The 49,516-nt window shown below is 64.9% G+C and carries 44 protein-coding genes; 20 read left to right on the top strand and 24 right to left on the bottom strand.

Translation table 11 applies throughout. The features are described from left to right. Positions 1-234 precede the first annotated feature (234 nt). The 7 genes from AC0L3X_RS23710 to soxX are packed head-to-tail and all read right to left on the bottom strand — an operon-like array spanning position 235 to position 4,861. Positions 235-690 (bottom strand): DsrE family protein, encoded by a 456-nt coding sequence (locus AC0L3X_RS23710; RefSeq protein WP_063979966.1) that lies wholly within the window; start codon positions 688-690, stop codon positions 235-237. Beyond that, positions 687-2,438 carry a thiosulfohydrolase SoxB gene (gene soxB, locus AC0L3X_RS23705; RefSeq protein ID WP_063979965.1) on the bottom strand — a complete coding sequence of 584 codons (1,752 nt, stop codon included), beginning with the start codon at positions 2,436-2,438 and terminating at the stop codon, positions 687-689. The genes AC0L3X_RS23710 and soxB overlap by 4 nt, the downstream gene beginning before the upstream one ends. 56 nt (positions 2,439-2,494) lie before the next feature. Beyond that, on the bottom strand, positions 2,495-2,800 hold the full coding sequence (locus AC0L3X_RS23700; protein WP_063979964.1) for a hypothetical protein: 306 nt from the start codon (positions 2,798-2,800) through the stop codon (positions 2,495-2,497). Further along, the gene (gene soxA / locus AC0L3X_RS23695; protein ID WP_063979963.1) at positions 2,797-3,660 is read right to left on the bottom strand and encodes a sulfur oxidation c-type cytochrome SoxA; all 864 of its coding nucleotides are present in this window, start codon (positions 3,658-3,660) and stop codon (positions 2,797-2,799) included. Before soxA ends, AC0L3X_RS23700 begins: the two co-directional genes overlap by 4 nt. Then, the gene (soxZ, locus tag AC0L3X_RS23690; RefSeq protein ID WP_063979962.1) at positions 3,660-3,971 is read right to left on the bottom strand and encodes a thiosulfate oxidation carrier complex protein SoxZ; all 312 of its coding nucleotides are present in this window, start codon (positions 3,969-3,971) and stop codon (positions 3,660-3,662) included. Before soxZ ends, soxA begins: the two co-directional genes overlap by 1 nt. 10 nt (positions 3,972-3,981) lie before the next feature. Beyond that, a complete protein-coding gene (soxY, locus tag AC0L3X_RS23685; protein WP_063985941.1) occupies positions 3,982-4,467 on the bottom strand; it encodes a thiosulfate oxidation carrier protein SoxY in 486 nt (161 codons plus the stop codon). A 37-nt stretch (positions 4,468-4,504) separates the two neighbouring features. Further along, positions 4,505-4,861 carry a sulfur oxidation c-type cytochrome SoxX gene (soxX, locus tag AC0L3X_RS23680; RefSeq protein ID WP_028151969.1) on the bottom strand — a complete coding sequence of 119 codons (357 nt, stop codon included), beginning with the start codon at positions 4,859-4,861 and terminating at the stop codon, positions 4,505-4,507. A 246-nt stretch (positions 4,862-5,107) separates the two neighbouring features. On the opposite strand from soxX, the gene AC0L3X_RS23675 reads away from it, so the two are divergent. Beyond that, positions 5,108-5,779 (top strand): DUF938 domain-containing protein, encoded by a 672-nt coding sequence (locus tag AC0L3X_RS23675; protein ID WP_063979961.1) that lies wholly within the window; start codon positions 5,108-5,110, stop codon positions 5,777-5,779. 104 nt (positions 5,780-5,883) lie between these two features. Here AC0L3X_RS23675 and AC0L3X_RS23670 read toward each other — a convergent pair whose 3' ends face one another. Next, the gene (locus tag AC0L3X_RS23670) at positions 5,884-7,953 is read right to left on the bottom strand and encodes a prolyl oligopeptidase family serine peptidase (RefSeq protein WP_063985940.1); all 2,070 of its coding nucleotides are present in this window, start codon (positions 7,951-7,953) and stop codon (positions 5,884-5,886) included. 187 nt (positions 7,954-8,140) lie between these two features. Here AC0L3X_RS23670 and AC0L3X_RS23665 point away from each other — a divergent pair, with 187 nt between their 5' ends. Together AC0L3X_RS23665 and AC0L3X_RS23660 are read left to right on the top strand one after the other, a co-directional pair. Then, the gene (locus tag AC0L3X_RS23665) at positions 8,141-9,388 is read left to right on the top strand and encodes an MFS transporter (protein WP_063985939.1); all 1,248 of its coding nucleotides are present in this window, start codon (positions 8,141-8,143) and stop codon (positions 9,386-9,388) included. A gap of 177 nt (positions 9,389-9,565) precedes the next feature. Continuing rightward, positions 9,566-10,801 carry an MFS transporter gene (locus tag AC0L3X_RS23660; RefSeq protein WP_354131711.1) on the top strand — a complete coding sequence of 412 codons (1,236 nt, stop codon included), beginning with the start codon at positions 9,566-9,568 and terminating at the stop codon, positions 10,799-10,801. Positions 10,802-10,928: 127 nt separating this feature from the next. On the opposite strand, the gene AC0L3X_RS23655 is transcribed toward AC0L3X_RS23660, so the two are convergent. Both AC0L3X_RS23655 and AC0L3X_RS23650 read right to left on the bottom strand, forming a co-directional pair. Beyond that, positions 10,929-11,423, bottom strand: a complete 495-nt coding sequence (locus tag AC0L3X_RS23655) for a VOC family protein (RefSeq protein WP_063979959.1) — start codon at positions 11,421-11,423, stop codon at positions 10,929-10,931. Between the two features lie 90 nt (positions 11,424-11,513). Next, positions 11,514-12,059, bottom strand: coding sequence for a carboxymuconolactone decarboxylase family protein (locus tag AC0L3X_RS23650; RefSeq protein ID WP_063985937.1), 546 nt, complete (start codon positions 12,057-12,059; stop codon positions 11,514-11,516). Between the two features lie 136 nt (positions 12,060-12,195). Between AC0L3X_RS23650 and AC0L3X_RS23645 the strand changes: the two genes are divergently transcribed. Next, on the top strand, positions 12,196-13,395 hold the full coding sequence (locus AC0L3X_RS23645) for an acyl-CoA dehydrogenase family protein (RefSeq protein WP_063979958.1): 1,200 nt from the start codon (positions 12,196-12,198) through the stop codon (positions 13,393-13,395). A 182-nt stretch (positions 13,396-13,577) separates the two neighbouring features. Next, positions 13,578-14,717 carry an acyl-CoA dehydrogenase family protein gene (locus tag AC0L3X_RS23640; protein ID WP_063979956.1) on the top strand — a complete coding sequence of 380 codons (1,140 nt, stop codon included), beginning with the start codon at positions 13,578-13,580 and terminating at the stop codon, positions 14,715-14,717. Between the two features lie 290 nt (positions 14,718-15,007). Here the strand turns inward: AC0L3X_RS23640 and AC0L3X_RS23635 are convergent, their stop codons facing one another. The 10 genes from AC0L3X_RS23635 to AC0L3X_RS23590 form a co-directional block, all read right to left on the bottom strand. Further along, entirely contained in the window at positions 15,008-16,045 is a 1,038-nt protein-coding gene (locus AC0L3X_RS23635) for an amino acid ABC transporter substrate-binding protein (RefSeq protein WP_063985936.1), read from the bottom strand. A gap of 55 nt (positions 16,046-16,100) precedes the next feature. Next, the gene (locus tag AC0L3X_RS23630) at positions 16,101-16,694 is read right to left on the bottom strand and encodes a L,D-transpeptidase (RefSeq protein ID WP_028151979.1); all 594 of its coding nucleotides are present in this window, start codon (positions 16,692-16,694) and stop codon (positions 16,101-16,103) included. A 449-nt stretch (positions 16,695-17,143) separates the two neighbouring features. Beyond that, complete coding sequence (locus tag AC0L3X_RS23625) at positions 17,144-18,118, bottom strand: hypothetical protein (RefSeq protein WP_063979955.1); 975 nt, start codon at positions 18,116-18,118, stop codon at positions 17,144-17,146. Between the two features lie 84 nt (positions 18,119-18,202). Further along, positions 18,203-18,766: a thioredoxin family protein gene (locus AC0L3X_RS23620; protein WP_283017826.1), complete on the bottom strand. Its 564-nt coding sequence runs from the start codon at positions 18,764-18,766 to the stop codon at positions 18,203-18,205. 31 nt (positions 18,767-18,797) lie between these two features. Beyond that, complete coding sequence (locus tag AC0L3X_RS23615; protein ID WP_063979953.1) at positions 18,798-19,496, bottom strand: cytochrome c biogenesis CcdA family protein; 699 nt, start codon at positions 19,494-19,496, stop codon at positions 18,798-18,800. 529 nt (positions 19,497-20,025) lie between these two features. Further along, the gene (locus AC0L3X_RS23610) at positions 20,026-20,637 is read right to left on the bottom strand and encodes a sigma-70 family RNA polymerase sigma factor (protein ID WP_028151983.1); all 612 of its coding nucleotides are present in this window, start codon (positions 20,635-20,637) and stop codon (positions 20,026-20,028) included. Between the two features lie 322 nt (positions 20,638-20,959). Next, on the bottom strand, positions 20,960-21,691 hold the full coding sequence (locus AC0L3X_RS23605; protein ID WP_028151984.1) for a response regulator: 732 nt from the start codon (positions 21,689-21,691) through the stop codon (positions 20,960-20,962). 24 nt (positions 21,692-21,715) lie between these two features. After that, on the bottom strand, positions 21,716-23,461 hold the full coding sequence (locus AC0L3X_RS23600) for an ATP-binding response regulator (RefSeq protein ID WP_063979952.1): 1,746 nt from the start codon (positions 23,459-23,461) through the stop codon (positions 21,716-21,718). After that, positions 23,431-25,431, bottom strand: coding sequence for a sensor histidine kinase (locus tag AC0L3X_RS23595; protein WP_473316858.1), 2,001 nt, complete (start codon positions 25,429-25,431; stop codon positions 23,431-23,433). The genes AC0L3X_RS23600 and AC0L3X_RS23595 overlap by 31 nt, the downstream gene beginning before the upstream one ends. A gap of 83 nt (positions 25,432-25,514) precedes the next feature. Next, entirely contained in the window at positions 25,515-26,510 is a 996-nt protein-coding gene (locus AC0L3X_RS23590) for a TRAP transporter substrate-binding protein (protein WP_063985935.1), read from the bottom strand. Between the two features lie 143 nt (positions 26,511-26,653). On the opposite strand from AC0L3X_RS23590, the gene ugpB reads away from it, so the two are divergent. The 10 genes from ugpB to AC0L3X_RS23540 all read left to right on the top strand — a co-directional run bounded on the left by ugpB (position 26,654) and on the right by AC0L3X_RS23540 (position 38,001). Continuing rightward, complete coding sequence (ugpB, locus tag AC0L3X_RS23585; RefSeq protein WP_063979951.1) at positions 26,654-28,036, top strand: sn-glycerol-3-phosphate ABC transporter substrate-binding protein UgpB; 1,383 nt, start codon at positions 26,654-26,656, stop codon at positions 28,034-28,036. Between the two features lie 193 nt (positions 28,037-28,229). Continuing rightward, complete coding sequence (locus AC0L3X_RS23580) at positions 28,230-29,177, top strand: aminoglycoside phosphotransferase family protein (protein ID WP_231143704.1); 948 nt, start codon at positions 28,230-28,232, stop codon at positions 29,175-29,177. Between the two features lie 245 nt (positions 29,178-29,422). Further along, a complete protein-coding gene (locus AC0L3X_RS23575) occupies positions 29,423-31,045 on the top strand; it encodes an ABC transporter substrate-binding protein (RefSeq protein WP_283017824.1) in 1,623 nt (540 codons plus the stop codon). Positions 31,046-31,299: 254 nt separating this feature from the next. Continuing rightward, a complete protein-coding gene (locus AC0L3X_RS23570; RefSeq protein WP_473316845.1) occupies positions 31,300-32,313 on the top strand; it encodes an ABC transporter permease in 1,014 nt (337 codons plus the stop codon). A gap of 3 nt (positions 32,314-32,316) precedes the next feature. Further along, the gene (locus tag AC0L3X_RS23565) at positions 32,317-33,216 is read left to right on the top strand and encodes an ABC transporter permease (RefSeq protein ID WP_063979948.1); all 900 of its coding nucleotides are present in this window, start codon (positions 32,317-32,319) and stop codon (positions 33,214-33,216) included. Positions 33,217-33,517: 301 nt separating this feature from the next. Then, positions 33,518-35,257, top strand: coding sequence for a dipeptide ABC transporter ATP-binding protein (locus tag AC0L3X_RS23560; protein WP_063979947.1), 1,740 nt, complete (start codon positions 33,518-33,520; stop codon positions 35,255-35,257). A 30-nt stretch (positions 35,258-35,287) separates the two neighbouring features. Then, on the top strand, positions 35,288-35,467 hold the full coding sequence (locus AC0L3X_RS23555) for a DUF4089 domain-containing protein (protein ID WP_063979946.1): 180 nt from the start codon (positions 35,288-35,290) through the stop codon (positions 35,465-35,467). A gap of 7 nt (positions 35,468-35,474) precedes the next feature. Continuing rightward, entirely contained in the window at positions 35,475-36,869 is a 1,395-nt protein-coding gene (locus AC0L3X_RS23550; protein ID WP_063979945.1) for an AtzE family amidohydrolase, read from the top strand. Between the two features lie 12 nt (positions 36,870-36,881). After that, positions 36,882-37,274 (top strand): oxalurate catabolism protein HpxZ, encoded by a 393-nt coding sequence (hpxZ, locus tag AC0L3X_RS23545; protein ID WP_063979944.1) that lies wholly within the window; start codon positions 36,882-36,884, stop codon positions 37,272-37,274. 4 nt (positions 37,275-37,278) lie between these two features. Further along, on the top strand, positions 37,279-38,001 hold the full coding sequence (locus AC0L3X_RS23540) for a GntR family transcriptional regulator (protein WP_014491242.1): 723 nt from the start codon (positions 37,279-37,281) through the stop codon (positions 37,999-38,001). A gap of 111 nt (positions 38,002-38,112) precedes the next feature. Here the strand turns inward: AC0L3X_RS23540 and atzF are convergent, their stop codons facing one another. Together atzF and AC0L3X_RS23530 are read right to left on the bottom strand one after the other, a co-directional pair. Beyond that, complete coding sequence (gene atzF, locus AC0L3X_RS23535) at positions 38,113-39,918, bottom strand: allophanate hydrolase (RefSeq protein ID WP_063979943.1); 1,806 nt, start codon at positions 39,916-39,918, stop codon at positions 38,113-38,115. Between the two features lie 192 nt (positions 39,919-40,110). Next, positions 40,111-40,617: a MarR family winged helix-turn-helix transcriptional regulator gene (locus AC0L3X_RS23530; protein ID WP_063979942.1), complete on the bottom strand. Its 507-nt coding sequence runs from the start codon at positions 40,615-40,617 to the stop codon at positions 40,111-40,113. A 148-nt stretch (positions 40,618-40,765) separates the two neighbouring features. On the opposite strand from AC0L3X_RS23530, the gene AC0L3X_RS23525 reads away from it, so the two are divergent. Next, positions 40,766-42,616: a feruloyl-CoA synthase gene (locus tag AC0L3X_RS23525; protein WP_063979941.1), complete on the top strand. Its 1,851-nt coding sequence runs from the start codon at positions 40,766-40,768 to the stop codon at positions 42,614-42,616. 352 nt (positions 42,617-42,968) lie between these two features. Here the strand turns inward: AC0L3X_RS23525 and AC0L3X_RS23520 are convergent, their stop codons facing one another. Beyond that, a complete protein-coding gene (locus tag AC0L3X_RS23520; RefSeq protein ID WP_063979940.1) occupies positions 42,969-43,475 on the bottom strand; it encodes a MarR family winged helix-turn-helix transcriptional regulator in 507 nt (168 codons plus the stop codon). An 83-nt stretch (positions 43,476-43,558) separates the two neighbouring features. On the opposite strand from AC0L3X_RS23520, the gene AC0L3X_RS23515 reads away from it, so the two are divergent. Genes AC0L3X_RS23515 through AC0L3X_RS23505 form a run of 3 tightly spaced genes read left to right on the top strand, consistent with a single transcriptional unit; the run spans position 43,559 to position 46,366 of the window. After that, positions 43,559-44,767: a cytochrome P450 gene (locus AC0L3X_RS23515; protein WP_063979939.1), complete on the top strand. Its 1,209-nt coding sequence runs from the start codon at positions 43,559-43,561 to the stop codon at positions 44,765-44,767. Between the two features lie 12 nt (positions 44,768-44,779). Further along, positions 44,780-45,103, top strand: a complete 324-nt coding sequence (locus AC0L3X_RS23510; protein ID WP_063979938.1) for a 2Fe-2S iron-sulfur cluster-binding protein — start codon at positions 44,780-44,782, stop codon at positions 45,101-45,103. A gap of 51 nt (positions 45,104-45,154) precedes the next feature. Further along, positions 45,155-46,366, top strand: a complete 1,212-nt coding sequence (locus AC0L3X_RS23505; RefSeq protein ID WP_063979937.1) for an ABC transporter substrate-binding protein — start codon at positions 45,155-45,157, stop codon at positions 46,364-46,366. A 220-nt stretch (positions 46,367-46,586) separates the two neighbouring features. Here the strand turns inward: AC0L3X_RS23505 and AC0L3X_RS23500 are convergent, their stop codons facing one another. Beyond that, entirely contained in the window at positions 46,587-47,849 is a 1,263-nt protein-coding gene (locus AC0L3X_RS23500; protein WP_063979914.1) for an NAD(P)/FAD-dependent oxidoreductase, read from the bottom strand. Positions 47,850-48,148: 299 nt separating this feature from the next. Between AC0L3X_RS23500 and AC0L3X_RS23495 the strand changes: the two genes are divergently transcribed. Further along, positions 48,149-49,321 carry an ABC transporter substrate-binding protein gene (locus tag AC0L3X_RS23495; protein WP_028148067.1) on the top strand — a complete coding sequence of 391 codons (1,173 nt, stop codon included), beginning with the start codon at positions 48,149-48,151 and terminating at the stop codon, positions 49,319-49,321. The last annotated feature ends 195 nt before the right edge of the window (positions 49,322-49,516 follow it).

The following is a 49,516-nucleotide window of genomic DNA, read 5'->3' as shown; positions in this document are numbered from 1 at the left end:
AACAAATATTTTTATTTTTTTTTAAATTTTAAAATTTTTTTTTTGGGTGGTGGGGGGGGGGGGGGTTTTGGCGGGGGCCCCCCCCCCCCCCGCGGGCCCCCCCCCCCCCGCGGGGGGCCGATCCAGTATTCCAGAAGCCGTGGTGGGATACGGAGGGCCCGCGGCGTACTGGATTCCCCGCTTTCGCGGGGAATGACACCGAGGGTGGCGCGGCGCCGTGCCCCGACAAAAAGGTCAGGGCCGCACCACCGTGTACCCATTCTCCGCCAGGAACAGGATCTGCCCGACGCCCACCTGCACCGGCGTCGCAGTCGGAATGAACTCCGGCCGTCTTCCGGTCTCCCGCTCGATCGTGTCGACCGTGTTGAGGCAGATATCGAAGCGCACGCCCTGCACGATCAGGCTTTCGACCTGCTTGCGGCGCTCGCTGCCGGTGAACAGGAGATCAATGCCGGGACCGAACGCCACCACCTCGATCGCGACCTTGTCCGGATCGTAGGCCTTCAGGAGATTGTTGGCGACGCTCAGCACCAGCGCGTGCTTCTTCGCATCGCCGTCGGAGAGCTGAAGCACGATCTTGTGCTCGGCGAACGGCTTGTCCTGGAGCGGCACTTGCTGTGCCGAGGCCCATGGCGTGGCGAAGGCGAGCGCCGCCAGCAGCATCGCGCAGCAGATTTGCGATCGCATCATCCCTGTCCTGCAATGCCTGGATTGCCCTCGACGCCCTTCAGCGTCACGCCGGAGCCGAGCCGCTCCTGAAACATCCGGCCCGAGCGCAGATATTTGGCGACGACATCCCACACCGGTGCGCCCTGCTGGCCGTTGACCGAGGCCCAGCCCGCGACCTTGTAGCGGTTGCTCGCGCTGAGCGCCTTGCCGCCATTGAGCTTCAGTTCGGAGATGCGGCTGCCGATCGCAGCTGTCGGCGTGCAGGTGTAGCTGAGCCCGCCGGCGCGCACCATGTCGCCGCCCTGCTGGTAATAGGGATCGGGGTTGAAGAGGTTGTCGCAGATGTCTTCCAGCACTTCCTTGATCTGGGCGCCGGTCATCTCCTGCACATAGGTCTCGGGATAGGTGATCGCGGTTTCCGCGAGCACATCCTCCATGGTCAGCGGCTGGCCGGACAGTGCGGTGACGCCCCAGCGGAAGCCCGGCGACAGCGCGATCTCGGCATCGAGTTCGCTGCGCAGCGCGGTGCAGATCAGCTCGTCGACGGGGCCGGCGAAATTGTCGCGGCGATAGAGCAGGCGGTCGGGCGTTGCGATCTTCTCCGACCAGTCGGTCACATGCGGCGCACGCACCCGGCCGATCAGCTCGGCCATGCCGGGGTCGGGCTTCAGCAGCTCGGAATAGACCGGCAGCAGATGGTACCTGACATCGCCGACCTTGCCCTTGTCGAGCGCGAGATCGAGGACGCCCAGAAATTTTCCGTTGGAGCCGGCATTGGTGACGAGCGTCGTGCCGCTCGCGTTCTTCACCGCGATGGGCTGCGGGATCGCATCATGGGTATGGCCGCCGAGGATGACGTCGATGCCGGTGATGCGGCTCGCGAGCTTGAGATCGACGTCCATGCCGTTGTGCGACAGCAGGACGACCGCATCGACCTTCTCGGTGCCGCGCAAGGCATCGACATGCTTCTGCAACTCCTCCTCGCGGATGCCAAAAGTCCAGTCCGGCGTGAACCGCTTGGGATGCGCGATCGGCACATAGGGGAAGGCCTGGCCGATGATCGCAACACGATGGCCGCCGAGCTCCTTGATCATCGAAGGCTTGAACACGCGCCCGCTCGCCTTGTCGAAGGCGGGGGCGTCGTTGAACGCGGCCTCCTCGGTCAGGAAGACGTTCTGCGCCAGAAACTCGCCCTTGAAGCGCTCGAGATTGTCGCGCAGCGCCTGCTCGCCATAGGTGAATTCCCAGTGCCCGGTCATCGCCTCGATGCCGAGCAGATTGGCGACCTCGACCATGTCGCGGCCCTGCATGATGTTGGCAAGACCCGTGCCCTGCCAGAGGTCGCCGCCGTCGACGAGCACGGAGTGCTTTTCGCCGGCATCGCCGCGCAAGCGATCGATCAGTGTCTTCAGATGCGCGAAGCCGCCGAGCTTGCCGAAGCGGCCTGCGGACTTCTCGAACTCGAAGCAGCTGAAAGCATAGGCATCGGCGCTGTCGGAGCGGATCCCGAACCGTTCGAGGAAAGCGCGGCCAACCAGATGCGGCGGCCGTCCTGCCATCTCCCCGATGCCGATATTGACGCTGGGCTCGCGGACATAGACCGGGTTGAGCTGCGCATGCGTGTCGGTGGTGTGTAGGATGCGCGCATTGCCGAACCGCTCAAGGTCGTAAATGCTCGCGGTCTCGGCGCCGCGCGCGAGCCGCGGCAGGCTGAGCGATGTGGCGACAGCAGCGGTGCTCTTCAGGAAATCGCGGCGGCGGATGGCCATCCAGAAATTCTCCGCGCCTCTCAACGGCAATTCGACGGTTCCACGAGATTTTTAGTCTAGCGGATTTCCATCGCCTTCCACGCCTCTTTTTCTGACGTCGCCTGGAAGATCGAGGCCTTCGCCAGCGCCTCGGCCTCCTTCGAAGCGGCAACCGCGCGGTCGAAATCGCCGCCGTCGGCCGCCTTCTTGGCTGCCGCCAGCGCTGATACGGTCACGGTCCACTGGTTGCGCATGCCGGCTGCCTCCTTGGAGGCGGCCTCCGCAGCGGCATAGGCCGCCTTGTAGTCTGCCTCGTCTGCCGCGCGCGCTGCTGGCGCGAGGCTCAATGCGAGCAACATGGCGAGAGGAAGTGACAGCTTCATGGCCGCGCTCCCGGCCCTGAAATCGGCAGGCCGTTGGCGACGTAGGACAGGAAATATTCGACGTCGCGATATTCATCGGCCTGCGGCTCCAGCGGAACCGCGCGGGTCTGGCTGTTGCAGGTGACGAAGCGGCGGCTGGTGGTACCCATGCCGCTCCATTCGGAGCGGTAGATCGGCATCGCGTTCAGAATGCCGAGTGCCGGCGCCAGGATCTCGGCGCGGATGCGCTCGCCCGGGCTCTGCACATGGCAGCTCGCGCAGGAGAAATTCATCTGGCCGCGGCGCGTGTAGAAGTAGCGCTTGCCGTTCTCGTACGCGGCGAGCGCGCGCGGGTCGTCGGGAATCTTGATGTCCATCGGCTTGCCGCGCGAGGTGAACGCCATGTAGGCGGTGAGCGAAGCCATCTCGTCCTTGACGTAGGAGTAGGGCGCCTCGCCATTGGCCTCGCGGCAGCGGTTGAGCGCGAGCTCCAGCGTGACGACCTTGCCTTCCCCAGTGTCGAAGTAAGGATAGTTCTGGCGGATGCCGATGCCGCCGTTCGGGAAGCAGTCGGCATAGGTCTTGCCGTTCTTGAACGGGGTCGCGAACATCTCCTTGCCGGCGTCGAGCGCGAACTCGTAGGGCGCAAATTCCTCCTTCTCCTGCCACTGCCGCTTCATGTCCTCGTTCATCGAATAAGGACCGTTGACGAAATCGTCGTGCTTCACGGTCGGAAACTTCTGGAAGAAGAAGTTCTGGAACGCTTTCGCATCGGCAACGGGATCGACCTTGTCGGCCGCGATCACGCGCGGAGAGGTGAGGGCGAACGCGACCAGCGCGGCGCTCAACGAACCAAGCAGGAGATAGAAGCGGACATTCATCACGAAATCTTCGCGGTGGTCGTGTCCGACCCGCCCTTGTTGTCGGTCCAGGAGACCTTGAGGTCGTCGCCCTTCTTGGCGCCCTTGAAGCTGAACTTGACGTAGGGGTCCTTCGAGACCGCGGTGCCCCAATCGGCGACGAAGACATCCTTGCCGTTACATTCGAACTTCAGTCGCTGGATGAAGTGCGCCGGAATCACCTCGCCCTTGGAGTCCTTGACCAGGCCGGTGTCCATGGGGTGCTGGATCAGTACCTGCACCTCGGTGATGTCGCCGTTGGCGGTGGCGCGGACGCGAATGCTGGATGCCATCTAAATTCTCCTAACCGCCGCAGCCGCCGACTGTGACTTTGACTTCCTTCGTCGCGCTGTAGAGCTTGCCGTCGGCTTCCACGATCGCTGTCACGTTGGTGGTCTTGGCCATCTTCAGGCGGTTGGCGACAGCAGGGATCGTGCCATCGGGAATCTTGTAGCTCGCCGCGAGCGCGCTCGGATTCTCGGCCACGAAGAACGAGATCGAGGTGACCTTGTCGAGCGTCGTCGTCACCGAGATCGGCACCACGCCGCCGTTCTCGGCGATCTCGGGCGCGTCGAGCTTGACCTTGTCGGACGGCTCGGCGGTCTTGCCGTAGAGCGCCTTGATCGCGTCCGCCTCGCTCTTCTGCTTGAACGCTTCTTCCGGGTATTTGTCGTTGGCCGCCGCACGCGCGGGCGCGAACGGCAGGTTGCCGAGGCCGAGCAGCGCGACGCCGGCTGCGCCCTGAAGGATCAGGCGCCGCGTCGGATGAGGGCCGGTGGTGATGGTCATCTCGAATCTCCTGGACATTCTCTTGGCGTGCCGGCGGTCACAGGGTCTGGAGGAAATCAACGATCGCGCTGATCTCCTGCTCGGTCAAAATCCGGTTCCGGCCGAACGGCGGCATCATGGTCTGCGGATTGCGCTTGGTCTCGTCGAAGATGATCGCGACCAGCTCGTTGCGATCAGGGTATTTTGACTTGATGTCCTTGAGCTCCGGTCCGATCGTGCCCGGCAGGTCGCCGCCCTTGATGACGTGGCAGGTCAGGCAATTGCCCTTGCCGCGGTCGAAGGCGAGCTTCTGGCCATCGGCCACGGCGGATTGCGCCCGCGCGGGGCCTGCGGCAAGCCCGGCGGCGATCGCCAGCAGGACGTAAAGGACGGGCGTCCGTGGAAAGGCGGTCAAGGCGTCATTCCGAGGCGTTATGTCGATGATCTCGTTCGCGGAAATATAGTGTTCCAAAGCACAAAGGGCATCGGCTGACAATCAAGACTATGCGCGCGGCAAAATGGAGTTAATATCTTCCGCATTGCAACTAAAGAGCTTATTTGTCCGGCGGATTCGGGCCAGGGGTGCTGGCCGGCTGTTTTCGGGGCGTTTGGGCGCCCATCGTGTTTTTTTCCCGTTCTCGTTTTTTCAAGGGGACCTCAATTGGCTGAATATGTCGTCGAATTTGGCAGGGACGGCGGACGGGTGGAGTCGGATGGGCGGCTCGATGCACCGGCATTTCATCGCAATCACGAGCCGCTCTGGGCGGCGCTGGAAAAGCATCTCGCAGGCCTGACCGGCAATGTCGTCGAGCTCGGCAGCGGAACCGGCCAGCACGTGGTCCATTTCGCGCAGCACACGCCCGGCCTGATCTGGTGGCCGAGCGACCTCAACCAGCGCCACCTCAAGAGCATCGAGGCCTGGCGCGTTCATTCGGGCCTGCAAAACATCCGCTCGCCGCTGCGGATCGATCTCACCGACCCCGACTGGTGTCCGGAGATGCGAAGCGGGCAGGGCCCGACGAGCCTGGCCGCATTGTTCTGCGCCAACGTGATCCACATCGCACCATGGAGCGTGGCCGAGGGCCTGTTCGCCGGTGCCGGCCGTTACTTGCGGGCCGACGGCAAGCTGTTCCTCTACGGTCCGTTCAAGCGCGACGGCAAGCACACCGCGCTCAGCAACGCCGTGTTCGACACCTCCTTGCGCGAAGGCAATCCCGAATGGGGCGTGCGTGATATCAGCGACGTCGAGACGCTCGCCCGCGGAGCGGGGCTGAGCCTCGTCGATACGATCGAGATGCCGGCGAACAATCTGACGCTGGTGTTTTCGCGCTAAGCCACGAAGGCGGTGCGCTCCCTCCCCCGCAAGGGGGGAGGGAATGAGAGAGCAGTGGCCGCCTCACGTCGTGATGCGATCAAAGTCCACGAGGGGCTGCGCGCCTACGCCTCCCCGTCCTTCCACCCGATCCTGTCCTTCAAGAACCGGAAGCCGATCACCTCGAAGCCGGCGCGCTCCTTGTTGTCCTTGCCGTAGCCGTGGCCGCCGGCTTCCGGCTCGTAGAACCAGGCCTCGTAGCCCATCGCCTGCAGCTTTGCGGCCATCTTGCGCGCGTGGCCGGGATGAACGCGGTCGTCGCGCCGTGTCGTGGCGATCAGGATCGGCGGATAGGACTGGCCGGCCTTCACGTTGTGATAGGCCGAGTAGGTCTTCAGCCACTCCCACTCTTCGGGCTTATCAGGGTCGCCATATTCCGCGATCCAGCTCGCGCCCGCGAGCAGCTTGGTGTAGCGGCGCATGTCGATCAGCGGAATGGTGCAGAACAACGCGCCGAAGCGCTCGGGGTAGCGCACCAGCATGTTGGTGATGAGGATGCCACCGTTCGACCCGCCTTGCGCCGCGATCCGCTTTGCTTTGGTCACGCCGCGTCGCACGAGATCGGCGGCAACGGCCGCGAAATCGTCGTGCGAGAGTTTCTTGCCGGCGAGCCGGCCGGCGTCGTGCCAGCGGGTGCCGAACTCGCCACCGCCGCGCAGATTCGCCTGCACGATGGTGCCGCCGCGCTCGAGCCACAGCTTGCCGAGCGAGGGGTTGTAGTACGGCTTCACCGCATGGGCGAAGCCGCCATAGGCGCTCATATAGACGGGCGCATCGCCGGTCTCGCTGGCCGGACCCGTTTGCACATAGGGAATGCGCTCGCCGTCGATCGAGATCGCCTCGTGCTGTGTGACCACGAGGCCGTCGGCGGTGAACGTCTTCGGCGCCTGCTTCAGCACGGTCGGGCTTGCGACGCCGCGCTCCAGCAACAGCAGCGACGGCGGCGTGAGCGGGTCCTGCACATTGGCGAGCAGGTCTCCATTGCTCTCGGACGGATGGCGATCGAGCGGCCAGATGTCGACGACGCCGATTTGCGGGAGTCCGGGAAGCGTCTCGCGGCTCCAGCCGCCGGCGGATGGTGTGAAGATCTCGAAGCGCGGCTGCAGCTCGTCGAGGATCGACAGCACCAACTTTCCCGCCGCCCAGAACAGACCTTGCAGGGCCTGCCGCGGCCCGGGTTCGAACAGGACGATGAAATCGCGGTGGCCTGAAAGGAACGCGGAGAGCGAGATGCCGAGCACCGTGTCGGTGGCGTAGGTCCGCCCCTCGACCGTCCAGTCCTTGCGCAGCTTCATCGCGAACCAGTCGCCATGCGCCTGCAGCCAGATGCCGGTCGGCAGATCGAGCTTCGTCGTCGCACCAGCCGCATCGCGCAGCCAGATCGCATGATTGAAGAAATCGATCTGGTCGACGATCCAGACCCGCGGCGCCGGTCCCGTGTCGTCGGCCATGCCTGACATCGCCATGTGATCGGCCGTGGTCTCGAGGATTACCTGGGCCTGATCGACGGGCTCGCCGCGCCGCCACACGCGAACGGTCCGCGAATATCCGGAAGTCGTCGCCATGCCCTCGCCGTGGGCGCTCGACAGCACCAGCGTATCGGCATCTATCCAGTCCACGCCGCCCTTGGCCTCCGGCAGCGTAAATCCGTCCGCAACGAAGCTCTTCGTGTCGAGGTCGAATTCCCGCAAGGTGACGGCGTCGCTGCCGCCGCGCGACAGGCTCAGAATCGCCCGCGAGTGTCCCGGCATCGTGGCGATCCCGCTCAGCAGCCAGTCCTCGCCTTCGCTCGCCGCGAGCTGGTCGATGTCCAGCATGATCTCCCACGCCGGATGCGGTTTGCGAAATTCCGCCAGCGTGGTTTGCCGCCACAGGCCGCGCGGGTTGGCGGCATCCTTCCAGAGATTGTGTAGATCGCTGCCGCGCCGGCTGACATAGGGGATGTTGTCGGGACGATCGTAGATCGCCGCGAGGACATCGCGGTCGCGCTCGAAGGCCGCGCCCCCGAACGCGGCGAGCGTCAGCTGATTCTGCCGCGCGACGAAATCGAGCGCCTGCTTGCCTTCGATCTCCTCCAGCCAGAGCCAGGGATCGTCGTCGGGAGCGCTGAGCGTGGGTCGGTCGTCGACAGACATGAACGAAACTCCCAAGGATCGCGGCGGATAGGATTTGATCGAGCGCAAGCCGTCAAGCGCGCAGGCCCGGTATCATCCGCCCGATTGCGTCAGAGGCATGGCCTGCGCCCGTTTGCGCCGGTTGCCCGCCCTCCCGCGCCCCTCCATAGTGCCGGGAATCAACAAGTCCTCTCGGGCGGAAATGCCGATGTTAGACGTGACTACAGCCCACGAAATCGCTGCCGACGCCCGCGTGCGTGCCAATGTGGTGCGCCTTGCCGCGGCGCAAGCGCTGACCGGCGCCAACTCGGCGGTGATCTTCGCCACCGGCTCGATCGTCGGCGCGACGCTCGCGCCCGACATGTCGCTCGCGACGGTGCCGCTGTCGATGTACGTCGTCGGGCTTGCCGCCGGCACGCTGCCGACCGGCGCGATCTCGCGCCGTTTCGGCCGCCGCTGGGCTTTCGTCATCGGCACCGGCTGCGGCGTCCTCACCGGCGTGCTCGGCTCGTTCGCGATCCTGCATGCCTCGTTCGCGTTGTTCTGCGTCGCGACCTTCCTCGGCGGCCTCTACGGCGCGGTGGCGCAATCCTATCGCTTCGCCGCCGCCGACGGCGCGAGCGCGGCCTACCGGCCGAAAGCTGTGTCCTGGGTGATGGCCGGCGGCGTGTTCGCCGGCGTGCTCGGTCCACAGCTCGTGCAATGGACCATGGACGTCTGGTCGCCCTATCTGTTCGCCTTCAGCTTCCTGGTGCAGGCTGCGGTCGCGCTGGTCGCGATGGGCATCGTCGCCGGCGTCGACATGCCGAAGCCGGCACCGGCAGATCTGCACGGCGGCCGGCCGCTGCTCGACATCGTGACCCAGCCGCGCTTCATCGCGGCCGCTTTGTGCGGCGTCATCTCCTATCCCATGATGAACCTGGTGATGACCTCGGCGCCGCTCGCCATGAAGATGTGCGGCCTCAGTGTCAGCGATTCCAATTTCGGCATTCAATGGCACATCGTCGCCATGTACGGCCCGAGCTTCTTCACGGGCGCGCTGATCGCCCGATTCGGCGCGCCCAAGATCGTCGCCGCCGGCCTGCTGCTGGAGGCCGTGGCCGCCGGCATCGGTCTCTCCGGCCTCACCGCGATGCATTTCTGGGCCACGCTGATCGTGCTCGGCGTCGGCTGGAATTTCTCCTTCATCGGCGCCTCCGCGCTGGTGCTCGAGACGCACCGTCCGCAGGAGCGCAACAAGGTGCAGGCCTTCAACGATTTCCTGGTGTTCGGCATGATGGCGATCGGCTCGTTCTCCTCCGGCCAGCTGCTGGCGAATTACGGCTGGTCGGCGGTGAACATGGTGGTTTTCCCGCCGGTGGTGCTCGGCCTCGCCGTGCTCTCGCTGGCGTCCTGGGCCCGCCGCCGCAAGGCGCGGCTGGACGCAGCGATGGGCGAATTCCCGGATGCGATCTGAGTTGGCAGGAGGCTGTCAGCAGCGTTGATAGTTCGATCCAGGTCGAAGTGATTTTCTGAGGTGAGATAATAGATGCTGCGTCATGGCCGGGCTTGTCCCGGCCATCCACGTCTCGGGACGTCGAAGAAAGAACGTGGATGCCCGGGACAAGCCCGGGCATGACGGAGTAGGCGGCAAATGCTCGACAATCCTCAACAGCCCCGAATCGACGAATCCGCGCTCCGCTACGAAGGCTGGCGCATCGTCGCGGTCTGCTTCCTGCTCGCGACCTTCGGCTGGGGGCTCGGTTTCTACGGCCAGAGCGTCTATGTCGCCGAGCTCCAGCGCGCGCGGGGCTGGCCGGCCTCGCTGATCTCCTCGGGCACGACGTTCTTCTATCTGTTCGGTGCGCTGCTCGTCGTCTTCGTTGGCGAGGCCGTCAGAAAATATGGCCCGCGGCTCTGCCTTATCGCCGGCACGCTGGCGATGGCGGCGGCCGCGGTCGCGATCGGCGCGGTGCGCGAGCCCTGGCAGCTCTATCTCGCCGATGCCGTGCTCGCCTTCGGCTGGGCCGGCACGAGTCTCGCCACGATCACCAACACGATCAGTCTGTGGTTCGACCAGAAGCGCGGCATGGCGATCAGCCTTGCGCTCAACGGCGCCAGCTTCGGCGGCATCGTCGGCGTGCCGCTGCTGGTGACCCTGATCGGCCACATCGGCTTCGCCAGCGCGATGTACGCGGCCGCCGGCGCCATGCTGGTGTTGCTGCTGCCGGTGATCCTGCTTCTCGTCGGCCGGCCGCCCGATCTTCACGGCTGGCACGCGACGGCGAAGGCCAGGCCGCAATCGTCGACGGAGATCCGCGCATGGGCGTTGCGCGACGTCGGCTTCCTCACGGTGACCATTGCGTTCGCGCTGGTGCTGTTCGCGCAGGTCGGCTTTATCGTGCACCTGATCTCGTTCCTCGATCCCGTGATCGGCCGCGAGCGCGCGGCGGTGGCGGTCGCGGTGCTGACCGCGATGGCGGTGATCGGCCGCGTGCTGTTCTCGATGGTGATCGACCGCCTCAACCAGCGGCTGGCTGCAGCACTGTCGTTCCTGAGCCAGGCGGCGGCGCTTTGCGTCGTCATCAATTTGCACAACGACTATGTGCTGATCGCGGCCTGCGCGGTGTTCGGCTTCTCGGTCGGCAATCTCATCACGCTGCCGTCGCTGATCGTGCAGCAGGAATTCGACTCCGCCTCGTTCGGCGTGCTGATCAGCCTCAACACCGCGATCAACCAGGTGACCTATGCGTTCGGCCCGGGCGTCGTCGGCTTCCTGCGAGATTTCTCGGGCGGTTACGCGCTGCCGTTCTATCTGTGTATCGCGCTGGAGGTGGCGGCCGCGGCGCTGATCATGGTGCGGGGGAAGCCAAAAGCGAAAACGGCATAGAGGCGCGACGGCGCCTTAACACACTCCGTCATTGCGAGCGCAGCGAAGCAATCCAGGCTGCCACTGCGGAAAGATTCTGGATTGCTTCGTCGCTTCGCTCCTCGCAATGACGAGGAGAGAGCGGTATTTAAGCCTCGCGCTGCTTCAGCAACCCCTCGACATCCAGCCGCTTCGTGAACATCGCAAGCTTGCCGTCCGGCCCGAGCGGCCATTGGTCTTTCGGCTTGTCCCAATACAGCTCCACGCCGTTCTCGTCGGGATCGCGCAGATACAGCGCCTCGCTGACGCCGTGGTCGCTCGCGCCATCGAGCGCAATGCCGGCCGACAGCACGCGATGCAGCGCATCCGCCAGTGCGGGCCGCGTCGGATAGAGGATCGCGGTGTGGAAGAGACCGGTCGTGCCCGGCGGCGGCGGCGAGCCGCCCTTGCTCTCCCAGGTGTTGAGCCCGATGTGGTGATGATAGCCGCCGGCCGAGATGAACGCCGCGCCCGAGCCCATGCGCTGCATCAGCTCGAAGCCGAGCACGCCGCAATAGAAGCCGAGCGCGCGATCGAGATCGGCGACCTTGAGGTGAACGTGGCCGATCCTTGTGCCGGCATTGACGGCTGGGCTTTGCGACATGGTGCTGCTCCGTTGACCAACTCCAGATAAGGCCGGCTCCGGGACAGTGCTACCTGCCTATCCCGAAACCCATCGTTTCCAGATACGAAACTATGAGAGCTCCGGCACCTCGCCCTCCGGCAGCTCGAACTCGAACGTGTTCAGCGTCATCGACACCATTGTGTAATAGCCGCACAGCCCGATCACCTCGACCACGCCGCGCTCGCTGAGGACCTTCACCGCTGCATCGTAGAGGCCCTTCTCGACGCCATGGCCTTCATGCAGCGACTTCGCGACGTCGTAGATCATCTTTCCCTTGGGATCGTCGAAGACAGGCGTGCGGCGATCGCGGATCGCGTCGATGATCTCAGGATCCATGCCGCCCTGGAGCGCCAGGCGCTTATGCGCATACCATTCGTAATGCGCAGTCCAGTGCCGCGCCGTCACCAGGATCGCGATCTCCGAAAGCTTGGCGGGGAATATCGTGTCGTAGCGCAGCACTTCGCCGAGCCGCGTGGCGTGACGGGCCATGTCGGGGCTGTTGAGCCAGGCCATCATCGGCGCCGGCGGCTTGCCGCGCTTGCCGGCAATCGACTCGTCATAGGTCTGCCGCTGGCTCTCGTTCATTTCGCCAGGCGAAAGTAGTTTCAGGCGCATTGTTATTTCCTCTTTGTTTTCAAGCTCGCCGTGGCGGCGACTATAGCCGAATGCAGCGCCACGGAAGTGGTTGAATTCCACGGTGCGATGGCTCAGAGTCGCGCCCAACAAGTCTTTTTGATTGATGGAAACGACCATGAGTGAATCTGAACCCGCCGATCTTGAGAAATTCCGCAGCGAGACGCGCGCCTGGCTGGAAGCCAACTGCCCGCCGGAGATGCGCAAGCCGGTGACCTCAGACAGCGACGTGTTCTGGGGCGGACGCAATACGAAATTCGCGTCAGAGCCGCAGCGCCTCTGGTTCGAGCGCATGCGCGACAAGGGCTGGACCGTGCCTGACTGGCCTAGGGAATATGGCGGCGGTGGCCTGAGCGCCGCCGAGCACAAGGTGCTGCGCGCCGAGATGGCCAGGATGGGCGCGCGTCCGCCGCTGTCGAGCTTCGGCATCTGGATGCTGGGGCCGGCGCTGCTCAAATACGGCAACGAGGCGCAGAAGAGGGAGCACCTGCCTGACATCGCGGCGGGCCTGATCCGCTGGTGCCAGGGCTATTCCGAGCCGAACGCCGGCTCCGATCTCGCCTCGCTCCAGACCCGCGCCGAAAGCGATGGCGACGATTTCGTCATCACCGGCTCGAAGATCTGGACCTCCTACGCCAACTACGCCGACTGGATCTTCTGCCTGGTGCGCACCGATCCCGCCGCGAAGAAGCACGACGGCATCAGCTTCATCCTGTTCGACATGGCCTCGAAGGGCGTGACGACCAAGCCGATCCTGCTGATCTCGGGCTATTCGCCGTTCTGCGAAACCTTCTTCGACGGTGTTCGCGTGCCGAAATCGCACGTGGTCGGCACGGTCAACCGCGGTTGGGACGTCGCAAAATATCTGCTCCAGCATGAGCGCGCGATGATATCAGGCATGGGCGAGCGCGGCGTCGGCCGGCCGCTCGGCCAGATCGCGGCGGATTCCGTCGGCACCGATGCACAAGGCAAGCTCGACGATTCCATGCTGCGCGGCCGGATCGCGAGCTTCGACGTCGATGAGGCCGCGCTCGCCGCTTGCGCCGAACGCGCGGTCGATCTCGCCAAGGCCGGCCAGGCGCATCCGGCGTTCTCGTCCGCGATGAAATATTACGGCACCGAGCTCAACAAGCGCCGCCACGAGATCCTGATGTCGGCCGGCGGCGTCAACGCGCTGGAATGGGAGAGCGAGCGCTCCAGGCAGGGCGCCCGCCCGCGCGCCTGGCTGCGCACCAAGGCCAACTCGATCGAGGGCGGCACGACGGAGGTGATGCTCGGCATCGTCGCCAAGCGCATCCTGGATTTGCCGGGAGCGTGAGGCACGCTCTCACCACCCGTCATTCCGGGGCGCGCGACTTGTCCGCCGAAGCTCGAAGAGCGAAGGCGGAAGCGCGAGCCCGGAATCCATACTCCCGATCGTGGTTATGGATTCCGGGCCTGGCCCTTCGGGCCATCCCGGAATGACGGACCAAAAATAGATTTCGAATCGGAAACACGCACATGGCCCTCGTCCTCACCGAAGAACAATCGATGCTCCGCGACTCAGCGCGCGGGCTGATCAGCGACAAGGCGCCGGTGTCGCACCTGCGATCCCTGCGCGACAACAAGGACCCGACCGGCTTCTCCAAGGAGCTGTGGCATTCCTTCGCCGAGATGGGCTTTGCCGGCCTCCTGGTGCCGGAAGAGTTCGGCGGCAGCGGCCTCGGCTTCATGGAGGCCGGTGTCGTGATGGAAGAGATCGGCCGCACCTTGATGCCGTCGCCGTTCCTTGCCACCAGCGTGGTGGCGGCTTCGGCGCTGAATCGCGGCGGCAATGCTGCGCAGAAGTCGGAATTTTTGCCGAAAATTTCCAACGGCTCGCTGCTCGCGACGCTCGCGATCGACGAAGGCGCCAAGCATCGCCCGCTTCAGACCAGCCTCCAGGCGGTGCGCGCCGGCAACGGCTTCAAGCTCTCCGGCGCCAAGGCGCTGGTCGTCGACGGCCACGTCGCGGACCTCTTCATCGTCGCGGCGCGCACCGCTGGCGCCGCCGGCGAGCGTGAAGGGCTGACGCTGTTCCTGGTCAATCCCAAGGCCAAGGGCGTTGCGATCGAGCGCACCATCATGGTCGATGCGCACAACGCGGCACGGATCGAGCTTGCCAATGTCGAGGTCAACGCCGATAGCGTGCTCGGCGAGGTCGATCAGGGCGCAGCGCTGCTCGACGGCGTGCTCGACATCGGCCGCGGCGCGGTCGCCGCCGAAATGGTGGGCTTGAGCGAAGAAGTCTTCAACCGCACCGTCGAGTACCTCAAGAACAGAAAGCAGTTCGGCAAGCTGATCGGCGAATTCCAGGCACTCCAACACCGTGCCGCCGAACTCTATGTCGACATCGAGATCACCCGCGCCGCCACGATGAAGGCGCTGCAGGCGCTCGATGCCGACGTCGCCAAGGCCGCATCAAGCGTCGCCGTGGCCAAGGCCCGCGCCGGCACCACCGCCACGCGCGCGGTGCAGGAAGGCGTGCAGATGCATGGCGGCATGGGCATGACCGACCAGTTCGACATCGGCTTCTTCATGAAGCGCGCCAGGGTGTGCGAGGAGCTGTTCGGCGACGCGAACTACCACACCGAGCAGCTGGCAAGGGCGCGGGGGTATTGAGGCGAGTGGATGTGAGGCGCGAGGACGTGCCTCACACGCGGTGTCGTCGCCCGGCTTGACCGGGCGACCCAGTACGCCGCGGCCTGTCCGCATACGATTGACGTCTCGGAATACTGGATCGCCCGGTCAAGCCGGGCGATGACAGTTGAGAGTGTGGAGAGCGCCTGCCCCAAGCTCCGTCATGGCCGGGCTAGTCCCGGCCATCCACGTTCTTGCGGTGCCTCAAAAACGTAGATGCCCGGGACTAGCCCGGGCATGACGATTGAGAGCGTGGCTGCAACCGAAGTCTATTACCGCATCGGCGGCGCGTACTGCACGCCGCCGGCATTCCACAGCTGGTTCATGCCGCGCGGGATCTTCAGCTTGGACTTCTCGCCGATGTTGCGCTCGTACATCTCGCCGTAATTGCCGACGTTGCGGATGATGCGGACGACCCAGTCCTTGGTGAGGCCGAGCTGCTCGCCGTAATTGCCCTCGGTGCCGACCAGGCGCATCACTTCCGGCTTCTTCGACTTCAGCGCCTCGTCGATGTTCTCCGAGCTCACGCCGAGCTCCTCGGCGTTGATCATCGCGTAGAGCGTCCACTTCACGATCATCATCCAGTCGTCGTCGCGCTGGCGCACCACGGGTGCGAGCGGCTCCTTGGAGATCATGTCCGGCAGGATCATATGGTCGCCGGGCTTGGAGAGATTGAGCCGCAGCGCGTAGAGCTGCGAGACGTCGGCGCTCAGCGTGTCGCACTTGCCGGAGTCGTAGGCCTTCACCACGTCATCCAGCTTGTCGAACTTCACCTCTTCATACTTCATGTTGTTGGCACGGAAGTAGTCGGCGACGTTGAGCAGCGTTGTCGTGCCAGCCTGCACGCAGACCTTGCTGCCGGTCAGGTCCAGCGAAGTCTCCTTGTTGCGTGAACGCGGCAGCATGAAGCCGGCGCCGTCGTAATAGGCCACCGCCGGGAAATAGAGGTCGTAGTCGAGCTCGCGCGCCATGCTCCAGGTCGAGTTGCGCGAGAGGATGTCCACCTTGCGGCTCTGCAATTCCTTGAAGCGCTCGCTGGCGTCGAGTGGAACGAACTTGGCCTTGCCGGGATCGTTGAAGATGGCGGCTGCCACCGCGCGACAGAAATCGACGTCGAATCCGGTCCAGTTGCCCTTGTCATCGGGGATCGAGAAGCCCGGCAGGCCCTTGTTGACGCCGCACAGCACCTCGCCGCGGCGAACGGTGCGCTTCAGGGTGCGGGTATCGTAGAACTCATAGATCACCGCCAGGGCGCCGACCAGTACGGCAACGGCGAGCCCGATCAGCAGGCCGCCTCGAAAAGTGCGCATCATGTTGCTCTCTCGAAATAATCGGGAAAAGGACTATTCGCTAAGGCGAGGAAGATCAGAGTTCGGGCTTCTGTCGGATGACCACCTTGGTGCCAACCGGGACGCGATCGTAGAGATCGGCGACGTCATGGTTGACGAGACGGAAGCAACCCGAGGATACCTTGGTGCCGATCGTATCAGGACGGTTGGTGCCGTGGATGCGGTAGACGGTGGTGCCGAGATACATGGCGCGGGCACCGAGCGGATTGCCGGGGCCGCCGGCCATGAAGCGCGGCAGATAGGGCTGGCGCTGGATCATCTCCGGCGGCGGCGTCCAGTCCGGCCACTCCTTCTTGTTGGTGATGTTCACGAGCCCCTGCCATTGGAAGCCGTCGCGGCCGACGCCGATGCCGTAGCGGATCGCGCGCCCGCCCGGCTGCACCAGATAGAGGTGGCGCTCGGCTGTCGAGATGATGATGGTGCCCGGCGTCTCGGTGGTGCGGAAGTACACGACCTGCTTCTGCCATTCCGGCTCGAGCTGGTAGGCGTCGTCGGCGACCAGGCCCGGCTCGTCGCCGCGGTCAGGCTGCTGGGCGGAGGCGTACGAGGTGGTCAGGACCAGGCCCAGCGCCGCGATGAACGCCCCGGTCAGGCGACGATAATCCGTCATTTCAAGCTCTCCCCGCTGCCACAGCGTAAATCATTCGGACCATCTGAACTCAGGGGCAGCTTCGTGGCAAGTTCATGGCACGCCCGGCTGGTATGTCACGAGAATGCTTTGGTTTTTTGACGAGGCCGGGCAATGCCACAAACAGGGGATGGCGCGAAAAGCCTAGATTGTCGCGGCAATGGTGGTGCGCTCCCTCCCCCGCTTGCGGGGGAGGACGATCGCACAGGAGTTCCTAGCGGCGGTCTGAGCGCGCGCCTCGTCCTTCGAGACGACCGCTTCGCGGTCTCCTCAGGATGAGGCTAAGACGCATCGGAGCCCGTCGAAATTGTCGCCGCGCACTCCGTCCTCATCCTGAGGGCCCGCCGTAGGCGGGCGTCTCGAAGGATGGCCGCAGGCGACTCTGTCAGATCGCCTTCAAATGCGATCGCGACGCCGCAAGCGGGGGAGAGCTAAATCTTGTTATTCTGCGCCGCGATCCCGAGCCGTCGGACGATTTCGGCACCCACCGCTCGGGCCTCGATCCGCGACCCGATTCGTGGGCTGCGAAAGCGTCGCCCCGAGCGCAACCGGATCGTAACGATGCAGTGCTCGTCCTCGGACCGGCCGCGGCGGTCGACGGTGATCGTCTTCACGTCGTGCCCCTCGATATGGTCGGCGCGCGGCGTGCCGTCGCCCCACAGGCGTTCGACGCGGATATCGCTCTCGCGGATGATCCAGAACGCGCCGGTCACCAGGTTGGCGTATCGGTAAACCGCGAATGCGGCGATCGCGCCGAGCGGCAGCAGCAGGATATCGACATGGCTGGGCGGCCATCCACGCCAGAGCTTGTAGGCGTAGGGAACGGCGGACAAGGCGACGGCGATCAGCGCGACGATCCTTATGTCCCGCGCGGAAAACGCCTCGAGGGGGTCGCCGAGACGCATCTCGGGATTGCTGGCATCGAGCGGATTGACGGGTGACTCGACATCGGGGACATCGAACTGTGCGGCGATCCGCGCCACGGTGTCGCGAACATGCGTGACGTCGGAGATCGGCGGGGACGTCAGGCGTTCCCCCGAGGCCAGCGTGAAGGCCAGCTGGAAACGGGCTTTCGCCCGCTTGCTGCCGGGAACCTGTAATCCCCTGATGTCGTCTTTCGCGACGACCCTGGTCCGGAGCTTTCCGAACGGACGCTGTTGCCCGATCAGGATCTCGTTCGGTGTGATGATCCACACCACCGCCGGCGCCAGCATGATGCCGACGACGAACGCTGCTCCGACGAGCAGCGCGGCCACCGAGACGATCACTTCCAACGTGTCGTGCGTGAACAGGCCCGGCGTGAAGCACAGCGCCACGGCGGCCGCAAAGCCGGACATGACCAGCCGTTGCGCGATCGAGGCGCCTTCGCGAAGGCGAATGTCGGTGCTGGTGGTCGCGTCGTCCATTGCGGGCGCTGATTCCGTCGCTCGGGAAACTCCACGGACGGGTCCGTGGAGTCAAGCAACAACGGCGGCAGCGGCGATCCGGCCTCAGCTGTTGGCGTTCAGCAGCTTTGCCACGGTGCGGTCGATCTCGTCGTAGCGGCCCTCGCCCTCGTGCTGGAACACGATCTTGCCGTTCTGGTCGATGATGTATTGCGCCGGCCAATACTGGTTCTGGTAGGCGTTCCAGGTCTTGGAATCATTGTCCTGCGCCACCGGATAGGTGATGCCGTGGCGCTTCAGCGCGGCCTGCACATTGGCGGCGGAGCGCTCGAACGGGAATTCCGGCGTGTGCACGCCGACCACGACGAGGCCCTTGTCCTTGTACTTGGCGTAGAGGTCGGTGACGTGCGGCAGCGTGTTGACGCAGTTGACGCAGCCATAGGTCCAGAAGTCGACCAGCACGACCTTGCCGCGGAGGTCGGCGATGCTGAGCGGTTTCGAGTTGAACCAGGTGTTGATGCCGGTGAAGTCGGGCGCGGTCTGCTGGCTCGCGGCAGCGGTGACGACAGGGGCGGCGCGCGCGGCCTCGTCGCAGATGCCGGGGATGACGGCGCCTGTTACGGCCATGCCGATCAGTGCGGCGGAGACGGCGAGCAGTTTGAAAGTCATGGAAGCGTCCTCCGGTGAAGATGAGGGATGATCACAGGCCGATCTGGCCGGTGGGATAGAATCCTGTGAGCCACGCCACGATCAGCGTGTCGTATTGGAAGTAGGCGGCGACCGCGAAAGCGATCACGACGACACCAAAGCCCTGCTGCAGCCGCGGCGAGATCCGCGCAAGGCTGCGCACGCGCGTGGTCGCAGCCTGTCCGCCATAGGCGATCGCGAGCATCGGGATCGCTGCGCCGATGGCATAGGCAATCAACAGCACGCCGGCCCAGCTGGCGTTCTTCGACGTCGCGACCAGCGTCAGGATCGAGCCGAGCACGGGACCGGCGCAGGGCGTCCAGACCAGGCCGAGCGTGGTGCCGAGCACGAGGCCGCCGAGCGCACCCTCGCGCTGTACGGCGCCGGCATTGCCGAGATCGAGCCAGCCGTTGAGCCGGATCGACAGCCATTCGAACGGCGCCGGCCACAGCATCAACAGGCCGAAGCCGAGCAGCAGGATCGACGCGGCCTCGCGCAGCACGTTCGGATCGAAGTCGAACAGCCGCGTGATCGCACCCAACAGCAGCGCGGTCGCCGAGAACGAGACGACGAAGCCGAGCGCGATCATCGCGGGCCGCAAGTGGCCCGCCCGCCCGATCGAGGCGCCAAGCAGGATCGGCAGCATCGGCAGCGTGCAGGGCGCGGCGATGGTCAGGATGCCGGCAAGGACGGCGAAGACAAGTTCGAGCATCGGGCACTCGTGAAGGAGGTCACGAGGGCAGTTCGGGATGGCTGCGCGGGTTGTTACGTGGCGTCACGCCTTCGTGAGGGGCGGCTGCCTGGTGTGGGGCGTGCCGGGCGGCATTGCGAGGCAGCCCTGTTGGCCACAGCGCCGGCGCGCTCCCTCCCCCCTTGCGGGGGAGGACGGGGGAGAGGGGTGGCCCCGGGAAAGGTCTATCCATCCGCGATCGTGCCGTGCACGACAAATCGAGGGAGTCCCCATGCGGTACCCCTCGAGGGAATGATGGAGCGGTGCCCGCCTCACTGGGTGGCGAGAATGGGCCTCGGCGACCCCCAAATACAAAACGACCCGGAGGGGGGCATCCCGTCCGGGTCGTTGGAAGTCTTGGGAGGTTTAACGAAACCGTATGTGAGCTTTATAGGAGGGAAGTTTTTCCGCCTGATGTTGTGCTTTGTTTCAATTATTGCGTCGGCGGTAACACTTCCGTGTCAGGGGACAGGGCCGAAACCTCGGTCCTATCCCATTGAAATCCTTGGTCTTAGGCAGCGAAACGGTCGACGCCGGCGCCCTTAAGCAAATCGGCCAGTTGCTTGCGGGCATAGAACATCCGGGTCTTCACCGTGCTCTGCGGGATGCCGATGATCTGACCGACCTCCTCCACCGACTTCTCATGGTAGTAGACGAGGTTGATGATCTCGCGATGCGCGGGCGACAGTTTTTGCACGCAGGCGCGCAGGATGGCGCTGGTGTCGTTGCGGTCGAGCGAGGTCTCGGGCGTCTCGGCATCGTCAGGAATCTGGCGCACGTCGTCCTGGTCGATGTCCTCGAAGCGGCGCTGGCGCATCGCGGTCAGCGCTTTGAAGCGTGCGATCGAGAGCAGCCAGGTCGAAACCTGCGAGCGGCCCTGGAACTGGCCTGCCGTGCGCCACACGTCGAGGAACACCTGGCTGACCAGGTCTTCCGCTGTGGTCGCGTCACGCACGATGCGCAAGATGAAGCGATAAACCCGCACATTGTGCCGGCAATAGAGGATGTGCATGGACGTCCGGTTGCCGTCCGCAATGCTCTCCAGGAGCATGTCGTCCGAGGTCGCCTGAGCGGCAATGATGCTCTGGCTGGCTTGGGCGTTGATGGCGATGACGTTCGGCATTGACTTAGCTCCCCGTAGCGCCGCAACCGAGCGGCGTTTCCTTGGACCAAAGTGTTAATCAGCGAACGTTTCGGGACGTCTGCACGAAAAGCGAAAAATGGTTTCGTGCGCCGCCAAATTGTTTCGTCGGACAGGCCGCGACGAAACATTCGGGGCGAAAAGCCGTGGAATTTCAATGTACGGAAAATACGGGGGTGGGGATTGGGGAGCGCCCGGGGCAGCCGGGAACGAAATTCCGGGCTTTGCGTTCGGTCGCGCCACCCATGCCGTCATTCCGGGGCGCGAAGCGAGCCCGGGACGACAGCGGTAGGTGCCGCGCGCCCTACGCCTTCTCGCCCGCGGGCGAGAACAGATAGCCGCCGCCGCGGATGGTGCGGATCACGGCCGGCTTGGTCGGGTCGGGCTCGATCTTGCGGCGGATGCGCATGATGCGCAGATCCACGGCGCGGTCGAAGGCTTCGGCGTCGCGCGCATTGGCCAGTTCGAGCAGGCGCTCGCGCGACAGCACGCGCTTCGGATTGGCCGCGAACACTTTCAGCAGCCCGAACTCGGAGGCGGTGAGCGGGTGCTCGTTGCCTTCGTCGTCGCGCAAGGCCTGCGCTTCGAGGTCGAGCCATTTGGTGCCGAAGCGCACCAATTGATCCTTGTCCGATTTGGCGGGCGCGGTCTCGGCCGCCTTCACCGGCGTGCTCCGCCGCAACACCGAGCGGATGCGCGCCATCAGCTCGCGCAGCTCGCAGGGCTTTGCCACGTAATCGTCGGCGCCGAGCTCGAGACCGACGACGCGGTCGATCGGGCTCGCGGTCGCCGTCAGCATGATCACGGGCACGTTGATGCGGCTCTTGAGGTCGCGGATGATCGAGAGGCCGTCTTCCTCGGGCATGTTGAGGTCGAGCACAACGAGGTCGGGCATGCTGCCGTCGATCGCGGTGCGCAAGCTCTTGCCGCCGTCGCACAGCGTCACGGTGAAGCCGTGCATCTTGAGGTAATCGCCGACCATCTCCCGGGCCGGGGCCTCGTCGTCGACGATCATGATGTGCTGGCTTTGGGTCATATCACTCAGATCTCGGTACTCGAATCACGGCAACTCGGTCGCGGGCAGGGTGATGGTGAAGGTCGATCCCTTGCCGGGACCGTCGCTCTCGGCCGTCACCTCGCCGCCATGCATGTCGATAATACGCTTGACGATGGAAAGCCCAAGCCCCGTCGAGCTCTCGCCCGCGGTCGGTTTGGCCGACAGCCGCTGGAACCGGCCGAACAGGCGGCCGAGATCCTCCGGCGAGAGGCCGGCGCCCTCGTCGCTGACGCGGACGACGGTATCGCTGGCCTCATGGGTGACGGCGACGATGATCTTGCCGCCGATCGGTGAGTATTTGATGGCGTTGCTGATCAGATTGTCGATCGCCTCGCGGATGCGGTCGGTGTCGCACATGGTGACGATGTTGGGCGGCGCCGTGACGCTGATCGCCTGCTGCTTGTTGACCGCGAGCGGGTGGTTGGCATCGGCGACCTCTTTCACCAGCGCAGCGACGTCGACCGGCTCGCGGCGGATGGTGATGTCGAAGGCATCGGCCATCGCGTCCGAGATCAGATGATCGACCATCGTGGTCAGGCGCTTCGTGGCATCGCGGATGTGATCGACCTGGGCGACCACGCCGTCGGACGAGGCGCCGGTCGAGATCAGCTCCTTCAGCATCTCGGTGCGGCCGAGGATGACGCCGAGCGGATTCTTGAGGTCGTGGGCGACGGTGCCCAAAATCTCGTTCTTGAAGCCGTTGGCGCGCTGCAGTCGCAGCCATTGCGCCGAGAGGCGGCGGTTGGCTTGCATCAGCGCGCGGGTACGCTGGGCGACGCGGTCCTCGAGCTGCGTGTTGGCGTCCTGGAGCTGCTGGTAGAGGATGACGTTGTCGAAGGCGATCGAGAGCCGGCTGGAGAAGATCTCGACCAGCGAGCGGTCGGTCTCGGACAGCTCGCGCTCGGCCTGCAGCAGCACCACCACCTCGCGGCCGGAGCCGGTCCGCAGATAGATCACGCTGCGGTGGTCGGCGAATTCGTTCTTGCGGCCCTGGAACGCGGCTTCCACCATCGTCCGCAGATCGGGGTCGAGCGCCTTCGACGAGGTCGTGCCGATGAAGCGGCTGTAGCAGCCGCTGCCGGCGAGCACGGAGAGCTCGGGGTCCACGCCGCCATTGTCGCGCAGCACCAATATGCCGGCGCAATCGACATTGAGCAGCGAGGCGAGCTGGGTCAGCACGCCCTCGGCGAGCCGCTGCATCGACTTGAAGTCGTATAGCGTCGAGGCGGCGTCGATGATGATCTCGAGCCCGCGCCGCGTCTGCACCATGCGCTCGAGCTGCTGATAGGAGCGCAGCGCCGCGGTCAGCGAGGTGAACAGCTTGTCGGCGGTGAGCTCGGTCTTGGCCTTGTAGTCGTTGATGTCGTACTGGACGATCACGCGCCGCTCCGGCGCCTGGCCGGGCTGTCCCGTGCGCAGGATGATACGTACGGTCTCGTTCTTGAGCTCGTTGCGGATGAACTCGACCAGCTCGAGGCCGGCGACATCGGTCTCCATGATGACGTCGAGCAGCACGGCGGCGATGTCGCCATGCGCGGCCATCAGCTTGCGACCTTCCGCCGCGGAATGGGCGGAGAGGATCTCCAGCCCCTGGCCGTTGAGGCTGTAGTCGGACAGCGCGAAGCGGGTGCCGTCATGCACGGCCGGATCGTCGTCGATGACGGCGATCTTCCACTTCCGTGCGTTCTGGTCCTCCGGTGCGGTACCGGTATCGTCGATCAGGTGGAGGACATCGTCCTGTTCGGCCATTGAGAAGTCCCGTCAGTCTCTGTGCTTTGCGCGCCGCCCTTGGCGACCCGGGGCATGATAATGCGAAAAGTAGTGCCTTGTCCCAGCTTGGATTCCAGCATCATGCGCCCGCCGAGCTGCTGGGTGACAAGGTTATAGACGATATGCAAGCCGAGTCCCGTACCACCTTCATTGCGCCGGGTGGTAAAGAATGGGTCAAAGGCCTGGCGCTGCACGTCAGGGGTCATGCCGGCCCCGTCATCGGCGAAGATGATCTCGATGTCGTCGGTCCCGCGCGGACGCGCCGAGATCGTGATCGTGCCGGCGCGGCCGTCGGCAAAGGCGTGGTTGGCGGCGTTGAGGAAGAGGTTGGTCAGGATCTGGCCGTAGGAGCCTGGATAGCCGTCGAGCAGGAGCCCCTCGGGCACGTCGGCCTGGAGCGTGATCGGCGAGCGCTTCAGGACCGGACGCAGGCTGGCGATGATCTGGTCGGTGGCTTCGCTGAGTGAGAACTGCCGCCGCTCGGCATGCGAGCGGTCGACCGCGACCTGCTTGAACGACTGGATCAGCTCGCCGGCGCGGGTGAGGTTGGCGACGAGCTGCTGCGAGGCGTCGCGCGAGGACTGCACGAACTCCTCCAGCTGCGAGCGGCGCAGGCCGCCGTCGCCTTTGAGCTGGGCCTCGAAGATCTCGGTGCGCCGGGCGAAGCTGGAAGCGACGGTCAGGCTGATGCCGATCGGGTTGTTGACCTCGTGCGCGACGCCGGCGACGAGGCCGCCGAGCGCCGCCAGCCGTTCGGCGTCGATCAAATTCTGCTGCGCGGTGTTGAGCTCGAGCAGCGCGCTCTCGGCCTTCTCCTTGGACGCGCGCAGCTCGTCCTCGGTCTCGCGTTTCGCGATCGCGTTCTCGCGGAACACCTCGACGGCGCGCGCCATGGCGCCGACCTCGTCGCGTGCCTTGGTGCCCTGCACTTCGCGGTCGAGGTCGCCGAGCGTAATCGCGCGCATCGCGGTCATGATCTGCTGCAGCGGCAGGCGGATCGACAGCGCGATCAGCACGCCTGCGGTGAGGATGATGCCGAGGAAGATCACCGCGATCGACAGCACCCGCCGCGAGATATCGGCCAGGGTACGATCAAACGTCTCCTGCGCCTTCTGCTCGCGCTGGCGCATCTTCGTGGAGAGGTCGTCGATGGCGCCGATCGCCTCGGCCTGGCTGGCGTCGATGGTGTTGCGCAGCAATTCGGTGCGGCTCGTCAGCTGCTCGGAGAGCTTTGCGAAACCCTCGCGCAGCGCCATGGTGCGGGTCCCGAGCCGTTGCAGCGCCATGCGCTGCAGGTCGTTGTCGGCGAGATCGATCATGACCGGAATGGTCTTCTCGATCGTCTCGGTGTTGCGGCGCGCGTCGTCGGCGGCACCGGGCGAGAGCGACAGATAGTAGGAGTTGGCCGCCACCAGCATCGCGGTGAAGGCCTCGCGCGACTTGCCGAGCGAGGGCCAGATCAGGGCGTCGCGATGGCCGGTGGCGCCCTCGATGATGGAATAGAGACCGGCCATGTCCCTGGCCGGGCCCTGCACCTGCTCCTCATAGGTCTTGGCGATGGTCGCCTGCACACTGCGCAGCTCGCCGAAGCCGTTGAGGAAGCGGTCGGTGGTGCGCTCCAGCTCCTCGACCGAGCCCGACAGCATCGGGTCCTTGGCGGCACGGTCGGTCAGCGTGCCCAGCACCGCCTCGCGCAGCAGCAGGATCTCGGCGAACAGGTCCGGGCTCGGCTGGTTGATGTAGCGGTGGATCAGATTGTGCATGCGCCCGGTCTCGCTTTCGAGCAGCGCCAGGATGCGGTCGGACTCGCGCACCTGGCGGACGTCGCCCCAGGCCGAGCCCAGCACCTGCGTGCCGTTCCAGATCAGCCCCACCAGCACCACGACCACGGCCGAGTTCAGAGCCGCGATCGACAGGATGCGCCAGCGGATCGGCACCGCGCGGAGCATCCCGACCAAACGTGCGCGCAGCCGCCCGAGCGGGCCGGGCGGCCTGTCTGCGTGCTCGCTGGGTCCAGGCGCAGCCAAGCGGCTCACTCCACCTTGCGAATGCGTTCGATCAGCGCGGCCGCGGCGGGATCGCGCCCCGCCTTGGCATAGATCGCAGCCATCGCGCCCTCGAACGGCTTGCGGTCGATATCCCTGGCGACGGTGATGCCGGCGGCTTCAGCCTTGTGCTGCGACTGCTCTTCGAGGTCGCGCCACTTCTCGCGCATGAACCGGCTGGAGCGAGCCGCGGCTTCGCGGAATATCTGCTGGTCGTCGGCCGACAGGCTCTTCCAGGCCTTCAGCGAGATCACCAGCACTTCCGGGCTCATCGTGTGCTCGGTGAGCGCGAGGTGGCCGGCATGTTTGTAATGGTCTGTCGTCACGAAAGATGGCCAGTTGTTTTCGGCACCGTCGATCAGATGGTTGGCAAGCCCGGTGAGCACCTGCCCGTAGGGCATCTCGACCGGCTCGGCGCCGAGCGAGCGAATCATCTCGCTCATCAACTCCGACTGCTGCACCCGGATCCGCAATCCCTTGAGGTCGGCGACACTTCGTATCGGACGGACGCCGTTGTAGATCGACCGCGCGCCGGAATCGTAGAAGGCGAGCCCGACGAAGCCGTAGGGCTCGAAACTGCCGAGGATCTCGCTGCCGATCGGCCCGTCCAGCACCTTCTGCATGTGCTCGATGGACCGGAACAGGAACGGCATGGCGAGCACGTTCATCGCCGGGACGAAGTTGCCGATCAGCGCCACATTGGTCCGGTTAAGGTCGATCGCGCCGACCCTGGTCTGCTCGATGGTCTCCTTCTCTTCGCCGAGCTGACGGGAATGGAACACCTTGATCTCGTGCCGGCCGCCGGTGCGCTCGGCAATCAGCGCGCCCATGTAGCGCAGCGCCTGGACGGTCGGGTAATCCTCGGCCTGGGTGTCGGCGGCGCGGAATTCGCGCGCAGCTGCGCTCGTCGCGCAGACCGCGAGCAGAAGCGCGACGAAGATCAACCCGGTCCGCGAGAGTTCGGCACGGTTCAGCACTGGCACACTCAACCCCTCAGTGGTGGAGTCTATGGCGAAGCAAAAAGGTTCAATGCAATCTAGCAGATGGTTGAGGGAAGGCCATCCCGCCGCACCCGGCGGAGCGATTGTGCGGCGCGGCCGCCGTTCATTCCCGGTTGAAACAGGAAATGCCGCGCCTTAAGCAGGTACGGTCGCCTTTGCCGCGCGACACGGGAAGAGCCATCGTGATTTCAGCATCGAGTCTTTTGCGGATCCTCGCCGCTTTCATCGTCCTCGCAATGCCTCTTCAGGCGCGCGCCGCAACCGACATCGCGCTGTGGCACGCCATGTCCGGCGAGCTTGGCCGGCAGCTCGAGAAGCTCGCCGCCGACTTCAACGCCTCGCAGTCCGATTACCGCATCGTGCCTGCTTACAAGGGCAACTACACCGAGACGGTGACGGCGGCGATCTTCGCCTTCCGCTCGCGCAGCCAACCGGCGATCGTCCAGGTCAACGAGGTCGCGACCGCCACCATGACCGCGGCCAAGGGCGCGATCTATCCCGTGTTCACCATGATGCGGGACATGAACGAGCCGTTCTCGCTGGGCGATTACCTTCCCGCAGTCTCCGGCTATTACACCGATGCGGCCGGCAATCTGTTGTCCTTCCCGTTCAATTCCTCGACGCCGATCCTCTATTACAACAAGACCATGTTCCGCGACGCGGGCCTCGATCCGGAGACGCCGCCGAAGACATGGCCCGAGCTTGGGCTTGCCGCAAAACGCCTGCGCGAGCGCGGCGCTGTGTGCGGCTTCACCACCTCCTGGCCGTCCTGGATCCACATCGAGAATTTCTCCGCCTTCCACAATCTGCCGCTCGCGACGCGGACCAATGGCTTTGCGGGGCTGGATGCCGAGCTGACCATCAACAACCCGGTCGTCGTGCAACACATCGCCCAGCTCGCCGAGTGGCAGAAGGACAAGGTGTTCGATTACGGCGGCCGCGGGCAGTCGGCCGAGCCGCGCTTCCAGAAGGGCGAATGCGGCATCTTCATCGGCTCCTCGGCGACGCGGGCCGACATCAAGGCGAATTCGAAGTTCGATATCGGCTACGGCATGATGCCGTACTGGCCCGATGTGAAGAACGCGCCGCAGAACTCGATTATCGGCGGTGCCACGCTGTGGGTGCTGCGCGACCGCCCGCGCGCGGAATACAAGGGCGTGGCACGGTTCTTCGCCTATCTGTCGCAGCCCGGCGTGCAGGCCGCCTGGCACCAGAACACCGGCTATCTGCCGATCACCCGCGCCGCCTTCGAGCTGACGCGCGCGCAGGGTTTTTACGAGCGCAATCCGGGCTCCGCGATCTCGTTCGAGGAGATCACGCTGCATCAGCCGACGGAGAACTCGAAGGGCATCCGGCTCGGCTCCTTCGTGCTGATCCGCGGCGCAATCGAGGACGAGCTGGAGCAGGCCTTTACCGGCCAGAAGGGCGCGCAGGCCGCGCTCGATGCCGCGGTCGAGCGCGGCAACAAGCTGCTGCGCCAGTTCGAGCGCGCCAGCCCGGACCGGTAGCGTATGCGTGAGTGCGCGCCTCGTCCTTCGAGACGACCGCTTCGCGGCCTCCTCAGGATGAGGCTAAGCGGCATCGGTGCCTGCCAAAATCGCTGCCACGCACTCCGCCCTCATCCTGAGGAGCCCCGCCAAAGCGGGGCGTCTCGAAGGATGGGCCGCGAGGGGAACTGTTTTTGAAATGCATAAGGTCGCGATGTCGATGAAACTACCTCACTTCGCCGATGCGGACAGCTTTCTCGCCTTTCGCTCTGATCCACGGCAATGGCTGGGAATTGCGCTCGACATCGCGCGCAGCCACGGTCTCGATATCAGCGCGCCGCACGTGTTTGCGACCGGCACCAATCTCGTCGTCGGCCTCAGTGAGAAGCTGATCCTGAAAATCTTCCCGCCGCAGCTCGGCGCGCAATTCGTGTCCGAACGCGGGTCGCTGGCGCAGCTTGCCGGCCGCCTTCATCTGCCGATCCCGGAGATCGTCGCGGAGGGTGAGCGCGATGGCTGGCCCTATCTCGTCATCACGCGTCTTGCCGGCACGCTCGGCTCGGAGGTGTGGCCGCAATTGGCCGAAGCGCAGAAGGAGCGCCTGCTGCGCCAGATCGGCGAGACCATCGCCGCCGTGCAGCGCGCACCGCTCGGACCGCTGGCGGAGATCGAGCCGCGCTGGGATGCGTTCATGCGCGCCCAGATGCAGGGCTGCAAGGCGCGGCACATGCGCCTCGGCCTTGCGCCGAAATTCCTCGAAGGCCTCGACGATCTCCTGCGTGACGCTGCAAAACTGATCCCGATGGATGCGCCGCCGGTGATCCTGGTCGGCGAATATATCCCTCAGAACTTCCTGCTCGCCTGTCATGACGATCAATGGTCGCTCGCGGGCCTGTTCGACTTCGGCGACGTGCTGACGGGATGGCGCGACTACGATCTGCTCGGCCCCGGCGCCTTCATGGCGGCCGGCCGGCCGGGGAGGGTGCGCAGTCTGCTCGAGGGCTTTGGCTATGCAAAGCCGGACTATGCGCTCAAGCGCCGGCTGATGGCGCTGATGCTGCTGCACCGCGCCAGTGACCTCAACAGCCACGTCTGTATCGAGGGCTGGCAGGACAGGGCGAACGATCTCGTCGAGTTGCAGGATCTGATCTGGGCGGGCTGAACCGCCCAGGCCATCTGCGACGTCCTGCTCAATCCAGCAGCGCTCAATCTTTCAGCTTATTTTTGAAGCAGAATCGCATCTTTGTATGCAATTGACCGGCTTGCCCAAAAGGCGATCAGCCGCCGAAATCACAAAAAATAGATTGGAATCAACGCTTTATATGGAAATTAAGAACCCATTAAGCGCTGGCACGAACCTTGCGAATCCCTGTTCCAACCAGAAACTTTTGCGTTGGAGCATTTTCCATGAAGCGCCGCGATTTCCTCAAGTCCGTGTCCGGATTGGCCGCAGGCGCGGCGCTTCCGGCGATCCCACAGGTCGTCTCCACCGCCTATGCCGATGCGCGTTCGGAGACGCTGCTGATCGTCTCGGAAGGCGGCCCGAACAATCTCGACATCCACGGCGTCGGCACCAACGTGCCCGGCTATGAAGTGTCGTGGAATTGCTACGACCGCCTGATCAGCCACGAGATGAAGGTCGGCCCCGGCGGCGTGCCCTATTACGACCGCGACAAGTTCAAGGGCGAACTCGCCGAGGAGATGAAGATCGACGACATGTCGGTCACCTTCAAGCTGCGCAAGAACGCCAAATTCCACGACGGCACGCCCGTCACCGCCAAGGATGTGAAGTGGTCGCTCGACCGCGCCGTCAGCGTCGGCGGTTTCCCGACCTTCCAGATGAGCGCGGGCTCGCTGACCAAGCCGGAGCAGTTCGTCGTGATCGACGACACCACCGTGCGCGTCGACTTCCTGAAAAAGGACAAGCTCACGATCCCCGATCTCGCGGTCATCGTGCCCTGCATCGTCAACTCCGAGCTGGTGAAGAAGAACGCCAGTGAGAAGGACCCCTGGGGTCTCGAATTCACCAAGCAGCAGACCGCGGGCTCCGGCGCCTACAAGGTGACGAAGTGGACCGCCGGCACCGAAGTCATCATGGAGCGCAACGAGGATTGGGTCTGCGGTCCCTTGCCGAAGATCAAGCGCGTGATCTGGCGCATGGTGCCGCAGGCCGGCAACCGCCGCGCGCTGCTGGAGCGCGGCGACGCCGACATCTCCTACGAGCTGCCCAACAAGGACTTTCAGGAGATGAAGGCGAACGGCAAGCTCAACGTCGTGTCGCTGCCGTTCTCCAACGGCATCCAGTATATCGGCATGAACGTCACCAAGCCGCCGTTCGATAATCCAAAAGTTCGCCAGGCGGTTGCCTATGCGCTGCCCTATCAGAAGATCATGGACGCGGTGATGTTCGGCCTCGCCAACCCGATGTTCGGCGCGCCCAAGGACAAGCCGACCGAAGTCGCCTGGCCGCAGCCGCACAAATACAACACCGACATTGAGAAGGCGAAAACGCTGATGGCGGAGGCAGGCCTCGCCAACGGCTTCGAGACCACGATCTCGTTCGATCTCAACTTCGCGGGCGTCAACGAGCCGCTCTGCGTGCTGGTGCAGGAATCTCTCGCGCAGATCGGCATCAAGACGACCATCAACAAGGTGCCCGGCGCCAACTGGCGCACCGAGCTGAACAAGAAGGAGATGCCGCTCTTCACCAACGTGTTCTCGGGCTGGCTCGATTACCCCGAGTACTTCTTCTACTGGTGCTATCACGGCAACAATTCCGTCTTCAACACCATGAGCTACAAGTCGGCGGAGATGGACAAGCTGATCGACGGCGCCCGCACGGCGGCGGCGACCGGCGACACTGCGACCTACGATGCCGACGTGAAGGGCTTCGTCGATCTCGCTTTCACCGACATCCCGCGCATCCCGCTGTACCAGCCCTTCGTCAACGTCGCGATGCAGAAGAACATCAGCGGCTACCAATACTGGTTCCACCGGAGGCTGGATTACCGCGCGCTGGTGAAGGGGTGAGCCGTCATGCTGATCGTCGGCGACGCATCGGCATGTGTTTGTCTCTCTGCTCGCGATGCGGTTTCGTCATCGCGTGAGATGGCCACCAATCTCTCGCTCCCTCCCCCCTTGCGGGGGAGGGTCGGGGAGAGGGGTAGCCACGAACTCCGACCTCTCCTGGGGCCACCCCTCTCCCTAGCCCTCCCCCGCAAGGGGGGAGGGAACGCAGCGGAGCCAGCCTGCTCACAATTGCCAAGCAGAAGGAGAGCGCTCCCATGCTGACCATGATCGGCAAGCGCCTGATGTTCGCGATTCCCTCGCTGATCGGGGTCGTCATCGTCACCTTCCTGCTGACGCGCGCGTTGCCCGGTGATCCCGCCGCATACTTCGCCGGTCCCGCCGCGACCAAGGAAGCCGTTGAGCAGATCCGCAAGAAGCTCGGGCTCGACAGGCCGCTGATCGAGCAGTTTTTCCGCTACACCAACGACCTCGCCCATGGCGATTTCGGCAACTCGCTCACCACGGGGCAGCCGGTCGCGGCCGAGATCCGCAACCGCCTGCCGGCTTCCGCCGAGCTCACGCTGCTCGGCCTCATCGTTTCGGTCGTGATTGCGATCCCGCTCGGCGTGCTGGCGGCGACGCGGCCGGGATCATGGGTCGACCATCTCTGCCGTGTCACGACGACGGCCGGCGTGTCGTTACCCGTGTTCTTCACCGGCCTGGTGCTGGTCTATGTCTTCTACTTCAGGCTAGGCTGGTCACCCGCGCCGCTCGGCCGCCTCGATGTGTTCTACAGCGCGCCGCCGACGGTGACCGGCTTCTATCTGATCGACACCCTGATCGCGCGCGACTTCGAGGCGTTCCGCTCGGCGCTGAGCCAGCTCATCCTGCCGGCGACGACGCTTGCGATCTTCTCGCTGGCGCCGATCGCGCGCATGACGCGCGCCTCGATGCTGGCGGTATTGTCGTCGGAGTTCGCGCGCACGGCACGCGCCAGCGGCCTGTCGCCGACAACGGTCATCGTCACCTACGCGTTCCGCAATGCGATGCTCCCCGTGATCACCACGCTCAGCATGGTGTTCTCGTTTCTGTTAGGGGCCAACGTGCTGGTGGAAAAAGTGTTCGCCTGGCCCGGCATCGGCTCCTACGCGGTGGAGGCGCTGATCTCGTCGGACTTCGCGCCCGTGCAAGGTTTTGTGCTGACCATGGCGGTCATGTACGTGCTGCTCAATCTCGTGATCGACATTCTCTACGGCGTGATCGATCCGCGTGTCAGGTTGGAGGGCTAGATCATGAGCTCCGTTGCGCCTGCTGTTGAACCCGTCGGTCCCGCGCGGACATCAGGGCTGGTCGCGATCCTCGAACAGACCCGCTACGTTCTCGGCGAGAACAAGGTCACGGGTTTCGCCTTCGCGCTGCTGATCGTGATCCTTATCGCGGCGATCTTCGGCCCCTACGTGGTGCCGTATGATCCACTCGCTTCCGATACCGCCGCGGCGCTGAAGCCGCCGTCGATGGCGCATTGGTTCGGCACCGATCAGCTCGGCCGCGACATCTTCAGCCGCGTCGTCGTGGCGACACGGCTCGATACGTTCATCGCGGTCGCCTCCGTCGTGCTGGTGTTCCTGATGGGCGGCCTCGCCGGCATCGCGGCCGGCTATTTCGGCGGCTGGACCGATCGCATCGTCGGCCGTATCGCCGATACCATCATGGCGTTTCCGCTGTTCGTGCTGGCGATGGGCATCGTCGCCGCCCTCGGCAACACCGTGCAGAACATCATTCTGGCCACGGCCATCGTGAACTTTCCGCTCTATGCCCGCGTCGCGCGCGCCGAGGCCAATGTCCGCCGCAATGCCGGCTTCGTGCAGGCCGCGCGTCTGTCGGGCAACGGCGAATTCCGCATCCTGCTGGTGCACATCTTGCCGAACATCATGCCGATCATGATCGTGCAGATGTCGCTGACCATGGGCTACGCCATCCTCAATGCCGCGGGGCTGTCCTTCATCGGCCTCGGCGTCCGCCCGCCGACCGCCGAATGGGGCATCATGGTCGCCGAAGGCGCGGGCTTCATGGTGTCGGGCGAATGGTGGATCGCGCTATTCCCCGGCCTTGCTCTGATGATCGCCGTGTTCTGCTTCAACCTCCTCGGCGACGGCCTCCGCGACATCGTCGACCCGCAGCGGAGGACGTGATGATTGTTTCCAAGCACGCCGATGCGCTCCCTCCCCCCTTGCGGGGGAGGCACAGGCCGCCTTCGGCGGCCGTCCTCTTAGTCAACGCCGAAGCGAAGCTTCGGCTATGGGAGAGGGGTAGCCCCGGGCGAGGTCTGAGCTCGTGGCTAGCCCTCTCCCTGCCCCTCCCCAGCAAGGGGGGAGGGAATGAGAGGCCGGTGCCCGCCTCACACGCAAATTTCCCGCCGAAATTCACCAATGATTCCAACCCCATTCTACTGTGCATGGGGTTGTTTTCGACATTTTTGATCGGGAGGTCCGCATGACCGCCCAGCCCCTGCTCGACGTCCAGGACCTCACGGTCGAATTCACCACCCGCCGCGGCATCGTCAAAGCCGTCCAGCACGTCAACATTTCCGTCGCCAAGGGCGAGACGCTCGCCATCGTCGGCGAGTCCGGCTCCGGCAAGTCGGTGACGTCCTATGCGGTGATGCGCATCCTCGACCGGGCGGGGCGGATCGCCGAGGGCTCGGTGATGTTCTCGGGCATCGACGTGAAGGCGGCATCCGAAGGCCAGATGCGCGACCTGCGCGGGCGCGAAGTCTCGATGATCTTCCAGAACCCGCGCGCCGCGCTCAACCCGATCCGGAAAGTCGGCGACCAGATCGAGGACGTGCTGCGTACTCATGTGCAGCAGGCGATGGTTTCGGACCACGGAGAAAAGGCGATCGAGGCGCTGGAGCAGGTCAAGATCGCCCGCCCGCGCGAGCGCTACCACGCCTATCCGTTCGAGCTGTCAGGCGGCATGTGCCAGCGCGTCGTCATCGCGCTCGCGCTCGCCTGCAATCCGCAGCTCCTGATTGCGGACGAGCCGACCACCGGCCTCGACGTTACCACCCAGAAGGCGGTGATGGACCTGATCGTCGAGCTGACCAAGCGGCGTGCGATGTCGACCATCCTGATCACGCATGATCTGGGTTTGGCCGCAGCCTATTGCGACCGCGTCGTGGTGATGGAAAAGGGCCGCGTGGTCGAGACCGCGAAAGCCGCCGACATCTTCGCCAACCCGCAGCACCCCTACACCAAGAAGCTGATGCGCGCGACGCCGCGGCTCGGCGTGTCCTTGCGGGATTTGTTGGCCGAGGAGGAGGGCGCGTCCTCATCCGCAGCCGTCATGGCCGGGCCTGACCCGGCCATCCATCAGCCTTCGCAAGGTGAGACCTCCAAGCCCCTCCTGCTCATCGAAAAGCTCGTGAAAGAGTATCCCCGCCAGGGCGCCACCGCCACGCTCGGAAAACTGTTCGGCCGCAAGCCGCCGGTGGAGCCGGACGTCTTCCGCGCCGTCGACGGCATCAGCCTCTCCATCGGCCATGGCGAGAGCGTCGGCCTGGTCGGCGAGTCCGGCTGCGGCAAATCGACGACGTCGATGATGGTGATGCGGCTGCTCGACCAGACCTCGGGCCTGATCCAGTTCGACGGCGAGGACATCGGCGCCATCCAGCCGGCGTCGTTTGCCCGGCTGCCGCAGCGCAGCCGCATCCAGATGGTGTTCCAGGACCCGACCGACAGCCTCAACCCGCGTTTCACCGCCGCCCGCGCCATCGCCGACCCCATCATGCAGCTCGGCGACATCAGGGGCCGCGATGCACTGCGAGCGCGCTGCGAGGAGCTCGCCACCATGGTCGGGCTGCCGCACAATCTGCTGGATCGGTTTCCGCACCAGCTCTCCGGCGGCCAGAAGGCCCGCGTCGGCATCGCGCGCGCCATCGCGCTGCATCCAAAACTCGTCATCCTGGACGAGCCGACCGCGGCGCTGGACGTCTCGGTGCAGGCCGTGGTCCTCAATCTGCTTCAGGACCTGAAAGCGCGCTTAGGTATGAGTTATCTGTTCGTCTCGCATGATTTGAACGTAGTGCGCTTGTTGTGCGATCGTGTCATTGTCATGCGGACAGGTCGAATCGTCGAAGAGGGCCCTTCCGAAAAGGTCCTCAGCGATCCGCAGGACGACTATACCAAGGAGCTGCTGACGGCGATCCCGCATCCGCCGTTGCAGGTCCACTAAGAGTGCACTGAGAGATTGTTTGGGAGCGTGATGGCCGAGCCGCTGGACGAGTATATCGACGCCGTATCGAAAGCGCTGGCGCTGCCGGTCGAGGAGGCCTGGAGGCCGGCGGTGCGCGCCAATCTCGAAGTCTCGCTCCGGCTTGGCCGACTGGTCGACGAATTCGCGCTGCCGGACGAGACCGAGCCCGCGCCGATCTTCACGGTCTGACCCCGCCATGACCACCAAGCCAGAGATGACGGCTGCGGACATCGCCAAGGCTGTGGCCGGCGGCAAGATGTCGGCACGCGATGCCACCGAAGCTGCGCTTGCGCGCATCAAGCAGCACGATGGCGTCCTCAATTCCTTCACCGACCTCACCGCCGATCGCGCCCGTGCGAAGGCGCGTGCGATCGACGCCGACATCGCGGCGGGCAAGGAGGTTGGCCCACTTGCCGGCGTTCCCTTCGCGGTGAAGAACCTGTTTGACGTCGCAGGCCTGCCGACACGCGCCGGCTCGAAGATCAACCGCGACCTTGCGCCAGCGAAACGCGATGCCACGCTGATCGAGCGGATGGAAGCCGCCGGCGCCGTGCTCGTCGGCGCGCTCAACATGGGCGAATACGCCTACGACTTCACCGGCGAGAACGTCCATGACGGTCCCTCGCGCAATCCGCATGACACGACCCGGATGACCGGCGGCTCGTCCGGTGGTTCGGGGAGCGCAGTTGGCGGCGCGCTGGTGCCGATCGCGCTCGGCTCGGACACCAATGGTTCGATCCGCGTGCCGTCCTCCTTCTGCGGCATCTTTGGTTTGAAGCCGACCTATGGCCGGCTGTCGCGGGCGCGCTCGTTCCCATTCGTCGCGAGCCTCGATCATCTCGGTCCGTTCGCGCGCTCCGCCGCCGACCTCGCGCTCGCCTATGACGCGATGCAGGGACCCGATGCGGATGATGCTGCCTGCACCACGCGTGGCCTCGAACCGACGGTGCCGCTGCTCGCCAATCCGATTTCGGACCTGCGCATCGCGATTGCCGGCGGGCACTTTCAGAAGAACGTGTTTCCCGAGGCCGTCGAAGCCGTCAGCCGCGTCGCCAAGGCGCTCGGGGTGACGAAGATCGTTGACGTGCCTGAAGCCTCGCGCGCCCGCGCGGCCGCCTATGTCATCACCACCACCGAAGGCGCCTCGCTGCATCTCGATCGCCTGCGCAAGCGCCCGAACGATTTCGATCCCGCCGTGCGCGACCGGCTGATCGCCGGCGCCATGGTGCCGGCGCCGCTGGTCGACCGCGCGCAGAAATTCCGCCGCTGGTATCGCGCGCAGCTCGCCGAGATCTTCAAATCCGTCGACGTGCTGATTGCGCCGGCCACGCCCTGTACCGCGCCGAAGCTTGGCCAGGTGAATTTCACGCTCGACGGCGTCGAGTTGCCGGTTCGCGCCAATATCGGCATCCACACCCAGCCGATCTCGTTCATCGGGTTGCCGGTCGTCGCCGTGCCTGTGCCGCTCGAGCCGCTGCCGATCGGCGTCCAGATCATCGCCGCGCCCTGGCGCGAGGATATCGCGCTGCGCGTCGCGCACGCATTGGAGCAGATGGGCGTGGTATCCGCGCCGTCGCCAAGGGGACTTTGAGAGGAATTTAGAATGGAGATCGATCTCCCCGAGGTGATCGCGGAAGTGAAGGCCGCGTTCGAGCGCTATGAGCAGGCCCTGATCACCAACGACGTCGCCGTGCTCGGCGAGCTCTTCCGCAACGATCCCCGCACGCTGCGCTACGGCATCGGCGAGAACCTCTACGGCTATGAGGCGATCTCCGGCTTCCGCGCTGGCCGCTCGCCGGTCGGCCTGAACCGCCGCACCGCGAAAACCGTGATCACCAGCTATGGCCGTGACACGGCCGTCGCCTCCACTCTGTTCTACCGCGACACGGCTCCCGGCAAGGTCGGCCGGCAGATGCAGACCTGGATTCGCTTCCCGGAGGGCTGGCGCGTCGCCGCCGCCCATGTCAGCATCATCGACGAGTCGAAAGAGACCTGATCGTATGACGCTTGACGATCTTCCGCCCGGAACATTGCCGGCCGAGCCGGTGGTGCCGCGCGTCGACCGGGCGCAGCCCAGCGTGCACAAGATCACGCGCGCCGAGGAACTGCGGCTTCAACTCGCCGACGAGATCGTGCGTGGAACCCTGGCGCCCGGCGCGCCGCTTGATGAAACCGACATCGCGCGGCGCTTCAGCGTCTCGCGCACACCGGTCCGCGAGGCGTTGCGCCAGCTGGTGGCGAGCGGCCTCGTCGAATCGCGCGCCCATCGCGGCGCGGTGGTGGCGCAGCCTTCGGTCGAGCGGCTGAAAAGCATGTTCGAGGCAATGGCGGAGCTCGAGGCGCTCTGCGCCGGCCTTGCCGCCGAGCGCATGTCGGCTGCCGAGCGCCACGGTCTCGAAGCCATCCACGAAGAGCTGCGCGTGCTCAGCTACGCCGGCAATCCCGATCGCTTCCACGAGGTCAACGAGCGCTTCCACAACGCGATCTATGCGGGATCGCAGAATGGCTACATCGCCGAGATCACGCTGGCGACGCGCGTCCGCGTGCAACCGTTCCGCCGCGCCCAGTTCCGCAATCTCGGCCGATTGGCAAAGTCGCAAGCCGAGCACGACCGCGTCGTCGTCGCGATCATGCGCGGCGACAAGCAGGGCGCCGCCGCCGCCATGCGCGCGCATATCGAGCTGGTGCGCGGCGAGTATGAGATTTACGCGGTGTCGGTGTAGGGCGGCAAACGCGGTACCGTAGGGTGGGCAAAGGCGCAAAGCGCCGTGCCCACCGTCTTTCTCAACGCGCGGTGATGGTGGGCACGCTGCGCTTTGCCCACCCTACGAGACCTACGTCTTCGCTGCTTCCGCCATGAACTTCCGCCAGCCACCATACGCCGTTATATCGCGCGCCTCGCCCAGCACCTCCGGCTCGACGAGAAACCCCTTCACGCTGCGGTCGTCCGCAAGCCTGATTGTGCCGATTGCCATCGGCGCTGGAATTGCATTCACGAACCTGCCGAACGCGGATGACGACAGCGACCAGATCTCCAGCTCGATCGACGCGCCCGTGCCAGCCTCGACGCGCAGCATGCCCGGCTTCGGGGGCGTGGTCTTGAGGGCGTAGAGCTTGTAGTCGGGCGCGGTCCTGGTCGCTTCGATTAGCTTTCCGTTGAGCGCCTTCAATTCGCCGTTCAGCGCCATGCCGGACAGGTGAGCGCCGACCACTGCGATCGGAATCTCGTCGCTGCTGCTTGCGGCAAGCGGCGCCAACGGGGCCTGCGCCACACCCTTCGCGCCGACGGTCAGTTTCGTATCCGCATGGAATGCACGGCCGATGCTCGCAAGCAGCGCATCGCGCCCCGCAGGCGCGAGCAGCGTGATACCGAACGGAATGCCGTCGGTGCGCATCGACGCCGGTACCGCGAGGCCACAGAGGTCGAGCAGATTGACGAAATTGGTGTAGGTGCCTAGCCGGCTGTTGAGCTCGATCGGATTGGCCAGCACCTGCGCGGTCGTATACGCGGTCGGCGCGGTCGGCAGCACCAGCGCGTCGATATTGGCGAAGGTGCGCTCGGCGATCTTGCGCAGGCCCTGCAAACGGTAGAGCGCAGAGAAGGTTTCCGCAGCGGTCAGCCGCGCGCCGGCGACGGTGATCTCGCGCGTCACCGGATGAATCGAATCAGGCGCGGATGCCAGCAGATCCTTGATCACGAGATAACGCTCGGCGACCCACGGCCCCTCATAGAGCAGCCGCGCCGTCTCGTAGAACGGCTCGAGGTCGAACTCGACCAGCTTAGCGCCGAGCGCGGTCCAGCGCTTCAGCGCATCGCCGTAAGTGGCTTCTGCCTTCCTGTCGCCGAAGAAGATCAGTTGTCCGTTGCGCGGTACGCCGAGGCGCAAATTCGCGGGGAACTGCGTGATCGCGCCGAGCGGCCGGTCGCGCGAGAACGGGTCGGCCTGGTCTGGACCCGCCATCACGGAGAGTGCGAGGGCGGCGTCGTCGACGGTCAAAGCGAATACCGAGATGCAGTCGAGCGTGCGGCATGCCGCCACCAGGCCAGCAGTCGAGATCATGCCGAGGCTCGGCTTCAGCCCGACGATGTTGTTGAGCATCGCCGGCACCCGGCCGCTGCCGGCGGTGTCCGTGCCCAGCGACAGCGGCACGAGTCCGGCACCCACCGCGACCGCCGAGCCAGAGCTCGAGCCTCCAGGAATGAGATCCTCGCGGATCGAATTTTTGGGGATGCCATAAGGCGAGCGCACGCCGACGAGGCCGGTTGCGAACTGGTCGAGATTGGTCTTGCCGATGATGATCGCGCCGGCCGCGCGCAGGCGCTCCACCGCGGTCGAATCATGCGTCGGCGTATACGAGAAGGCCGGGCAGGCCGCGGTGGTCGGAAATCCCAGCGCGTCGATATTGTCCTTCACCGCGATCGGCACGCCGTAGAGCGGCAGGCTGGTGGCATCCCTTGCGGCAAGCTTCTCGGCCTCCGCGATCGCGTCCTTCTCGTCGCGCAGGCTGATGAAGATTGCGGGATCGTTGTGATCGCGGATGCGCTGATAGGTTCGCGCGACGGTCTGCGCAGGCGTGATCGTGCCCGCGCGATGCGCGGCCACAATCGCGGCGATCGTTTCAGGCTGCTCAGCCCCCATGGTGACAAAACTCCGGCAACAGGTCTTACCCGGATTGAAGCAAGCGATGTGCCATTGTGTACACAATCCGGGCAGGCGCAATGCCCCGGATATTGTCGAGGGATCAGTGGCTTGTTGGATATTTCGAGGATTGATGGGCCGTCGTGCCAGCGCCCTGATACGGGCATTTGCGTAAATGTTGGGCAGTCTCGATCAGGTGAAGCCGGCAAGGATCTGGAGCAGCCGCTCTCGGTTCTCCTTGCCGATCTTCTCCACGACATGCCGCTCGTGCTCGGCGGCGAGGCGCTTGAATTTGGCAAGCGCCGTCTCCCCCGGTGCGGTGAGGTGCAGCGCGTGGGCGCGGCGGTCCGCCTTCGACTTGATCCGCTTCACCAGCTTGCGCTGTTCGAGGCTGTCGAGCAGATGCACCAGCCGGGCGCGCTCGATGCCGAGCCGCTTCGCCACCGCCATCTGGGACAGGCCCGGATTGGCGCCGATGACCGTCAGCACGGAATACTGCGTCGGCTTGATATCGACCTCGCCGAGCGTCTTGATGAAGTCCTGAAAGATCCAGATCTGGAAGCGCCGCACCGCATAACCGGCGTGCCCGACCAGCGCGTCGAGGCCGATCTCGTCCGCGTCGTTCGGCCGCGCCGCGCCGTTGCCGGCACGTTTGCGTGGGGAGGGGCGGGGCTCAGTTCGGGCTGCGCTGGCTGTCACGTGATCTCTCCTGCCGAGCAACCTTAGCGCTTCGAAGGCCTCTGTGGAAGATTGTTGTTGACGACAACAATTGTCGTGCCAAACAATATGGTCAAAGCGGCCCGGAACGAGGCTGTAGCCGATCCCTGATACGGGCGAGGAGGAAACCATGACAACCGCCGCACGCGGTGACGCTTCGAGCCTGTTCGCAACGCCCAAGACCGTCGCCGAGCATCGCGCCGACGGCAGCATCGTGCTGCGCTCGCCAGACCCCTTGCGCGACAGCGCGCGCTGCATCGGCGACTGGCTGGAGCAATGGGCGCGGCAGACGCCTGATGCGATCTTCCTCGCCGAGCGCGACAGCGCCGACACGCCCTGGGCCACCATGACCTACGCGGGTGCCCTGCGGCGGGTGCGCGCAGCAGCGAGCTGGATCTTGGCGCAAGAGCTCAGCGCCGAGCGTCCCGTCGTCATCCTCTCCGACAACAGCATCGACCATGCGCTACTCGCCCTTGCGGCCCAGCATGTCGGCGTGCCCTCGGCCGCGATCTCGCCGGCCTATTCGCTGATGTCGAAAGATTTCGACAAGCTCAAGAGCATGATTGCGCTGCTGGAGCCCGGCGCGATCTATGTCTCCGCGACGAAGCCGTTTGCCGCGGCGCTGGCCGCGATCAAGCCGCTGCACAGCGCGCAGATCATCAGCGGAAATGCCGGCGATGCTGATGCGCTGGCCTTCCGTGACATTGCGGCGACGCCCGAAACGGGCAACGTCGCAAAAGCCTTCGCCGCGGTGGCGCCGGACACGATCGCAAAATTCCTGTTCACCTCGGGCTCGACCGGCACGCCGAAAGCCGTCATCAATACGCAGCGCATGCTGACCTCGAGCCAGCAGGCCAAGGCGCAAACCTGGACGTTTCTCGAACCGGGCCGCGGCGATCTCGTGATCCTCGACTGGCTGCCTTGGAGCCATACCTTTGGCGCCAACCACAATTTCAATCTCGTGCTGCGCAACGGCGGGTCGCTCTATATCGACGGCGGCAAGCCCGCGCCCGGTCTCTTCGCAACGTCACTCGCCAATCTGAAAAGCGTGATGCCGACGGTCTATTTCAACGTGCCGCGCGGCTTCGACATGCTGATCGCAGCGCTGCGCGGCGACGAGGAGCTGCGCCGCCGCTTCTTCGGCGAGGTGAAATTCGCCTTCTATGCCGGCGCCGCATTGCCGCAGAACCTCTGGGACGCGCTCGAGCAGCTTTCGGTGGCGACGGTTGGTCGTCCGCTGCCGATGGTGTCGGCCTGGGGCTCGACCGAGACGTCACCGCTCGCGACCGACTGTCATTTCCTCGCAGAGCGCTCGGGCAATATCGGCGTGCCCATTCCCGGAACCGAGCTGAAGCTCGTCACGTCGGGCGACAAGCTGGAGGTGCGCGTGCGCGGCCCCAATGTCACGCCGGGTTACTGGAAGGCGCCGGAGCTGACGAAGCAGGCTTTCGACGACGAGGGCTTTTATCTCATTGGCGATGCCGTGAAGCTTGCCGATGCGAACAGGCCGGAGCGCGGGTTGTTCTTCGATGGTCGTGTTGCGGAAGACTTCAAGCTCAATTCCGGCACCTGGGTCAGCGTCGGCACGCTGCGCGTCGCCGGCATCGCGGCACTCGCGCCGCTGGCGCAGGATATCGTCGTCGTCGGCCATGGCGGCGACGAGGTGCGCTTCCTGGTCTTCCCGAACATGGCCGCGTGCCGTGCCCATGCCGGCTTGCCCGAGACGGCAGGCGTCAACGATGTGCTTGGCGATGAGAGGGTCAGGGCTGCGATCGCGCAGGGCCTGGCGAAGCTGAAGCAGCAGGGCACCAACTCCTCCGGCCACGCGACGCGCGCGCTGCTGCTCGCCGAGCCGCCGTCGGTTGACGGAGGAGAGATCACCGACAAGGGTTACATCAACCAGCGCGCCGTGCTGACGCGGCGTGCCGATGCGGTGGCGCGCGTGCATGATGATGCGTCGGGTGAGTGGATCGGTCTGTAGCCACTGGCAGATCAAGTCGGAGTGAGGCCACGCTCTGTCCACATCGTCATTGCGAGCGCAGCGAAGCAATCCAGAATCTTTCCCCGGTGGGGCTCTGGATTGCTTCGCTGCGCTTGCAATGACGGGGATGGGTCGAGCAGCTCGCGAAATACGCCAGCCATTCTGCCGCAATATCCTGCATGATTCTTTTGTTGCTTAAGCAACTAATTTGTGCGAACCGTTCCAGACAAGGATGACGGCGGGGGAACCGCTGCGCCTGATCCTGGAGGAAACGATGCTCGGCAGAGAGGGTGCCGCGGGCAAATGCCGGCGTATGCCTGAAGGCGGCGATGCCGCGCGCTTCACGCGCGCGTCAACTGGTGCTGCTGCCGGTCACTGCGCCGAGATTTTCGTGCAGCCGGCGCAGCAGATCGATCAGCACCTCGCGCTCGTCCTTGCTCAGGCAGGACAACAGCCGCCGCTCGCGATCGAACGCCGCGACGATCACCTTGTCATGGGTGGCGCGGCCTCTGGCCGTGAGCGCGATGGAATGGGTGCGGCCGTCATTCGGGTCGGTTCGAATCGAGACCAGCCCGCGCTTCTCCAGCCCCGCGAGCGTCCGGCTCACCGGCCCCTTGTCAAAACCGATGACGTGGCAGATCCGCGAGGCGGGAATGCCGGGCTCGATCGCCAGCAGCGACATGATCCGCCATTCCGTGACGTTGACGCCAAACTCGCGCTGGTAGAACGCGGTGGCGCTGTTCGAGAGCTTGTTGGCGATGAAGGTGACGAAAGCCGGGACATAACGGTCGAGATCGAGCGTCGGCCCGGTTTCGGCGGGTGCGGGCCTTTGGCGGGCTCTGGTCGAAGACGGCGGCATATCGGTCTTTTGTCTCGCGGCGTGTCCGAAGACCTAAGGGCAAGCGCGGCTCTTTCACAAGATCAAAATGAGGGAGGACTTCAATGAGCGCACCTGGCTCCGCCGTATCAGGCGTCCCGCATCTCGACGTCGATCCCTTCGACATGAATTTTTTCGCCGACCCCTATCCCACGCACGAGCTGCTGCGGGAGGCAGGTCCGGTCGTCTATCTCGACAAGTGGAACGTCTATGGCGTGGCACGCTATGCCGAGGTCCATGCCGTCCTGAACGATCCCGCGACGTTCTGCTCCAGCCGCGGCGTCGGCCTCTCCGATTTCAAGAAGGAGACGCCGTGGCGGCCGCCGAGCCTGATCCTCGAGGCCGATCCGCCCGCGCACACGCGGACCCGCGCCGTGCTCTCGAAGGTGCTGTCGCCGACCGTGATGAAGCAGGTGCGCGACCGCTTCGCCGCGGCGGCCGAGGAGCGGGTGGACGCGCTGATCGAAAGGCGCAGCTTCGACGCGATCGCCGACCTCGCCGAGGCCTATCCGCTCTCGATCTTCCCGGATGCGCTCGGGCTGAAATCCGCGGGGCGCGAGCATCTGATTCCCTACGCGAGCGTCGTGTTCAACGCATTCGGGCCGCCCAACGAGCTGCGCCGGGAGGCGATTGCGCGTTCGACGCCCCATCAAGCCTATGTTGCCGAGCAGTGCCAGCGCGAGAACCTTGCGCCCGGCGGCTTTGGCGCCTGCATTCATGCCCAGGTCGACGAGGGCGCGATCACGGCCACCGAAGCGCCACTGCTGGTGCGCTCGCTGCTGTCGGCTGGCCTCGACACCACTGTCAACGGGATCGGCGCGGCCGTCTATTGCCTCGCGCGCTTCCCCGAGCAATGGCAGCGCCTGCGCGGCGATCTCACGCTCGCGCGTAGCGCCTTCGAGGAAGCGGTTCGTTTCGAAAGCCCGGTGCAGACCTTCTTCCGCACCACCACACGTGAGGTCGAGCTATCAGGCGCGACGATCGGTGAAGGTGAGAAGGTGCTGATGTTCCTTGCCGCCGCCAATCGCGATCCGCGTCGCTGGGACAAGCCCGACAGCTACGACATCACGCGTCGCTCGTCCGGCCATGTCGGTTTCGGCTCCGGCATCCACATGTGCGTCGGCCAGCTCGTCGCGCGCCTCGAAGGCGAAGTGATGCTGACGGCGCTGGCGCGGCGTATCGCGAAGATCGAGATCACGGGCGAGCCGAAACGCCGCTTCAACAACACGCTGCGCGGGCTCGACAGCCTGCCGGTCACCATCACCCCGGCCTGACGAGGAGCCTCGATGCCAGCCATCACTTTCATCCATGTCGACGGCAAGTTCGATCGTGTCGAAACTTCAGGCGACGAAAGCGCCATGCAGGCCGCGACCCGCCATGGTCTCGACGGTATCCTGGCCGAGTGCGGTGGCAATGCCATGTGTGCGACCTGCCACGTCTATATCGACGCAGCCTGGCTCGCGCGCCTGCCCGCGATGGCTGATGACGAAGACGCGCTGCTCGACGGCACCGCCGCCGAGCGGCTGCCGAACAGCCGGCTGGCCTGCCAGATCATGATCACGCCCGCGCTCGACGGGCTGGTGCTGAGATTGCCGGAACGGCAGGTCTGATTCCAGAACGAGCCGGCGGCGACCGGCGCGACACACAAAGGGGAGGGAACGATGAAACACCTGAAATGGACTCTCGCGCTGGCGGCGAGCCTGATGAGCGGCGCGGCGAGCGCCGAGATCTCCGACAATGTCGTGCGCGTCGGCGTGCTCAACGACATCTCGGGCATCTTCCAGGACACCAACGGCATGGGCTCGGTCGAGGCCGCGCGCATGGCCGCCGAGGATTTCAACGGCGGCGGCAAAGGCATCAAGGTCGAGATCGTCTATGCCGACCACCAGAACAAGGCCGATGTCGGCAACGCGATCGCGCGCAAATGGCTCGATGTCGAGGGTGTCGATGCCATCGTCGACGTGCCGAATTCGGCCGTCGGCCTCTCCATCAACACGCTGCTGCGCGACAGCCGCATGACCTTCCTGGCGTCGTCCACGGCGAGCTCGGATCTCACCGGCAAGGCCTGCTCGCCCAATACGATCCAATGGGTCAACGATGCCTGGGCGACCGGCAACACCACCGCGGCGGCGATGATGGCGCGCGGCGGCAAGGACTGGTATTTCCTCACGGTCGACTATGCGCTCGGCAAGGGCATCGAGGCGGAGGCGCAGAAATACATCGAGGCGCATGGCGGCAAGGTGCTTGGCTCCTCGAAACATCCGCTCGGCACCTCCGATTTCGCCTCCTTCCTGTTGCAGGCGCAGGGCTCGAAAGCGCAGGTGATCGGCCTCGCCAATGCCGGCGGCGACACCATCAACGCGGTGAAGCAGGCTGCCGAGTTCGGCATCCAGCAAGGCGGGCAGAAGCTCGTCGCCTTCCTGCTCTTCATCAACGACGTCCATGGCATGGGCATCAAGGTCGCGCAGGGCCTCCAGCTCATGGAAGCGTTTTACTGGGACATGAACGACGATACCCGCGCCTTCGCCAAGCGATTTGCGGCGCGGCCCGGCATGAACGGCAAGATGCCGAGCGGCAACCAGGCCGGCGTCTATGCCTCGACGCTCGCTTATCTGAACGCGGTCGCCGCAACCGGCAGCGACAATGCGAAGGACGCCGTGCCCGCGATGAAGAAGTTCAGGGGTAAGGACAAGCTGTTCGGCGACACCACGATCCGCCAGGACGGCCGCGTCGTGCATCCCATGTATCTGTTCGAGGTGAAGAAGCCGGAGGAGTCGAAATATCCGTACGACTATTACAAGCTGGTCTCGACGATTCCCGCGGATCAGGCGTTTAGGCCGCTCGCGGAGGGCGGATGTGAGCTGGTGAAGTAAAAGATAGCTACGAGCGCTGCTGCACCCTCGCCCCTTGTGGGAGAGGGTGGCTTCGCGAAGCGAAGCCGGGTGAGGGGTCTCTCTCCTCACGAATGGTCGTGCGAGTGGAGAGAACCCCTCATCCGGCGCCATAACCGAAGCTTTGCTTCGGCGTTCTTGAGAACGGCGGCCGAAGGCCGCCTATGCCACCTTCTCCCACAAGGGGAGAAGGAAGAAAGATCTACGCCACCTTGCTACTTCCCTGCGTGATCAACCTCGCCGCGCGCTGGTCGCGGGCGTAGATCCAGAGCCAGCTCAGGGCGACGCTGAGGCGGTGGCGCAGGCCGATCAGGAAGTAGATGTGGGCGATGCCCCAGATCCACCATGCGATCGTGCCGCGCAGTTTGACCTTGCCGAAATCGATCACGGCGAGCCGCTTGCCGATCTGTGCGAGGCTACCGGAGTGCTTGTAGCGGAATGCACCTTTATTCTCGCCACGCAGGCGCGTCTTGATGGTTTCGGCGACGTGCCGGCCCTGCTGCTTGGCGGCCGGAGCGATGCCGGGCACCGGCTTCCCCTCCCAGGCATTGATCACAACGGTGTCGCCGATCGCAAAGATTTCGGGATGACCAGGTATCGTCAGATCGTCTTGGACCTCCACGCGCCCGGCGCGATCGCTTGGTGCGCCCAGCCATTCGGCGGCGGGCGAGGCGCGCACGCCGGCGGCCCAGATCCGCGTCTTTGCTTCGAGCAGCTTTCCGCCGAACACGACGCCCTCACGGTTGATCTCGGTGACGGCCTGGCCCAGCACGACCTCGACGCCGATCTTTTCCAGCGAGGCCTGCGCATAGGCCGAGAGATCATCGGGGAAGCCTGCGAGCACGCGCGGTCCGGCCTCGATCAGCACCACGCGTGCCTTGTGGGTGTCGATGTTGCGGAAGTCGGCGGGGAGCGTGTGGTGCGCCATTTCGGCGATGGTGCCGGCGAGTTCGACGCCGGTGGGGCCGGCGCCGACGATGACGAAGGTCAGCCGCGCCGCGCGTTTGGCCGGATCGGTCTCGCGCTCGGCGCGCTCGAATGCCACCAGGATGTGACGGCGCAGCGTGGTCGCGTCTTCGAGCGTCTTCAGGCCGGGGGCGAACTGCTCCCACTCGTCATGGCCGAAATAGGCATGGCGGGCGCCGGTGGCGAGCACCAGCGTGTCGTAGGGCACCTCGCTGCCGTCGTCGATCAGCACGCAGCGCCGGTCGGCATCGACGCCGCTCACCGTCGCAAACAGGGTCGTCACCTCGCGCCGGTCGCGCATCAGGTGCCGGACCGGCCAGGCGATTTCGCTGGTCGCGAGCGAGGCGGTCGCGACCTGGTAGAGCAGCGGCTGGAACAGGTGATGGTTGCGGCGGTCGATCAGCGTGATCTCGACCGGCGCGCCCGCAAGCCGGTAGGTCGCCTCCAGCCCGCCGAAGCCGGCTCCGACGATGACGACGCGGTGGGGATTTGCGGCCATGATACACCCTCGAATCTCGCTGCTGCTCTCCTTCATCTAAGTGCGCATTGGGCGCCGTAGTCCAATAGCCGTCATCAATCGCGGCATAGGCCGGGCGTATCGTCATCCCGCGAAAAAGCGCCGCAGCCTTGGTCGAAGTGAGTAGAATTATATTTCTTGCCATCCTCGATTGGGGCGAAATATGGTGCAGGGGCGGGCGCTGAGCCATTGGCGGCGCGACAGATTTTGCGTTCAATAGAGACAGACCCGGGGCGGCGATCACCCCGTTTCCGGGATCAATAATAAGGAGGGGAGTGGTTATGAGGACGGCATTCTGGCTGGCGGGCGCAGCGGCGCTGGTGCTGGCAAATCAGGCTTTCGCCGGCGACACCATCAAGATCGGCTTCGTTTCGACCTTCAGCGGCCCGACCGCCGTGATCGGCAACGACATGCGCAATTCCTTCGAGCTCGCGCTCGACCACATCGGCCGCAAGATGGACGGCAAGCCGGTTGAGGTGATCTACGAGGACGACGGGCAGAAGCCCGATGTCGGCAAGCAGAAGACCGAGAAGCTGGTGCAGTCCGACAAGGTCGATTTCATCGTCGGCTACATCTGGTCGAACGTGCTCTTGGCCTCGCTCAAGACCGCGGTGGACTCGCAGACCTTCCTGATCTCGGCCAATGCCGGTCCGTCGCAGCTCGCCGGCGAGCTGTGCTCGCCTTACGTGTTCTCGACCTCCTGGCAGAACGACCAGACGCCGGCCGCCATGGGCCTCTACATGAACCAGAAGGGCGTCAAGAGCGTGTTCCTGATCGGGCCGAACTACGCGGCCGGCAAGGACATGCTCGCAGGCCTGAAGAGCACGTTCAAGGGTGAGGTCAAGGGCGAGGAATACACGGTCTGGCCGAGCCAGCTTGATTTCTCCGCCGAGCTCTCCAAGGCGCGCGCCTCGGGCGCCGAGTCGATCTTCGTGTTCTATCCCGGTGCGGCCGGCGTGCAGTTCCTCAATCAATATGCGCAGGCCGGCCTGAAGAGCACGATGCCGCTCTACACCGCCTTCACGGTCGACGAGCTGTCGCTGCCGCTCCAGAAGGAGAACGCGCTCGGCGTTCCCGGCGCGCAGGAATGGGTCAACGACCTCCCGAACGAGCAGAACAAGCGCTTCGTCGCCGACTACCGCAAGAAGTACCCCAATCTGCGCCCGACCTATTACGGCGCCCAGGCCTATGACGCGGCCCAGCTCATCAACAGCGCGGTGGTCGCGGTGAAGGGCGACACCAGCAAGAAGGACGCGATGAAGGCCGAGATGGAGAAGGCCAACTTCAAGTCGCTGCGCGGCCCGTTCAAATACGGCAAGAACCACATCCCGGTGCAGAGCTTCTATCTCCAGGACGTGGTCAAGGACGGCGAAGGCCAGCTCTCGCTGAAGACGGTCGCGACGATCGTGGAAAACGACCAGGATCGATTCCACGACAAGTGTGCGATGAAGTGAGCTGATGCCTTTTCCCCTCTCCCCGTCTGCGGGGAGAGGGTCAGGGTGAGGGGGAGTCTCCGCGGGGACGGAGGTCGTTGTATTCCTCGATAGTCCCCACATCGTCATTGCGAGCGCAGCGACGCCCGAAAAACGAGGAAGAGCGGGGGGGGGGAGGGGTTTTTTTGTGGGGGGGGGGGGGGGAGGGGGTAGTGG

This window comes from Bradyrhizobium sp. MI1.7 (genome assembly GCF_055811795.1).
The sequence above is the reverse complement of the archived record's forward strand: the minus strand, read 5'-3'. Positions and strand labels throughout refer to the sequence as shown.

Excerpts from the sequence above, each read along its gene's own strand:
- AC0L3X_RS23710 (WP_063979966.1), bottom strand. The coding sequence starts at position 690 with ATGATGCGATCGCAAATCTGCTGCGCGATGCTGCTGGCGGCGCTCGCC.
- soxB (WP_063979965.1), bottom strand. The coding sequence starts at position 2,438 with ATGGCCATCCGCCGCCGCGATTTCCTGAAGAGCACCGCTGCTGTCGCC.
- AC0L3X_RS23700 (WP_063979964.1), bottom strand. The coding sequence starts at position 2,800 with ATGAAGCTGTCACTTCCTCTCGCCATGTTGCTCGCATTGAGCCTCGCG.
- soxA (WP_063979963.1), bottom strand. The coding sequence starts at position 3,660 with ATGAATGTCCGCTTCTATCTCCTGCTTGGTTCGTTGAGCGCCGCGCTG.
- soxZ (WP_063979962.1), bottom strand. The coding sequence starts at position 3,971 with ATGGCATCCAGCATTCGCGTCCGCGCCACCGCCAACGGCGACATCACC.
- soxY (WP_063985941.1), bottom strand. The coding sequence starts at position 4,467 with ATGACCATCACCACCGGCCCTCATCCGACGCGGCGCCTGATCCTTCAG.
- AC0L3X_RS23670 (WP_063985940.1), bottom strand. The coding sequence starts at position 7,953 with ATGTCTGTCGACGACCGACCCACGCTCAGCGCTCCCGACGACGATCCC.
- AC0L3X_RS23665 (WP_063985939.1), top strand. The coding sequence starts at position 8,141 with ATGTTAGACGTGACTACAGCCCACGAAATCGCTGCCGACGCCCGCGTG.
- AC0L3X_RS23660 (WP_354131711.1), top strand. The coding sequence starts at position 9,566 with ATGCTCGACAATCCTCAACAGCCCCGAATCGACGAATCCGCGCTCCGC.
- AC0L3X_RS23655 (WP_063979959.1), bottom strand. The coding sequence starts at position 11,423 with ATGTCGCAAAGCCCAGCCGTCAATGCCGGCACAAGGATCGGCCACGTT.
- AC0L3X_RS23650 (WP_063985937.1), bottom strand. The coding sequence starts at position 12,059 with ATGCGCCTGAAACTACTTTCGCCTGGCGAAATGAACGAGAGCCAGCGG.
- AC0L3X_RS23645 (WP_063979958.1), top strand. The coding sequence starts at position 12,196 with ATGAGTGAATCTGAACCCGCCGATCTTGAGAAATTCCGCAGCGAGACG.
- AC0L3X_RS23640 (WP_063979956.1), top strand. The coding sequence starts at position 13,578 with ATGGCCCTCGTCCTCACCGAAGAACAATCGATGCTCCGCGACTCAGCG.
- AC0L3X_RS23635 (WP_063985936.1), bottom strand. The coding sequence starts at position 16,045 with ATGCGCACTTTTCGAGGCGGCCTGCTGATCGGGCTCGCCGTTGCCGTA.
- AC0L3X_RS23630 (WP_028151979.1), bottom strand. The coding sequence starts at position 16,694 with ATGACGGATTATCGTCGCCTGACCGGGGCGTTCATCGCGGCGCTGGGC.
- AC0L3X_RS23625 (WP_063979955.1), bottom strand. The coding sequence starts at position 18,118 with ATGGACGACGCGACCACCAGCACCGACATTCGCCTTCGCGAAGGCGCC.
- AC0L3X_RS23620 (WP_283017826.1), bottom strand. The coding sequence starts at position 18,766 with ATGACTTTCAAACTGCTCGCCGTCTCCGCCGCACTGATCGGCATGGCC.
- AC0L3X_RS23615 (WP_063979953.1), bottom strand. The coding sequence starts at position 19,496 with ATGCTCGAACTTGTCTTCGCCGTCCTTGCCGGCATCCTGACCATCGCC.
- AC0L3X_RS23610 (WP_028151983.1), bottom strand. The coding sequence starts at position 20,637 with ATGCCGAACGTCATCGCCATCAACGCCCAAGCCAGCCAGAGCATCATT.
- AC0L3X_RS23605 (WP_028151984.1), bottom strand. The coding sequence starts at position 21,691 with ATGACCCAAAGCCAGCACATCATGATCGTCGACGACGAGGCCCCGGCC.
- AC0L3X_RS23600 (WP_063979952.1), bottom strand. The coding sequence starts at position 23,461 with ATGGCCGAACAGGACGATGTCCTCCACCTGATCGACGATACCGGTACC.
- AC0L3X_RS23595 (WP_473316858.1), bottom strand. The coding sequence starts at position 25,431 with ATGCTCCGCGCGGTGCCGATCCGCTGGCGCATCCTGTCGATCGCGGCT.
- ugpB (WP_063979951.1), top strand. The coding sequence starts at position 26,654 with ATGCCGCGCCTTAAGCAGGTACGGTCGCCTTTGCCGCGCGACACGGGA.
- AC0L3X_RS23580 (WP_231143704.1), top strand. The coding sequence starts at position 28,230 with ATGTCGATGAAACTACCTCACTTCGCCGATGCGGACAGCTTTCTCGCC.
- AC0L3X_RS23575 (WP_283017824.1), top strand. The coding sequence starts at position 29,423 with ATGAAGCGCCGCGATTTCCTCAAGTCCGTGTCCGGATTGGCCGCAGGC.
- AC0L3X_RS23570 (WP_473316845.1), top strand. The coding sequence starts at position 31,300 with ATGCTGACCATGATCGGCAAGCGCCTGATGTTCGCGATTCCCTCGCTG.
- AC0L3X_RS23565 (WP_063979948.1), top strand. The coding sequence starts at position 32,317 with ATGAGCTCCGTTGCGCCTGCTGTTGAACCCGTCGGTCCCGCGCGGACA.
- AC0L3X_RS23560 (WP_063979947.1), top strand. The coding sequence starts at position 33,518 with ATGACCGCCCAGCCCCTGCTCGACGTCCAGGACCTCACGGTCGAATTC.
- AC0L3X_RS23555 (WP_063979946.1), top strand. The coding sequence starts at position 35,288 with ATGGCCGAGCCGCTGGACGAGTATATCGACGCCGTATCGAAAGCGCTG.
- AC0L3X_RS23550 (WP_063979945.1), top strand. The coding sequence starts at position 35,475 with ATGACCACCAAGCCAGAGATGACGGCTGCGGACATCGCCAAGGCTGTG.
- hpxZ (WP_063979944.1), top strand. The coding sequence starts at position 36,882 with ATGGAGATCGATCTCCCCGAGGTGATCGCGGAAGTGAAGGCCGCGTTC.
- AC0L3X_RS23540 (WP_014491242.1), top strand. The coding sequence starts at position 37,279 with ATGACGCTTGACGATCTTCCGCCCGGAACATTGCCGGCCGAGCCGGTG.
- atzF (WP_063979943.1), bottom strand. The coding sequence starts at position 39,918 with ATGGGGGCTGAGCAGCCTGAAACGATCGCCGCGATTGTGGCCGCGCAT.
- AC0L3X_RS23525 (WP_063979941.1), top strand. The coding sequence starts at position 40,766 with ATGACAACCGCCGCACGCGGTGACGCTTCGAGCCTGTTCGCAACGCCC.
- AC0L3X_RS23520 (WP_063979940.1), bottom strand. The coding sequence starts at position 43,475 with ATGCCGCCGTCTTCGACCAGAGCCCGCCAAAGGCCCGCACCCGCCGAA.
- AC0L3X_RS23515 (WP_063979939.1), top strand. The coding sequence starts at position 43,559 with ATGAGCGCACCTGGCTCCGCCGTATCAGGCGTCCCGCATCTCGACGTC.
- AC0L3X_RS23510 (WP_063979938.1), top strand. The coding sequence starts at position 44,780 with ATGCCAGCCATCACTTTCATCCATGTCGACGGCAAGTTCGATCGTGTC.
- AC0L3X_RS23505 (WP_063979937.1), top strand. The coding sequence starts at position 45,155 with ATGAAACACCTGAAATGGACTCTCGCGCTGGCGGCGAGCCTGATGAGC.
- AC0L3X_RS23500 (WP_063979914.1), bottom strand. The coding sequence starts at position 47,849 with ATGGCCGCAAATCCCCACCGCGTCGTCATCGTCGGAGCCGGCTTCGGC.
- AC0L3X_RS23495 (WP_028148067.1), top strand. The coding sequence starts at position 48,149 with ATGAGGACGGCATTCTGGCTGGCGGGCGCAGCGGCGCTGGTGCTGGCA.